This is a genomic window from Vibrio sp. B1ASS3, assembly GCF_905175355.1.
Classification (GTDB): domain Bacteria; phylum Pseudomonadota; class Gammaproteobacteria; order Enterobacterales; family Vibrionaceae; genus Vibrio; species Vibrio owensii.
The window spans coordinates 2,595,218-2,652,888 of sequence record NZ_HG992742.1; the positions used below are offsets into that span (position 1 = coordinate 2,595,218).

Sequence of the window (57,671 nt, forward strand, 5' to 3'; positions counted from 1 at the left end):
TAAGTGAACACGATGTTGCCTTCCACTTGGCCTGGATCTTCAATACGTAAGTGGTTTGGATCGGTGTACATGGATTTCACCGCTGCTTTGATTTCTTTCTCTGTCGCGCCAAGATTGATTGCGTTACCCATGCTTTTCGACATTTTGTTTTTGCCATCCGTGCTTGGCAGACGCGGCGCGTCACTGAGCAGTGGACGACACTCTTTCAAAATGGTTTCCCCGCCCAGATGGTTTATCTTTCTCACGATTTCATTGGTTTGCTCTAGCATTGGCAATTGGTCATCACCAACGGGAACAAGTGTCGCGTGAAAGCCGGTAATGTCGGCCGCTTGGGATATTGGGTAAGTCAAAAATCCAGCCGGAATGGAACGCTCAAACCCTTTGCTTTGGATTTCGTTTTTCACCGTCGGGTTACGCTCCAAGCGTGCGATAGAAACCAAGTTGCTGTAGTACATGGTTAGCTCAGCAAGCGCCGGAACCTGGGACTGCAAGCAGATGGTGGTTTGATTCGGATCGATGCCAACAGCAAGGTAATCGGCGATGACGTTCAAGATATTGGAAGAGACCTTGGAAGGATTGTGCGCGTTATCGGTTAAGCCCTGCATGTCGGCAACGAGAATGGTTTGATCGTGCTGAGTTTGTAGCGTGACACGCTGTTTTAGTGAGCCAACATAATGACCTAAATGCAGAGGGCCAGTAGCTCGGTCGCCAGTGAGAATGACTTCGCGTTGTTGAGTGTTTTGTGTGGTGTTCATAACTTATCTCCGAATAAAAATAGATCGCTACTGGAGATAAAAAGACATGACACTCTTAGCTACCGTCCAGCAGCGTAAGAATGTAAAGATTCCGCGCCGCTCTAATTAGAGCGCCACCAGAAGAAGTTTGATGAAGGTGTGAATGTCGTTTTCATGCTTTTAAAACTAACAAGGAGCAGAGCTGAAAACAACCCTACTCCTTGTACAATTTGATTTTTCAGTTTTGGCACGCTTTGCCAGCACGGCATCAAATCTGGATATACATGGCGATGACCAGTGCAGCACCAAATAGGCTACCCGATACAAACGCACACAATACCGCTTTATTCTGTTTGCTTCTCATCCTTTACTTCTCGACTTTAGAGCACGTAGAGCAACGCTGATTGCTCCGCTCTGATACTAAGTTGAACAGTGATAAATCCTTTCCGGTGAATCGATACGCCAAACAATCTTCGGTTCACTCTGTTGCACACAGCGTTACGATTTTTGGCGAAAACTTAAACCACTTAGTCCAAGAAGTGTGATGACGTTAGAACAAGTTCAATGAAAGCCGACAAGGTTTACAGAGACGTGTTTATTAAAAACGGCCAGATTTATTGTGCAAAACGGCAAAGACTCGAAGCAATCAACAACCAGATGTCATCGTCTCAAAACTCGGTTCTGAGCCTTCTCCCGATGCTTGGGTGTAAAGGAAATAGCATTGACCGTTCTCTAATGCATCGGCGCTTTGAGCAAAACCAATATAGAGTTTGTTCTTGCCCGGCGCCTCTGGATCAGACACCACCAAATCCCCATCGAGGTTCACCATTTCTTCAACTGAGACGTTGTCTAAATGCCCCCAAACCATCAAAGGTTCGCCATCGTCCTGCGCGCCATTTTTGTTCAAATCTAAAAAGGTATTGTCTGTTGCCGTGGAGCCAATCGATACGCCATAACCAAGCTGATACTTGGCATTGGCAATTTGGTTGGCGTTCACCACAGCGCCTCTCACGCCCTCGATTACTGCCGCTCTCGCACCGCCCTGAATATTCAAAAAACGTGGTGCGGCGGTCACGGCTAATATCCCAAGAATCACGATAACCACGACTAATTCAATTAAGGTGAAACCCTTTGCTGTTCTCATTTAAAAGCCCTGTATTTGTTGCTTAGGGCACATGTTAGAGCGGTGAAATGAGATTACTATTGGCCAACATTGGATTGGGAAATCTTACGTCGGGTTCGAGAACAATCTGACAAAGTGGCGAGGGTGAAGCGACGCTTTGAGATTCATTTTCTCGCACTAGACTAAGCTTGCGGAAACCATCCCCTTAATCCTTTATCTTCGAAAAGAATTACTGAGATCCAACGTCCATATTGAGCATTAAATACGGTTAAGTTATTGAAGAATGACGCTGATCATCTTTTGAACAAAATCCCGAAATATAACGTAAAACCGCAAGGGCGAAATACGCAACCTGTAGCTAAACTTTGGGAACACTAACCCCAGTTAGGGAGCAAGAGATGAGCGACAAAAACAATCACTCCAAATGTCCTGTCATGCATGGAGCGAATACCAACCAACAGGCAGCTGAATTCAATTGGTGGCCGAAAACCCTCAACCTCGACATTCTTCATCAACACGACCAAAAAACCGACCCAATGGGCGCGGATTTTAACTATGCCGATGCTTTTAACTCTCTCGATTTAGAGGAAGTAAAAAAAGACCTAAAAGATCTGATGACTGACAGCCAAGATTGGTGGCCAGCGGACTGGGGTCATTACGGTGGCTTAATGATTCGTATGGCGTGGCACTCTGCGGGTACTTATAGAATTGCGGATGGTCGTGGTGGCGCAAGCCGAGGTAATCAGCGTTTTGCTCCACTCAACAGTTGGCCAGATAACGGCAACCTAGATAAAGCACGTCGCCTACTTTGGCCAATCAAAAGAAAATACGGCAACAAATTGTCTTGGGCCGATTTGATGATTCTTGCTGGTAACATGGCTTATGAATCCATGGGCTTTAAGACGTTTGGTTTTGCTGGCGGTCGTGAAGACATTTGGCATCCTGAAAAAGACATCTACTGGGGCGCAGAAAAAGAGTGGTTGCAACCAAGTGGCGGCGAGAACAATCGTTACTCCGGTGAACGCGATCTAGAAAACCCGCTTGCAGCCGTAATGATGGGTTTGATTTACGTAAACCCTGAAGGGGTCGATGGCAAACCTGACCCAATCAAAACTGCACATGATATGCGTGTCACCTTTGCGCGCATGGCAATGAACGATGAAGAAACCGTAGCGCTCACCGCGGGTGGTCACACTGTGGGTAAAGCACACGGTAATGGTGATGCTTCCCTACTCGGCCCTGAGCCGGAAGGCGCAGAAATCGAAGACCAAGGCTTTGGTTGGCTGAACAAAACCTCTCGCGGCATAGGACGTGATACCGTCACCAGTGGTGTGGAAGGTGCGTGGACCACTAACCCAACCAAATGGGATAACGGTTACTTCCACTTGTTATTCACTTACGACTGGTGGGTTACTAAGAGCCCTGCGGGTGCTGCTCAATGGGAGCCAGTAAACATCAAAGAAGAAGATATGCCGGTGGATGTGGAAGACCCAAGCATTCGTCGCAATCCAATGATGACCGATGCGGATATGGCGCTTAAGTTTGATCCGGAATACCGCAAGATTGCAGAGCGTTTCCGTGATGATCCTAAGTACTTCGAAGATTGTTTCGCTCGCGCTTGGTTTAAGCTTACTCACCGCGATCTAGGCCCTAAATCTCGTTACCTCGGCCCTGATGTGCCAGCAGAAGATTTGATTTGGCAAGATCCCGTGCCACCTGTCTCTTACCATCTATCTGAAGAGAACATCGATGCGCTCAAGATGGCGATTCTCAATAGTGAATTGAGCATTGCTGAGCTGGTTTCTACCGCATGGGACAGCGCTCGTACTTACCGTGGTTCTGACCGTCGCGGTGGTGCTAATGGCGCACGTATTCGTCTTGCCCCGCAAAAAGATTGGGTGGGGAACGAGCCAGAAAGATTGCAGAAAGTATTGAGCGTGCTCGACGATATTCGCACCACACACAACTCGCCAATTAGCATGGCGGATTTAATTGTGCTAGCTGGTGGCGTAGGTATCGAGAAAGCGGCATCCAACGCAGGTATGAATGTCTCTGTACCATTTAGCCAAGGACGCGGAGATGCAACGGACGCCATGACCGATGCCGATTCGTTTGACGTGCTTGAACCAATTCACGATGGCTTCCGCAACTGGCTAAAATCCGATTACGTCGTAACGGCAGAAGAACTGTTATTGGAAAGAAGCCAATTGATGCAACTGACCGCTGTCGAGATGACGGTGCTCATTGGTGGTATGCGTGTCCTTGGCACCAATTATGGTGGTACGAGCCAAGGCGTATTCACCGATAACGTCGGCGCACTGACCAACGATTTCTTCGTTAACCTCACTGATATGAGCTACACATGGCATCCAACCGGTGATAACGAGTACGAAATCCGCGAACGCGCTTCTGGCCAAACCAAATGGACAGCGTCACGTGTCGACTTAGTATTCGGCTCTAACTCGGTACTGCGCTCTTACGCTGAGGTTTACGCTCAGGACGATAACAAAGAGAAGTTTGTCCAAGACTTTGTGGCAGCTTGGGTGAAAGTGATGAACAACGATCGCTTCGATCTATAACGTTCTCCCAGACGCAGACAAACATAGATACCGATAAACATAGACACCAAAAAACTTAGCAACCCACTAAAAATCCCTACCACGTGGTAGGGATTTTTTAGCAAGGCGCCTAATTTAGGGCTTATTTGCCGTTTAACTCCAGGACAGAGAAGGTCGCACTGCTGTAATCGCCGTTCTTCTTATCCGTCTCGAAATCTCCCGTTCCTTCACAGCCTGTCGCCCAGAAGTTATCGCCAGTTTTTACGCTGCATTGTCCGTAAGCGCCCGCTTTAAAGTAGAACCACTCGTTCGCATAACCTTTCGCGAAATCTTTCTTATCCACTTTTCCATAAGCGTCGACGTTATTGCTCAAGTCGAGTTCATACTTCACGGTTGGGTGGCCTTCAGCTTCGAATGCGAGCTGCATAATGTTACCTTCGACTTTTACGCTGTAGCTGAACTCCTCACCAAGTGCGATGCCTTTGTCTCCCGGCTCGGCGTTGCTTTCCCATGTATTACCCCATACCGGATAAGCGATGTCTGTGCGATCAGGATCCGCTTTCGCTAGGTTGCGTTCGTATGTCCAGAACACCGATCCCATCTTATGGTTAGGCCATTTCTTGTAGAAGATTTTTAGTGGTTCGTTGCCGTGTCCAAAGCCTGTGTTCGCCTCTAATTGAGCCGGATCTTTGCCTGCATGAATTTGCCCTACCACGACGGAATACGCTGGGTATTTTTCTGGGTTCTTAGAGCGCGTAGCAACGTGGTTTACTTTTAATGTCGCTTCTAATGTTCCTCCTACTGCGCTGAATGATTCCGCTTGAGGGTGCGCGGCAATCGCCCAGTTGTTTTCTGGTGCTTTCACACTGATATCGACATCAGTGCCTCGACCCATTTGGCGCAGCTCAGAACGCGCGTTTGTAGAGCCCTTTGTTGTCACGGCCATGTTCGGCACTTCAAAGACCATATTGTCGTTTTCATCTAAGAAGAAAAATTGGTGATGTGAGTAGCTGAGCATCGCCACGCCTTCGATTTCATCCGCTCGACCGTTGTTGTCTTTGTCCATTGGCAAGGTGATTTTCCAGTTCATCATATCGAACTTATCCGCAGGCACTGGATGAGGTGTCTGATTATGGGCCAAAACGGTCATTGGTAACGTAGTAAGTAAGGCGGCAGCGAGGAGATTCTTGTTCAGTCTTTTGTTATTACACATGGATTTGGATTTCCTTATCTATGTATTATTGTCGTACATATTAATTATTAATCCAGAGATTAAACCGAACGGAAAATCGGGTGTGTAAAATCGCTCACAGTTTGATCATCGCAAGTTCTACTTGGATCAAACTTTAAGAAAAAGTATTAGATAAAAGCAGGTTATTTAAACCAAACACTCAACAGTAAACTATAGAGACAAAAAGCCCTCATCATTGAGGGCCTTTACTAAACCAAAAATCAAAATAAAAACGACAAATTAATCATACATAAGCTTCTCAGCTTTCTTGAGATCAAACTCGTTGAGAGATTTACGCGCCAAGTGCCTAAATGGCAGTGCTTTCACTATTTCTTCAAATGGCATAACGGCGAACGCCCAAAAGAAAGAGAGATCCCAGTGCAGAATAATTAATGCACACAGTGGGATGGACACAATCCACTGGCCAGTGAAGTTGATCTTGAAGACTTCTGTGGTCTTGCCCAACGCACGCAATACGTGACCGTGTACCGTGTTATAGCCACGAACAATCGGCAGAAAGACGTATAACGGCGCTATAGAAGCGAGGGCAACGTAGGTGCTTGGATCTAGGTCTGGGTATAAATCCGGTAGAACAAAACTCAAGGCTAAAAAGAACGCCGCAGAGACAAACGAGATCATCACAGCCATGTCGATGCTGATATCAACATTCTTACGCAGCTCATCCATTTGACGTGAACCAATCGCTTGGCTGATCGTGATCGCCGACGAGTGTGCCCAAGCCGTGATGAACTGAGTCCCTGCTTTGATCCAAGGCATCACGATGGTCATCGCTACGTACGCGTTCAATGTCAGCTGTGAGTACAGCAACATGTAGATAGTTGCGCCGGTTTGCAACATTGTCACGTTGGCTGCAACGGGGAAAATCTCTTTAAAGTGATTCAGCGTGTTGGCCTTCAGTGAGGCGTCTAAGTTCTTAATCGACAAGACGATGGAATCATCCCATCGAATACAAAGCGTTAAGTACAGCAATCGAATGGTGATGGCGATTAAGCTGCCTGCTGCCGCGCCTTGCACACCTATGCCCTCAAAACCAGCAAAGCCATGAATCAACACGTACGACATTGCCATGTTGACGGGCAGCTCAATCAAGTAACCTTTGAACGGCACTTTGGTTCGGCCAAGCGCATTAAATAAAGCAATCATGACTTGCGTAATCGCGTTGAAGATGATGATGAACTTGGCCACAGCGAGGTAACGTTCGGTCTCTGCATAAAGAGCAACGTTGTCGGTCAACTTACTGATCAACGCTTTGTCGAAGGCGGTAATCAGTGTCCAAAACACAACCGCGACCAAAACGTTGATAATTAAGCCCGCCCAGAAGCCTTTGTTCAGCGATAGGTGTTGCCCAGATCCAACCGCTCGACTGAGTACCAACTGTGAGCCGTTCGCCAACGCCATTTGGATACCTAAAACAAAGGAGACGATGGTGGTAGCAATACCCATGGCAGCAAGGGGAACTTCACCGAGTGGTGAGACAAGGAAGGTGTCGATCATTAACATCGACTGCATTAATAATGCGTTCAAGGCCAACGGCCAAGCAAGGGAGAGATTTTTTCTTATATAGGGTTGGGAAGACATGGTAGACCTTTCGGAGTTGTCACAAGCGCAACTAGCAAGCAAGCCGTTGCCGCTAAACGTTGGCCTTGCCCTATCCTTTCAACGTTAGAGCAAAGCCAAATACACGTTGATTCATCAACCGTTGACGACCTGAGCCAGTTTTTGGTTTTCGTCGTTAAGCAATGTATGCGACGCGATACGAGCTTGGTCTCCATTCCCCGCCATAATGGCGTCGTAAATCGCGCGATGCTCTTCAAGACAGAATCGACCGCCTTCAGCTGAATGATCGATAAACTGCTTGAAGATGGTCGACAAAATATTGCTAAACGGAATGTAGAATTGATTGCCTGTTGCAAGGAATATTGTCTGGTGGAACAGGTGGTCGTTGACCGTCCAATCGTCATAATCGAAACGATTGGCTGCCATGGTCATACGCTGAAAAATGACCGACAACTCTTTGCGTTGCTCTGCCGTTGCGTTATTCGCCGCTAAGGCACAAGCCTCTGGTTCAATCGCTTTACGCAACCCCAAAAACTGAGCCAGAAACGGCTCGGTATCTTCTAAATCTTGAATCCATTCCAAGAGTTGAGGATCGAGAAAATGCCAGTGGTTGCGCGCGCGAATGGTCGTCCCCACCTTCGGCTTTGACTCGATTAGCCCTTTTGCTGAGAGCAGTTTGGTTGACTCGCGTAATGCTGTGCGACTCACGCCAAACGCGTCACAGAGATCCATCTCATTGGGTAGCTTTTCATTTTGGTTTAGCTCACCTGACAGTATTTTGCGGGCGATTTGTCTGGCAACTTGCACATGGATCTTGCGGTGTGAATCCTCCACAAGAGAAAACTTTGCCATTTGACGCTCCTTATAATTATGCTTCCAGTGCCGTAGCACTTGATAAATGATCAAAAAAAGCCAGACGAAGCTGGCTTTTTGAGGTCAGTGTATTCGTCTGAAACGAAATAGGTCAGCGCTTATGGCGCCATTTGTCCGCCGTTTACATCCAGCACTTGGCCAGTGATGTAACCAGAACATGCATGTGAAGCGAAGAAAGCAAACGTTGGTGCTACTTCTTCGATTCGACCGAAGCGACCCATAGGGATACCGCTTGCGATTGCTGCTTTCAACTCGTCAGATTTACCATCGTGGAATGCGGTGTCGATAGTGCCTGGAGAAACGATGTTGAAACGGATGTTGTCTTTAGTGAACTCTTTCACCCAGTTACGGTGAATGTCGTGTAACCACGCTTTTGATGCCGCGTAGATACCAGCACCAACACCGCCGCCTTCACGAGCTGCGATAGAGCCAGTGCTGATCACACATGCTGTCTCACCAGACTCCGCTGCCGACGCACGTAGGTGCGGAATTGAGTATTTGGTTGTCATCAACGCAGAACGAGCGTTCAGATCCATCACGCGGTTGTAGAACTCATCATCGATGTTTTCTAGGTTTTCACGACCGCCAAGACCACCAGCGTTGTTGATTAGCACGTCCATGCCACCGAAATGATCGGTAAATTCCTTAACCAGTTTTTCGCAATCTGCGGTCACCATAAGGTTCGCTTGGAAAAACTTAACATCGCCACCAAGTGCGGTTAGCTCAGTCACTGCTGCATCTGCGTCAGGACCAGTTTGATGACTGTTAATGCCGATTTTCGCGCCGTATTTTGCGAACACGCGTGCCGCCGCTAGGCCCATACCTGATGTAGAACCTGTGATAAGTACGCGCTTACCTTTCAAATCGTTAAACATGACGGTTTACCTATGTTAGTTATTCGTGCTTTCGAAATAAATCATACAATAAGATCTTTCGGTCGCAAGCGTATTTGCGCCCAATTGAGCGAGATCCGGCAAAATTCGTCAGTTTTGCGTTGCATTTGTGGTTTGGGTCACAACAAGTAGGATTTTACAGCTATTATTTGTATGAATAATTTAACAACTTGATAGCGATAAAAACAATATTGAAGAAGCGGTCAAGTCAACGCAATCATTGATTGTGTCTAGTGGAAACACGCGTTATGTGAACCTTCTTATATTACGTTCACATCTGCTTGGTGGGTGGGGGCAAGAGTGCTATAGTACGGCTTAAATAATACATATTTAGTAATTAAGTGAAGATTATGTCTGGCGAATTTCATTCTATCTCAGGCTCTAAGCGAAGCCTTCATGTGCAAGTAGCGCGTGAAATCGCACGTGGTATTTTGTCTGGTAAGCTTCCTCAGGGCTCTATCCTACCTGGCGAAATGGTTCTTTGTGAGCAATTTGGCATCAGCCGTACTGCACTACGTGAAGCAGTGAAATTGCTAACGTCGAAAGGTCTACTTGAGTCGCGTCCTAAAGTTGGTACTCGCGTCATCAACCGCGCTTACTGGAACTTCTTAGATCCTCAACTGATTGAATGGATGGACGGTCTTGCTGATACTGACCAGTTCTGTGGTCAATTCCTCGGTTTACGCCGTGCGATCGAGCCAGAGGCATGTGCACTTGCTGCTATCCACGCGACTGCGGAACAACGTATTGAATTATCTGAAACTTTCCAACAGATGGTCGACGTTGCAGAAGCGGAAGAGTTTGATCACGAAAAATGGATGGAAGTGGACACTCGCTTCCACAGCCTGATCTTCAATGCAACAGGTAACGACTTCTACCTACCGTTTGGCAATATCCTAACGACGATGTTCGTTAACTTTATTGCGCACTCTTCGGAAGAAGGCAGCACTTGTATCAAAGAACACCGTCAGATTTACGATGCAATCATGGCAGGCAACGCTGACAAAGCGCGTCAAGCATCAGCGAATCACTTATTAGACTCTAAGCACCGCTTAGCGCCAGTAAAATAAGTTCAGCGACAAACCATAGAAAGCACGCGTCCTTCGCGTGCTTTTTTGTATCTACTCCCCTCTTGTTCTAGCCAGAATCCTCTCTATCCTCACAAAAAACTTCTTATTCAGTGATACTTTGATTAAATTTAGATATATAATAATACAAATTAAATTTATTAAAGTGCTGTGTTATGACTGAATCTTTGCTGCCAAACATCCTGCAATTTATTGGGCAAATCGACCCATTCGACAAGATCCCAAAACCCGCCTTGCGTGAACTCGCATCGCACGTGCAGATTACCTACCTTGGCAAAGGTGAAGTCATCGACCAATGCGTGACAGGCCAAGAAAAGTCACTCTACATCATACGTACTGGCTCTATGGAGCAAAGAAAGTCCGATGGTGTGCTACGTGCGAAACTGGGGCCAGAAGACATCTTCGGTTTTACCTTTCTTGGCAGCCAAATCGACAGCACGAAAGGCTACCGTGCCATCGCAATTGAGAACTCACTGGTTTACGTGATTCCCAACTCGGCGCTTAAAAAGCTGTTCGAAACCCACCCTGAATGTGCAGAACACTTTGCTTCTCAAGCGCAAGTTCGTTTGAAATCCGCGCTGGATGTGGTGTGGTCAAACAAAGAGAAAGGCTTGTTCATTCGCCGCGTTGGTGAGGTTGCCAGCGGTCGTGTTGCTGTGGTGACTGCCGACCAGTCGATTCAAACCGTTGCAAACGAGATGCTAACCAAATGCTCGCCATGCGCCGTGGTTTACGAGAACGACAAAATTGTAGGCTTGATTACCGACCGCGATATGACCAAGCGCGTTATCGCACAAGGGGTAAGTACTGACCGCCCTATTTCTGAAGTGATGACCCACGATCCGCAAACCATCAAACCGGATGATCTCGTCTTGCATGCCGCATCGATGATGATGCAGCACAATATTCGCAACCTGCCATTAGTGGAAAACAACAAGGTCGTCGGCGTGCTGACTACGACACACCTTGTGCAAAACCACCGTGTGCAAGCCATCTTCTTGATCGAGAAAATCAAATACGCAGGTAGCGTGAAATCCCTGTCGAGCTTTACCCCAGAGCGCCAGGCTATCTTTGAAGCTTTGGTAGATGGACACGTTTCACCGGAAGTCATCGGTAAAGTGATGACGATGATCATGGACGCTTACACGCGTCGCTTGATTCAAATCGCGATTGATAAACTTGGTCCACCGCCATGTAAGTTCTCATGGATTGTGGCAGGCTCCCACGCTCGTAACGAAGTCCACATGTTGTCAGATCAAGACAGCGCGATTGTCCTTGCTGATCACGCGACGGAGAACGACCGAATTTACTTCAAGCACCTTGCTATGATCGTCAGTAACGGCCTTGCGAGCTGTGATTACCCTTTATGTCCTGGCAAGTTTATGGCCGCAACGCCAAAGTGGTGCCAACCTCTTAGCGTTTGGAAGAAGTACTACAAGAAATGGGTTGCCAACCCAGAACACGAGCGCTTACTAAACATCAGCGTGTTCTTGGAAATTCGTACCCTTTACGGCAATAAAGATTACGAGAGCATCTTGCGAGATGAACTGCACACCAACATTCGCAGCAATCGTGAGTTCCTCTCCATGCTTGTGAACGATGCGGTGAACACCAACCCACCGTTGGGCATCTTCAACAGTTTGGTTTTGGAGAAGTCAGGGGAGAACAAGAAGACGCTCGATGTGAAGAAATACGCCATCAATCTGATCATCGATTTGGCACGCATTTACGGTTTGGCGGTAGAGTGCGACTTAACGGCAACCGACGAGCGTTTCAAAGCCGCGAATGAAGCGGGCGTATTAAGTGAAGATGCGTACAAGAACATTTTGAATGCCTACCAGTTCATCTTGTCGTTCCGTTTTGCTCATCAGTTAGAAGCGCTGAAACGCGGTGAAGAGCCAAATAACCACATCGACCCAAATACGTTCGGTAGCTTTGAACGCCAACACCTGAAAGACGCCTTCCGAATTATTGCTGACTTGCAAGAAGCGGCGAAAGTGCGCTTTGGGAGCCGTTAATGAAGCGAATCTTAGAACACTTTCATCCTTGCTCGCGTCTGAATCGAAAGCGCGAGCAATACGTTAAACAGACAACCATGCCAGATCACATTAAAGCGCTGGTTCAAACGCCACGTCTGGAAGCGGCGCAATTTGCACAAGACGCCAATTACATAGTGCTGGATTTGGAGACAACCGGCTTAGACAGCGAAGAAGATTTGATTTTGTCGATCGGTTGGGTAGACATTGCGAATGGCAAAGTGGATCTGGCCACCAGCCAGCACATGTACATCAATAGCGATTCGCAAATCAAACCAGAAACCGCGGTGATCAACCATATTACGCCGCAAATGCTGTCCGAAGGCGTTTCTATCCATGATGCCATGCGTGCGTTTTTTCATGCAGCCAAAGGCAAGATCTTGGTAGCTCACGCGTGTGTGGTCGAAACCCAGTTCATCAATCAATATCTACATCGTGTGTTTAAACTCAGCGAACCGCCTTTGGTTTGGCTCGACACCATGTGCATTGAAAAGCATCTACAGAAAGCGATTAATCCTCGTGACGAAATTGATGTCACTCTCTCTGGCACCCGCGCTCGCTATGGCTTACCTGAATACAATGGGCACAATGCGTTAGCGGATGCGGTTGCGACTGCAGAGCTGTTGTTGGCACAAAAAACTCGCATTACTCCTCAAGGAAAAACCACCATCGGTACCCTTTATCGATTGAGTCTCTAACTCTCTATACATTCCAATATGAAAAAATCTGATGTCTCTAGCGCCATCTTCCTTTTGGTGGCGGCGAACTTGGTTGCGTCTCTTTCTGACGTTTCCCTCAAAATGCTTAATGGCGAAGTGCCCACTTTTCAATACGTCTTTATTCGCCAATTAATCAGTCTGGTGTTGCTGTTACCTCTTTGGCTTCGTTTGGATAAACGAGAACGTCAAATGGGATGCGATTGGATCACCTTCTGGCGTGCGCAGTTGATTCTGATAGGCAGTGCCAGCGCTATGGTAGCGATCACGCATCTGCCATTGGCGACAGCGAATGCGATTTTTTATGTCGGTCCACTATTGGTGCTGCCGCTGTCGGTTATCTTCCTTAAAGAAAAGCCCTCCAAAGGTAAGATTTTCGGTACTTTAATTGGCTTTGGTGGCGTCTTAATTGTGCTTCGTCCCGAACATTTCCATTGGGCTGCAATCATTGCGCTCGGCAGTGCGCTTGCCATCGGTGTGGGCAACATCCTTATTCGTCGTATGCCACAAGAGCAGCCTTTGGTGTGCACCTTGTTTTGGACAACGTTAATGACATTACCAGTCGCTCTATTGCTCGCCTACCCTCAATGGCAAGCCATTACCTGGCAACACCTGATGTGGATTGTCGCGATTAACTTGTTTGTGCTTGCTTATCATGCCTTGGTGGTCAAAGCGTTTAAGCGTGCTCCTGCGAGCCAGATTGCACTGGCTGAGTATTCCGGACTGGCGTTTGTAACACTGTTTGGCGTGATGTGGTTTGATGAAATACCCGACCTATTTACCGCGCTCGGTATCGTCCTGATTGTACTGCCGATGATGCCGCTCAATTGGCAGCGTTTATTGGGGAACAAACGTCGAGTAGAGACTGCGCAAGAAGTGTCTTAATCGTCTCAAGCAATGCAATAAATACTCAAGAGGAGCACAGCGCTCCTCTTTTTTATTGTGCTTAAGCTATCTTGCGAATACCTGTGCCACTAACACTTTTCTCGTTAGTAATAGAGCTTAATAGTCTCGAGTTTGTATGGTGGATGAAGGTAAGGTTCGAGTTCACTACGACGATTGTTGAGTCTCTCTAGCAGCTTGTAGGCAATAAAGTAATGGTTAATGTTACTGACGTAGCGTATCGGCTCAAGTCCGATGTATTGCCGCGTCACCACTTCCACATTGCCGAACCAGACATTGGGATCATACCCTTTTTCTTTGGCGATTCTTCTCATCTTCCTCATGTTACCCGGCCCTGCATTGTAGGCAGCAAGACAGAAGTAAATGATGTCGTTTTCGCTGATGTTGTCATCGTTAAAGAAGTATTTCCTTAGGTAGTTCATGTATTTCACGCCAGCATGAATGTTTGGTTCTTCTTCATAAATGTTCGAGATATTTACCGCTCTATCCCGTGCGGTTGTGGGCAAGATTTGCATAATCCCAACCGCCCCCATATGAGAGATCACATTCTGGTTCAAACCGGACTCTTGAAAACCTTGGGCCAACATCAATAGATGGTTAAACTGATACTCTTGTGAATAGAGATAGAAGATATCCAACAACTCTCTAGAACGAACTGCGTTGTCTCTATTAAGAAACTTTCTCAACCATTTGTCGTTTTCGAGATACCTTTCATTAACCACATTGCCGAACAAAGTTCCTATCCGAACTTCCTTGATGAACTTGTTCACCGCCTCTTCTAATTGAGGCGAATCTTGTCGTATTCCCCATCCAATCTGTGCATTTTCTCTGATGGTGATTTGATTATGAAACGCCACGCCGGGAAAGATATTTCCCCACATCCCCGTCTTGTGCCGGTCGAATACGGTGATATCGATAATGCCCGCACTGACCATTTCTAAGACCTCATAATCTTGCATGATCTCATCAAGAAATAAGATATTAATCAGCGGTTTGTTTTGTATCGTGAAGTAGTTATTTACCTTGGTTAAGCTCTTATGATAACTCGAGCTTTCTCTCACCCAAACATCCAGTCCACTCAAATCATCCACGGTTTTAATGTCCGAGTATCGGGTGTTGGTAACAATGATTTCTGAGACGTTTTCTCGTACCGGATCGCTAAACGCAATCTGCTCTTTGCGCTCATTGGTAATGGTTAGATTCGCGACTATGACGTCACCATAACCAGCTATCAATTTGGGGATGAGTTCGTTTCTTGCGACCGGAATAACCTGAATGTTGATCGCCTTTTGGTTCTTCCTTAAATAGCGTTCAAATTCATAAATAAGCTCAGAGATAATGCCTTTCGGCTTACCATTTTGGATGTAGTAAAAACCCAGATCAGCAGACACCAAAATACGAACGGCTTTCTTTTCCTTTAGCGTCTCTAAGTCCCCCACATAGGGGTCAGACTTTAAAGGAGAGAGTTCCAATGCGGCACTGGTATGAGAGAAAGACCAAAGACACAGGACGATGCAAAGTATTTTACCCACCATGAACTTATCCGTTCGCCAAATCATTAATGATAATTTTAGCAATAAAAGCGCAAGGGGATGTCTTAGGTCTGAGCCTGACCTTGTTCGAAAACAAAAATAGCCCGCTTCGGGGGCAGGCTATTGGAAAGAGTCTTAATTTATTTTTGGCTTAGATTAGAAGCTGTACGTTACACCAACACGGCTACGTAGCTGACGTGATGTTTTATCATCACAAGAGCTGTTACATTGAACGTTACCGAATTCTACGTATGGACGCCAATCCCAACCTTTCTCTTTGTAGCCCAGTTTAAAGTTGTAGTCCCATTCGTACTTGCCGTCGCGGTTACCTAGCTTCCACTCATCGCTGAAGAAGTCTTCTTTGTAGTTTGCTTCAAAACCAAACTGCCAAGCGTTCCAGTTGTAATCGATGTTACCCGTGATTTTACTCGCGTTCAGTGAATCGTGTTGTTTGCCGTCTAGACCTGTTGATGTTTTACCAGATGCGTAGTTGCGGAACTCGTGACGGTAGCGAAGCTTGGTTGTGATACCTGAATCGAATTTGTATTGAACACGAACCTGAGGTTTGTACGTTACGGCTTCGTCACCAAAGGTAATTGGCATCGATGTGGTTACACGCCAGTTGTTATCAAATTTGAAGTGGTAGCCGTATTCGAATTCGCTATCACCACGCTGAAGCTCGCTCAAGTTACCAGTGTGCTTCATCTCAACGCCGTAGTAATGGTTACCTGTGCTGCCACCAATTTTGATACGACCTGCCCACTGCTCTGAATCGTGTTTGTATTCTTCACGGAAGTCTAGAGACGCGGCTGAAATGCTACCTGCAAAAAGGGTTGTCGCGATCGCTAAAGCAATTTGTTTTTTAGAAGTCATAGTAATGTTCCACTGTAAATAAATTGTATTTCAAAGTGGCGACGCGCATACACGCCGCCCTTTTTAGGGTTTTATTGTTTTGGGTAAAGCAATTCGATATCGCGCTGAGCCCAAACTTCTGCCAAGTTCTTCTTCACTGTGAAGCGGCTAAAGTCAGTTTCGGTTGCCAGTTTCACCCACTCAGGTTTCTCCATCGCCACACCTGCTTTTAGGTAAATCGGTGTCATTCGCTCTACGCGGCGTGGATTGTCTTTCGCGGTGTATGGCCAGTCAGACGCAGGATCTTGATAAGTCGCCATTAGCTGAATACCTTGCGCTAATGAGCCACCTTTCTTGTTTTGGTAGTGCCATAGGTCGATGCCCACTTTGTCGCCGATTTGAGCGATGCCGACCAATGGATCTAAGCTGAAGTAGTGGTAGTGGTATGCACGAGTACGTTCGATTTCATGAGGCTGAGAGCCGTCTTTTTCGAACTGAGTGTCTACACGCATCTTGCCTTTTTGAACCATCTGCTTTGCTAGAGGCTCATTACCTAAGAAGTAAGCAATACTGGCGACTTGGAAGTCATACCAAGTACCGTGGTTGTTTGCCGCAGCAGCTTCGCCTTTCGGGCCACCTGATAGGTCATCAATAATCAACCAATCTAGGTATTCGCCGTACCACTGTGTAATTTGCTGTTCGTCTTTATCCGTCCAAGCAGGAGAAAGTGAAAGGATGGCGATCGAATCCAGCATGCGATCGGCCAGAGTACGTGTATCAATAATGCCGCCACGACGACCTTCTGCACGACCAGGTACGCCCTGACCGTAATTCACGTTCGGGTTCATCTTAGTTTCATCATTCATGAACCAAGTACGAACGTATTCGATACCTTGTTTTGCGTATTTCTCGTCTTGGCTAAAGTAATAAGCCAATGCCAATGCGCGAACAGAACGAGTGAAGTGACCAATACGTTTAGAATCTGTTTCAGCTGTTTTCGATGCTGGGTTGGTTTTGCCATCGTGACGAACCCAAGGAAGGCCATCTTCTTTCGATTCATCAGGCCACCAGTATGGGCTGATGCTCATGTAATCGTTTTTGCTACCGCTTGGTGGCGTCATACCTTTCGCCGTTACCGTAAACGGGCCATCTTTCATCGCCAGCTCTGCTTCTTCAATCAGACGGTCGTACGCATCTTTCATTGAATCGCTCGCTTTATCGGACTTTAAAACAGCGCGGTTTTGTTCAAGCGTTGCTTCATCAAGGAACACAAAGTCTGCAGCAAGAGTGTTAGCACTGAAAAGAATGGCGCTGAGGCAGGTTGCTAGATGTAGAGGTCGTAGGGGTTTCATTATTATCGGCCTTATATCTTGAGTTAAAATACTACAAATATAGTACCTAGCCGATGTTGAGCGTTCTGTAAATTAGATCTAATTGTATGATTTATCCACGCTATCAAACTTTGTTACAACCACTAAAGTTTACATTAACTTATTGATATTAAATATATTACCGATATTTATGGCTCATTAATTGTCTTAATATTTAGGCTAAAAATGTGCTCTACCGCATATTTTTGCACCAAATGAGTTCATTTTTATTTGTCATACAATATAATCATTTCAAGTTTTTGAGACACAGAACATCAAATTGCTATTGACGCGCACTTTTTCGCTCTGTCCTTTTCTATATAGAGTCCAATAACAGGTTAAGCATCGCTCGGTTATAGAGACGAAATGAGAAAGGCCGAGGCTATATAAGCAGAGGTCACTTATGTCAGGCTGAGACATAAGTGGGTAGAAGAATTAAGTAAGTAGAAGAAATAGTGAATAGAAGCAAAGTACAGCGAACAAGATGGATGCGACCAGTGAAACTTTCAACATTGAAGAATACTGTTTTGTCATCCCTACTCGCTGTTGCTCAAGTCTTGATGGTTCTAAGCAGCTTGTTGTTGCTTCCAACGGTTGTGGTTCTCATTGGACTTAAGTGGCTGTAGCAGTTTGTCTTTTGTAACAGACACTTATAGAGACAAATCAACAGCCTGGTTTCGCTATCAATAGGTAGCAAGCCAAGGAAAACGCTTAATTGGTTATGACTAATTGAGTCTTTAGGAGTAGTTACTTAAGTGGGAAATGTTTAATACCAATCGGCATAAGTAAAGCACCGAGATCGATCAGACGAGGATGATGACTTGTGTCGATTGGTATAGTTGCTCCCATATCATAACAACACTTTACAGAGCCTAGCTTTGTTGAACTTTGCAATGATTGTCGAAGATCTTACAGCGTAACGTGCTTAGCAGCGATGAGAGATATACCCCTCGAGTATCTTTCAGCTACATCCAGAACCTCGTTTCACTGTTCTATTGCAATCCAACAGAGCCCTTGGCTCAGACGGTATCAATACCGTTTTTCGCCCACGCATTACAGGCATGTCGTGGGCGTTTTTTCATCTGTAATAGTCATACAAATCTGACAATACCTCACACCTTCTTACACCGTTATAACCCTTATTAACTAAGGCTATAAACGCTATTGAACCAATCGAGTGCATGCCAAAGTCATTGATAACTTGTCGTGATATTGGCTTGGTGCCCCCTTCCCCTTTTGAGTGCAATGTCAATATCCGATCATGATCACTTGTATGATTATTGAAACGACCCATTCCGGATCATTCGTCACGCTTTTGAGTTATTGTACTACAAATAAGCAGACTGATAGTTAGTATTGCCTCAAGACATTAAATAACGATCAAAAGGTCTAAAGATGGAACTCAATACCCTTATTGTAGGCATCTACTTTCTATTCTTAATTGCAATAGGTTGGATGTTCAGAACGTTTACCAATACGACTAGTGACTATTTCCGAGGCGGCGGCAACATGCTTTGGTGGATGGTTGGTGCAACGGCCTTCATGACGCAGTTCTCTGCATGGACGTTTACTGGTGCTGCTGGTAAAGCTTATAACGATGGTTTCGCGGTTGCGGTTATCTTCCTAGCAAACGCATTCGGTTACTTCATGAACTTTGCGTATTTCGCACCAAAGTTCCGTCAGCTACGTGTAGTAACGGTAATTGAAGCGATTCGTATGCGTTTCGGCACCACGAACGAACAAGTCTTTACTTGGTCTTCTATGCCAAACAGTGTGGTATCTGCTGGTGTTTGGTTGAATGCACTGGCGATCATCGCTTCTGGTATTTTCGGCTTTGATATGACAGCAACCATCTGGATTACCGGTTTGGTGGTACTGATGATGTCTGTGACGGGTGGCTCTTGGGCAGTTATCGCGTCTGACTTCATGCAGATGGTGATCATCATGGCGGTAACGGTAACTTGTGCAGTTGTTGCGATCGTTCAAGGCGGCGGCATTACTGAAGTTATCAGTAACTTCCCTGTCGCAGAGGGCGGTTCTTTCGTCTCTGGTAACAACCTGAACTACCTAAGCATCTTTAGCATTTGGGCGTTCTTCATCTTTGTTAAGCAGTTCTCTATTACCAACAACATGTTGAACTCTTACCGCTACCTTGCAGCAAAAGACTCGAAAAACGCGAAGAAAGCGGCATTGCTAGCATGTGTTCTAATGCTAGGCGGTGTATTCATTTGGTTCATGCCTTCTTGGTACATTGCTGGTCAAGGCGTAGACCTATCAGCGGCTTACCCAGATGCAGGCAGCAAAGCAGGCGACTTCGCTTACCTTTACTTCGTACAAGAGTACATGCCAGCGGGTATGGTTGGCCTTCTCGTAGCAGCAATGTTTGCCGCGACCATGTCTTCAATGGACTCAGGTCTAAACCGCAACTCTGGTATCTTCGTTAAGAACTTCTACGAACCAGTGATTCGCCGTGGCCAAGCATCAGAGAAAGAGCTGGTAACGGTATCGAAAATTACCTCAACGGTATTTGGTATTGCCATCATCCTGGTTGCGCAGTTTATCAACTCACTAAAAGGCCTGAGCCTGTTCGACACCATGATGTACGTTGGTGCCTTGATCGGCTTCCCAATGACCATCCCTGCATTCCTAGGCTTCTTTATTAAGAAAACGCCAGACTGGGCTGGTTGGGGTACGCTGATTGTCGGTGGTCTTGTCTCTTACGTTGTTGGTTTCGTTATCACTGCTGACATGGTTTCTTCAGCATTCGGTCTTGAACAGCTTACTGGCCGTGAATGGTCAGACGTTAAAGTCGCGATTGGTCTAGTTGGCCACATTACGCTAACGGGTGGCTTCTTCGTGCTATCAACGCTGTTCTACAAGCCTCTAAGTGAGAAACGTCAAGCAGACGTAGATAAGTTCTTCGACAACCTATCAACACCACTTGTTGCTGAATCTGCAGAACAGAAAGTTCTTGATAACAAGCAACGTCAAATGCTTGGCAAACTCATCGCAGTCGCTGGTGTAGGCGTAATGCTGATGGCGCTACTGCCAAACCCAATGTGGGGACGCTTAGTCTTCATCTTGTGTGGTGCCATTGTTGGTGGCGTTGGTCTACTACTTGTTAAAGCGGTTGACGACAACGGTACTCAAACCCAACAAGCGGTAACCGAAAGCTAAATCTACCTTATGAAGCGGTTGTACACAGCCGCTTCATTCTTCCCTTATCACTCAGGTCTATTTGTTTACTTTTTTGTTAAGTCCGTTGCGGTTGAGACATTAAATAACCAGCGAATTTAACAAAGAAATAATCATACAAAATAAGCAAAATGTATAACCAAAGTTTCTTGTTGAAACGATAAGCGAATGTAATTAACGGGGTTCCATACTGACAAAAATCATCATAAGTTATTGAATAATCGATTTTAAGTTCACAATCATCAGTTCGTGTAGATAGAAGCAGAAGAATGTACTGGGTCAAGAAGATTTCCAGTATTAATCACCTCATCACACAATTGAATTATTGTAGTACAAATAAATAATCGAACGGATAATATATCTGGCAGAAATCAATGACTATGAGAAGGTCTAAAAATGGAACTCAATACCCTGATTGTTGGCATCTATTTCCTATTCCTCATTGCAATAGGCTGGATGTTTAGAACATTTACAAGCACCACCAGTGATTACTTCCGCGGGGGCGGCAACATGCTGTGGTGGATGGTAGGCGCAACGGCGTTTATGACCCAGTTCAGTGCTTGGACATTTACTGGTGCGGCCGGTAAAGCGTACACCGATGGTTTCGCTGTAGCGACTATCTTCTTAGCGAATGCGTTCGGTTACTTGATGAACTACCTGTACTTCGCACCGAAATTCCGCCAACTGCGCGTTATCACGCCGATTGATGCGATTCGCATGCGCTTTGGTCGCTTTAACGAGCAAGTATTCACTTGGTCTGGCATGCCAAGCAGCGTGATTTCTGCGGGTATCTGGTTGAATGGTTTGGCGATCATTGCATCGGGCATTTTCGGCTTCGATATGACAACCACCATTTGGATCACGGGCTTAGTGGTACTGATGATGTCCGTAACGGGCGGCTCTTGGGCGGTTATCGCATCTGACTTTATGCAGATGGTCATCATCATGGCAGTAACTGTGACGTGTGCTGTAGTTGCGGTAGTAAAAGGTGGCGGTATCACAGAAATCATTGCGAACTTCCCTGTTCAAGAAAACGGGTCCTTCGTAACCGGTAACAACCTGAACTACCTCAGTATTTTTGGTATCTGGGCAGTGTTCATTTTCTTAAAGCAGTTCTCTATCAACAACAACATGTTGAACTGTCACCGTTACCTAGCGGCGAAAGACTCTAAGAACGCGAAGAAAGCTGCACTACTTGCGTGTGTACTAATGACAGTGGGCGTATTGATTTGGTTTACCCCTTCTTGGTTCATTGCAAGCCAAGGTGTTGACCTATCAGCGCATTACCCAGAAGCAGGCTCAAAAGCGGGTGATTTTGCTTACTTGTACTTTGTTGAGCAATACATGCCAGCGGGCATGGTTGGTCTGCTGATTTCAGCGATGTTTGCAGCGACGATGTCATCAATGGACTCAGGTTTGAACCGTAACTCAGGCATCTTCGTGATGAACTTCTACTTGCCGATTCTGCGCCCGAACGCGACAGAAAAAGAGCTGATGATCGTATCGAAAATCACCTCTACCTTCTTCGGCATCGCGATCATCTTGATTGCTCTGTTCATCAACTCGCTAAAAGGTCTGAGCCTGTTCGACACCATGATGTACGTTGGCGCGTTGATTGGTTTCCCAATGACGATTCCTGCGTTCTGTGGCTTCTTCATCAAGAGAACACCGGACTGGGCTGGCTGGGGCACATTGGTGGTAGGTGGCATCGTGTCTTACACGGTTGGTTTTGTCATCACACCGGAAATGATTCAAAACTGGTTTGATCTTCAGCCTCTAACAGGCCGTGAATGGTCAGATCTAAAAGTTGCGGTTGGTTTGATTGGTCACTTGGTGTTTACCGCAGGCTTCTTTGCTCTGTCGACACTGTTCTACAAACCGCTTGAAGAAAAACGCCAACAAGACGTTGACCGCTTCTTCAATAACTTAGCAACACCGTTGGTTTCTGACTCAACGGAACAGAAAAAACTGGATAACAAACAACGCCAAATGTTGGGTTCGTTGATTGCGGTGTCTGGTGTGGGTGTGATGGCGATGTTCTTACTGCCTAACCCATTCTGGGGACGCATGATTTTCGTGTTCTGTGGTGTGATTGTTCTTGGCGTCGGCGTGGCGCTGATGAGAGCAGTCGATGGCAACGCAGAGCGTGCTTCTGAGGGGGCTCCGATAACGGAGAACTCATAACGAGAAACAAGCGGTTGAGTATTCAACCGCTTTTTGTGCTTCTACAAAGAGATACATTATGAAAAAAACAATGCTTGCTGGCGTGGTTGCCGCGTCCATTTCTGCCCTAACCCTAGTAGGTTGTAACACTTCACCTTCTCAAACGACGGAAGCTGCGGCTCCCGCTGTTGTTGAAACTGCAGTGAATGACATCACTCGCGATTACTTGCTTGCTACGGATCGCTTAAACACAGTGGATGGCAGCGCACTTGAAGCGCAATCAGCAGACGCTGTGCAAGCATTGAAACAACAGATGGAGAATGCCGAAGACGGTACAACAATTACGATTCCTGCGGGTAAATACGCGGATCTTGATATCGTCACGGTAAAAGCCAACGACATTACCATCAAGGCGGAGCAACCTGGCAGCGTTTGGCTAACGGGTTTGGCTCAGCTTCGCCTTGAAGGTAACAACATCACTGTCGACGGTTTGGTGTTTACCGAAGGCGGCCCTGCTGAACGTTTCGGCGGCGTGCGTATGATGGGTAACAACAACACTTTGCAAAACTCTACGTTCTACTACTTCAACCACGCTTACGAATACCAACCGGACGAACGTCGCTCTGAATACCCGAAATACTTGTGGGTTTCACTTTGGGGTAAAGATGGCAAGGTGATCAATAACCGTTTTGAAGGTAAGCAAAAGCGCGGCACGTTAATCGGCGTACAAAAAGACGACACACCAGATAACCACCTTATTGCTAACAACATTTTCTTGGACCAAAAACCAAACCAGTTCAATGAATTCGATATCAAAGAAGCGATTCGCTACAACGGCAACAGCTGGGAAGCGATTCGAATTGGTGACTCTAAATCGTCTCAATGGGCATCAAACTCTAAGTTCACCAACAACCTGATGATTGATATGGATGGTGAGCGTGAGCTGATTTCGATTAAGTCAGGCGGCAATGAAATCTCTGGCAACACCATCTTTGAAAGTGCCTCTCTGATTTCTCTTCGTCACGGTAAAGCGAACGTGGTGAAAGACAACGTGATTCTAGGTAATGAAAAACTGCAGACTGGCGGTATGCGTATTTACGATGAAGACCACGTGATTGAGAACAACTACATCACTGGCACGCGCGGCCGTGATGGCAAAATTGAAGGCAATGCAGATCTACGTGGCGGCATCGTGATCAATACCGGCATCATTGATGTAGCAAACAGCGAGAAGCTAGACCAAGCAGTGAAAGGCAAAGAGCTCAACAAACAGTGGACACCAAAGAACATCACCATTCGTAACAACACCCTTGTGGATACGGAATGGGGCATTGTCTACGGCAACCAAACGCACCGTGTGAGCCTGTTCAACAACAGTGAAGTGAAGAACATTTTCGCTGGCGTGGACGTCCACTTCGACAGCAACGTGGTTGATAACCACCAGCAAGAGCAATTCGTTAGTGTACGCGCGACAGAAGAGCTACCGCTGGTGAATCCTACCTACAACAACGAAGTCTACGTCGGCACGGTGACTAACGCAGAGCAAATCGCTTCTTACTCGGTAGAGCTACCAAAAAGCGAACAAGTGAAAGGCTTTACTCAATACCAAGGCGTTGGTGCAGATACGAGCAAGCTATCTGTGGTAACGGCGGAAACAGCAGGGCCTGATTACCTCCTTTCAAACGCTCAAAAGTAATTCTGCTTTAGAGTTTGCTTCCAGTCTGGTGATACAAGCCAGACTGGTTTTCCTCTCCTTTCACCAGTAACCCCACAATAACTGAAGAAAATTTCACCACCCTACTGTCTCCCAAGATTGAGTTGTGGTTTAATTGTATGACAATTATAAAACTCTTTTCTTTTGCTGCGGATACACTCATGGATGCTGTTTTACATAAGTTGCAATTCTCGTTGTCGATCACTGGCCCCATCTGCTTAATGTTGGTATTGGGCGTTATCTTCAAACGCATAGGACTAATCAACGACAACTTTATCGAAGTCGGTTCTAAACTGGTGTTTCAGGTCACGCTACCTGCGATGTTGTTCTTGAGTATCGTCGTCTCCGAGCACGATTTCTCTGCGGCTAGCAGCTTCGTCAATTACGGCATTGTTGCCAGCATCGCGTTTTTCACCTTCACCTACGCTTCCGTCAAACTGTTCTTCAAATCTTCACCCGACCAAGGAGTATTGATCCAAGGTGGCTTTCGCGCCAATACGGGCATCATCGGCATTGCGTATGTGGCGAATGCTTACGGTTCACAAGGTGTCGCTCTGGCTGCGCTTTATGTTGCGGTAACCACCTTTATCTATAACGTGCAAGCCGTGATTTGTTTGTCTCCAAAAGGCGCAACGTCTGGCTCTCAAGCCGCCAAAATGATGGTGAGAACCTTAACGCGCAACCCACTGATCATCGCGATCGTCTCTGGCATGGTGTTCTACCTTCTGTCGATTCCGGTTCCGGATGTGGCGATTGATGCCGGTAACTATCTATCAAAGATGACGCTTCCCCTTGCCCTCTTGTGTACCGGTGGCTCACTCGATTTAAGTTTGATGAAGAAAGAGAAAGGACCGTCCTGGTTTGCCAGCAGCTACAAACTGATCGTCGCCCCTATTGTGATTACCACAGGCGCGTATTTAGTTGGCTTTAGAGGGATTGAGCTTGGCATTCTGTTCTTTATGAACGCCTCTCCCGTTGCGGCAGCAAGTTATGTTATGGCCCGCTCGATGGGAGGAAACTCCGTCTTAGCAGCGAACATCATTGCTTTAACGACTGTGCTTTCAACAGTGACTTGTACCGTAGGGATTGTGATTTTAAAAGCGTATGGTTTGATTTAGAACGGCGATTCTCAATTGGAAAATCGCCAATGAGAGAAGGTATATCAACAACCGTTGCAGGCAAAGCTATGCAATGGCACTAAGCAGCTTGTTACGCATGATATTTTCTTGGATTTCTGAATCGTGCAAGTTACAGGTTGAGCACTTCTCTTTACCTTCAATTTTGTATTTCAGACAGCACGTTTCTCGTCTCACGTAGACCTTTTGAAAGCCATTAAAGGTCACCTTTTTCACTGCGTTTAACTCACCGCCTTTTGGTGTTACGGCGTTAAATAGGTTTTGCTGCCACTTTGATGTCGCTTTCACGTCTAGCTCTACCGTGTCATCGGCTAATGGCTGATGCGCAAGTTTAGAAAACGCCAAATCACACGCGTACAAGGCATTTCCCCAAAACACTTTCGGGCTAACTTTCTGCTTTTTGTACAACGGCACCAATGGCTCAGAGAGCGTCGTAATAACTTGCGCAAGTTTCTCATCTAAAGCCAGTTCTGACTCCACTTGCATCGCGTTTTCATTACCAGCCTCAAGAGCAAAGAAAGGCGTTGCACTCGACACCTCAATGCTTGCAACACGATGGTCTTCACCAATGGTCAGATACAGATCATCGAGTGTTAATTGCAACACGCGATCAAACACCACACGGTGACCGACCAGCGACGTCAGCAAAATCGCGTTGAACACTTTCTGCCAAATCGGCACAGCAAATGGCAATTTCGCCTCAATAGAATCAGCGTAATCTTGCACAACTGCAGGAAACTCACGCTCAAACCATTCACTGGCTTTGATACCTTTCGGCTGTTCAACAAAACGTAAGCGGAAGAAAGGTTCGTGTCGATTCAAGATGGCTTGCTGCTCGCTGACACTCAGCGCTTTAACATTCTCAGGCAAAGCCACCAAAGTACGAAACTGATTAAACAGGCTTTCCATTAACGCACTTCCTCACGAACATAAGCTTTTGGTAAACAGTAAACGTAGCCATCAATGACTTCCATTTTTCCTTCCACTTTAAACACCGATTCAAGGGTCGATTCAGTGAGCACATCCAAAGGCGCTCCCTGTTTTAAGATCTGACCTTTTTTCATTAGTACCAATTCATCACAGAACTGTGCAGCTTGGCTTAGTTCATGGAGAACATAAACGATGGTTAAGTTGCGTTCCTTGTTCAACTTATCGAGTACTTCGAGTAGCTCGAGTTGGTGACCTAAATCGAGATAACTGGTTGGTTCATCCAGCAATAACCACTGCGCTTCTTGCGCCAAACACATCGCTAGCCATACGCGCTGACGCTCACCGCCAGACAACGTACTCACTACACGCTTTTCGTAACCAGCCAACCCGACAGAAGCAAGCGATTCAGTAATCACTTCTTGGTCACGCTCACTGTTGCCCTGATACCACTTGCGATGAGCAACACGGCCAAGCGCAACAAGCTGCTCGACCAAGACACCTTCTGGCGCCGTAGGATGTTGAGGCAGAATCGCAATGTGCTTAGCGAGATCTTTAAGCTTCCATTGGTTAAGCGCTTTACCTTTAAAAGTCACGTCGCCTTTTTTCGCTTTTATCGCACCGGTTAAGGTCTTCATCAGCGTACTTTTACCGCACCCATTTGGGCCAATGAACGCCGTCACCTTACCTTCTTGAAGACGGATGTTCACATCGTTCAAGATCATCGTATCGTTGTAGCCTGAAGTGAGCGATTGCCCTTCAAGCCCTTTTGAAGATAGGGTCATTATGAGTGTTTCCTTAACAAAAAGAGGAAAAATGGCACACCAAGCAGTGCGGTAATCACGCCCGCTGGAATTTCGGTTGGGAACAGTAAGTGTTTGGCTAAAACATCTGAAAGAGCGAGGAAGCCAGCGCCGAAAATCAAAGTCGTGGACATGGTTCGCAAAGGATCATTCGCACTGAGCAAACGTGCAATGTGCGGAATCACCAATCCCACAAAACCAATCGGCCCAACCGCTGAAACGGCAGGTGCAGTAATAAATACCGTACCTAATAAAATCCCCAAACGCAGCAAAGCACCGTTGATACCAATACCACGCAAAATCGCGTCATCGTAGCGTACCCATTTTAGTGGCAAATACACCAAAGCAATGAACGCTAAACAGGCCAAGAACCAAGGCAGAAGATAACTTACTTGCTCCCAACCTCGGCCATACATACCACCCGCCATCCATTGCAATGCGATATCGGTTTTACCCTGACCAATAGTGAAGATCAGCGCCGAACTCAACGCACCAAGAATCGCCGTGATCGCCACACCTGTGAGTAGAGTGAGACTGGTATTTCCGATTCGGCTCACGATCAAAACAGGAATCGCACTGAGCAAACCACCCGCCATTGAAAACAGCAGCAACGCGCTTTCTGTGGTGATATTCCAATTAAACCAAGCAGGTAGCAAAATCGCACAAACGGCACCAAGAGAAGCACCAGCGTTCACACCTAAAATACCGCTGTCTGCCAACGGGTTTTTAAGGGTGGTTTGCAGCAATAAGCCTGATACTGCCAGCATCATACCCGCCATTATCGCCAGCAAAAACCTTGGTAGGGTTAGCGACCAAAATGGGTGGTAAGTACCATGAGTAATAAACAGCTCGCCTGCTTGTCTAAGCTCTGGGTTAGAAGCGATAAACAGTGCAGGAGCGAACACCAGCAATGCCAAGCAAGGGGATAAGAAACGCGTTTTCATTAATTCCCTCTCAGCTTACGAACAATCAACATAAGAAACCAAGGCGCACCTAAAGTCGCGGTAATGACGCCAATAGGAATTTCCAACGGCATAAGCAGGGTTCGAGAAAGGAGGTCCGCTGCGGTGACAAGTGCCGCACCAATCAAAGCTGCACCGCCAAGTCCCAACCCCATCATACGAGCGAGATGAGGAGCGACAAGGCCAACAAAACCAACAGGGCCAAATGCACCAACCGCAACCGCAGTAAGCACGACAGAGACAAAGCCAAACGCCAATCTATAACGGTTAATCGCGATACCTAGACCACGAGCAACCGTGTCATCCAGCAGTAAGTAACTACGCTGTCGATGTGTCACTGCAAGCAAGATAAACGCAGGAATGACGGTATAAACAAGCGGCGTAAACACCGACCAATTCGCGCCTGCGTTACTGCCCGTTAACCAGAAAAACAGTGACTCACTGTCTACGCGATCCGACAGAAGAATGTAGGTTACCGCTGCTTGGCAAAACGCACTCACGGAAATACCAGCTAACGCCAAACGCGCTGGTGTGACGCCCTGTTTCCAACTGATGGATAAGGTAATGGCACCGCCAAGCAACCCACCTACAATCCCCCAAAACAAAGTTGGCAGTGGCAGCAAGAACATGGTCGCTGTTAACACGCTAAGCGCTGCGCCAGACATCACACCGGTCAGGTTTGGAGACGCTAACGGGTTGCGAACGATGTCTTGCATGAGCGAGCCGGATACCGCCAACGCCGCCCCACCAAAGAGTGCGATCAAGGTACGAGGTAAACGCAATTCCCAAAACACCAACGCTGCTTGGCTGCTTGAATCAGAAATCAAAAACGCCAGGATTTGCTGTGCATCAAAATGGTAAATGCCACTCGACAAAGACGCATAAACCACTGCTAGCAGCAAAACCGTCGCCAAACTGCGAACCATCACCGCACTTGGTTTGGTTATCCTAAGAGCATGAGCCATTGATCACCTCATAAACTCGTTCAACAGAAGGCGCAGGGAAAAGATCGGGATACACTTTGTGGGCGATATCCATCGCAACCCAAATTCGTGAAAGCGGCCCTTCTGGCTCTCGCCATGTCATATCAACCAAGTAAACTCGATTGTTCTTCACCGCTTTTAGGCTTTGCCAAATTTTCGATTCGGTAAATTGTGGCTCGGCGTTCTGGTACATGAAAATGACATCGGGATCGAGTTTCACCAACCACTCAAGACCCACTTGCCCAGAAAAAGGCGTTTTCGTCGCGTACGGCGAGTCACCATTCGCACTTCGGATATTCAATTTTTCCATAAGAGCGACGGACATAAAGTGTGAGTAGTATGCTCGCGGAGTGACGCCTGCACTTGTCAAAAACAAACCAGAAAACTGTCTATTACCGAGCTTTGATTGCATTTCATCAAGAAAAGCCTGAAAACACATGTTTAGTGATTTCCCTTGCTCTTCTCGCCCCATTGCCATGCTTGCACGCTCTACTGCAGAAAAACTGTCTTCTAAAGTAATCAAATCAAAGCCGAGAGGCGGTGCGATTTCGACGAAGCGCTGATAGTAAGGCTCTAACATTCGCCCTAAACCAACGACCAAATCTGGCTTAACATCGTACAAAGCTTCAAAGCTGGTTCTTGAACGATTACCAAGACTTGACACGTCATTTAAAGCAGAGAGATAAGGAGGAAAACCACCAGGATAATCGGATACACCAACAGGCTTCTCACCCATTGCCATTACTAGCTCTGCACCAAAAGTAGACACGCTTGCAACACGCGGAAAATGGGTCACATTCGACATCGATATCGTATGGTCTAGATCATCGACAACTGATGCGTTTAATCCACTTGCATAAGCAAGCTGAATAGACAGCATTTGGCTAATTATTGAAATGATAACGACTGCAGTAAAATTGCTCATTAGATGACAAATGATAATTATTGATATTTACATTACTTCTTTGCGTGCTAGACTACCACGCAATTACAAAGTGCTCAATAATCGCTAGCTAAATCGATTTATTAACAAGTTTATAAAAGACAACTTTTAGTTGCAGGAAGTTATGAAACTCAAACTATCTAAGCTAAATATTGCAGTGGCAAGTGCAATTACTCTTTCATCTTTCGGCGTTTCAGCAGAAAGTAACGACGAAGTCCAAGCAATGGAAACAATGGTTGTTACCGCAAGCCGTTCTCAACAGCTGCTTAACGACGTTCCTCGCTCTGTGACCGTTATCGATCAAGAACAACTTCAATCTCAGTTAAACCAAAGCCGCAGCATCAACGATGTGCTTTCAACGTTGGTTCCGGGTATGGGTACTTCTGTTCACGGTAACCTTAGCAGCAAAGGTCAAAACCAAATCCGTGGTCGTCGCGTTCTACTATTGATTGACGGCGTTGCACAAAACAACAGCTTCCTAGACTTCGGCCAAGAGTTGTCGGCTATTGATCCGCAGAACGTAGAGCGTATCGAAGTTATCCGTGGTGGTTCTGCGGTATACGGCCTTGGCGCACAGGGCGGTATCATCAACGTGATTACCAAAATGCCAGAAGAAGGCGCGGTAGAATACCGCACTAAAGTTGGCACAAGCTTCCAAGAGTTTGGTAGCGATGCGTTCACTTGGAACGTGTACCAAGAGGCAACAGGCGGTGATGAAAAAGATCAATGGCGTTTAGGTCTGGGTTACGAGCAACGTGGCGGCAGCTACGATGCTAATGGTGACCGCCTACCTTCGGTAAACAACGAAGATGACATGGACAACCTAAACGTAAACGGCGTTTGGAACCGTAACATCGACGAAGATCGTTCACTAACTTTGACTGTTGGCGTTCGTAACATCACTGACAACGACGGCTGGTGTGCAGCGAATGGCGACGCGGCCAACGGCAAACCTGCAGAAGCGGTTCACTGTGGCCCAGGTTACAACAACGGCGTTGCAGGCAAAGATGGCGCAAAACCAAATGACGTGACACGTACGTTCGCTAACTACCAAGCGCGTTACCAAGATCTGGGCTTTAGCCTAGGTATGCTAGATGTAACGGGTTACTGGATGGCTCAAGATACTGAAACGTTCACGCTTGCGATGAATGACAAGAACCCAAATTCTCCAACCTTTGGTGAAACACTATACGGCCACAACGAGACAGATTTTGATCGTTTCGGCGTGAAAGCCAACATCTCTAGCCAAATTGATTGGGCATTCGTGACTTGGGGTATGGACGTTGAACAACAGTCGTTCAAACAGCCAAACAGCGTCGGTTTCTACAACAACACACCGGATGTAGAGCAGTTTGCTATCGCACCATTCGCACAGTTCATCACTGACGTAAGCGATAACACGGTTCTTTCTTACGGTATCCGTTACGAGTACGTACGTCTAAGCGTGGATGATTTCACGGTAGGTAACACGCACAACAATGCAGGTGATCAAGTTCAAGGCGGTGATCCGTACTTTGACGAGTTCCTATTCAACATTGGTGTGACACACGATCTGACCGACAACCACCAGCTGTTTGCATCTTTCGCGCAAGGTATGTCAACGAACGAAGCACTACGTGACATTCGTTCTGGTAACAGCTCAACAGTTGAAGGTGCTATCAAGCCAATTACTACTGACAACTACGAAGTGGGTGTGCGCGGCTTCCTTGGTGAAGCGGACTACTCTCTTGCAGCGTTCTACAGCGAATCTGACCTAGGTTCGACGCTGAACGTAAACGAAGCCGGCGATGCGCTAGAAAGTACTCGTGCACCAGAAAAAGTTTGGGGTGCGGAAGCAACGCTTGGTTACAGCATTCTTGCTAACCTTCGTACAGACAGCACAATCTCTTGGCAAGAAGGTGAGCGTAAACTTAACGAAGACAGCGGCTGGGAACCACTAGACGGCACGCGTATCGCACCATTGAAAGTAACGTCTGTTATTAGTTACGACGCTTACGAATTCGGTCGCTACAACATGACGCTGGTTTACTCAGGCAACCGTGATAAAGAAGATGAAATCACTTCTGGCGCGAAATACGCAGTAGACAGCTACTTCGTTGCAAACGCTGGTGTGGACTACGATCTTCCGTTCGGTACGTTAAGCTTCGCTGTTGAAAACCTATTCAACGAAGACTACATGACGGCGTACGCGCAATCAGAGCGTAACAACTCACGTTACTACAACGCACCGGGTCGCCGCTTCCACTTGAACTACGAAGTGAAGTACTATCCCTCGCCTCGTTAAGATATGAAAAAGCCGAACAGTGATACGCTGTTCGGCTTTTCTGTTTTTGTCTCTTAACAAATCTCAGAAAAACTATCGATTTATTGATTCGGTAATCCGTTGAGAAACTCTTGGAAGCTCGGCGCTTGTACGCGGCTCAGTACGTTTCTCATATCTTCAATCAAGCTATCGTCAGACCAATCAACGCGAATATCAATCGGCGCTTGCGTGTAGCTTTCAATACGAAGCGAAGCGGAATACGTACCGCGCTTATCGCCACCTGCTTCCAACGCGGCTTCTAGTGCAGTTATGAGCACTTCCGCTAAACTTGCCTCGTAATCATCACGATATTGGGGTTTGTCCCCTGCTCTCACTTGATCGGCATTCAGCATTGTCTGAGCCATAAATGAATCCGCAAATGCTTCAATAACCTCGTCACTTTCTAGCATGTTGCCTGCAACCGCGAGATCTTGAAAAGCAAGAGAACCCACGTGCGCGATGTTCTCTTCACCATTGATAAACGCCGCATGACCATGTTTATCCATTACCATGCATTGGCGCTTAGCAAATTCAGCATCGCCCTCTTTCAAACGCTCAACCACATCATGGCAACAAAGCCCTTGGGATAACCATCGCTTAGCGTTATCGGCATACCAAGGATTAGTAAACAAGCCTTGGGTGGCACACGCGCCAATCCCACGCCAACTGTGGTTTACGTAGCCACCGACGGCAACACCGCCAGTGGCTGTAATGGAAGCCGATAACCCTGTTTCTGGGTTAACGTGTATAAGTGAAATCGTCATAGATTCTCAATATAAAAGGCGTTAGTAACCAACCATTTGTCCAACAAACAAGGCTACCCAACATAGAACATAAACGAACGCCATGAATGGCATGATGGCTTTGAGCCACTGCTCGTAAGACACGCGACCAAGTGCCAACATCGCTAGCGTACCACCAGAAGTCGGTACGATAAGGTTGGTCAAGCCGTCACCCACTTGGAATGCGGTGATCATCAGTTGGCGGCTCATGCCAGTAAGATCTGCCACTGGAATTAGGATTGGCATGGTCACCATTGCCTGACCAGAGCCCGATGGTACGAATAGGTTGATCACACCTTGCACCACACTCGCAACAATCGCAGAGATAGCAATCGGCATATCTTGAATCAGTGAGCTTAGCGCGTTAACGATGGTATCGATGATTTGCGCTTGGTCGAGGATGATTTGAATCGATGCCGCAACACCAATCACCAATGCACCTGCGGTTACGCCCGATGCACCTTCCATCATTTGCTTCACAATGCCATTAGCGCTTAAACCGTTGACTGCGCCGATCACAATCGCCATCAATAAGAACAAGCCTGCGATCTCGTTGATGTACCAACCATTGGCAAATACACCGTAAAGCATCACACCAAGACCAGCTAGGAATACGCCCAGCGTCAGTTTGTCTTTCTTCTCTAGATGGTATTCCGATAGATCTTTGCTTAAGCCTTCTGCTGAATCTGGTTCTTTAAACTCCATCTTCGCTACGCGAGTACAGATGTAGTAAGACAACAATGCAAGAGAGGAAATCACCATCGCCGCACGCAGCCAAGCGCCCGAGAAAGTTGGCAGTTCAGCAATACCTTGAGCTACACCGACGGTATAAGGGTTGATTGGTGACAGTGCAAAGCCCACTCCGATGCCGCCCACTGCCATTACCGTACCTACAAGGCTGGAGTAACCAACCGCTGCAGAAATCAGAACTGCAACCGGAACAAGTGCGATGTTGTTCTCAAAGCCTACCGCCACGCCAAAGAAGCCGTAGATAAAGGTGCCGATGGTGATGATCAAATTACGGTTCTTCACACCTGCTTTGTTTACCGCCACACCGATTGCGTTCTCTAGCGCACCAGTACGTTGCAAGATGTGGAACAAACCACCAGCAATAAATACGATGAACAAGTAAGGCGCCGCACTGATCAAACCTTTCGGAATCGCGACAAAAATATCAAAGAAATGCACCGCAGGAACGTCATTCAGATAGGCAAATGAGTTCGGTACTACCGTAGTTCGGCCATCGACAACAACGCGTGAGAATTCCCCCGCAGGCACAACAAAGGTCAGTAGGTAAGTCGCCACTAAAATCATAAAGATCAGGACCATCGGGTCCGGCATGCTTTTGTACCAAGCCTTTTTCTCTGTCGTCTCCATCTTCTTTGTCATATCCATAACAAAATCTCTCCTTAGTATAGGAATGAAAGCTCACTCGTTTGAGCAATCACGTTTGCAAGCAAAAACCAAAGCTTGGTTTTAAAAGTAAAAAAGAGGATGAATCCCCACCCTCTCTTGTTTTATTCGTGTGTTATTGATGCTTCATCAGCATGCAGAAATGGTTCAACACTTCGACTGCGGCCATCAGATCTTTTTGTAGAATCGCTTCATCTGGATGGTGGCTAACCCCATCCGTGCAACGCATAAACAACATCGCAATGTCCGTTAATTCACACACCGCAAGACCATCATGCCCTGCACCACTAAATAAGTGCTTAGCTTCAATATTGGATAGCGAGATCGCCTGAGTCAGTGCCGAGGAAAGCGAATCAGAACAAGTGACAGCCGCTTGCTCGTAAGTCTGTTCGTGGCGATACGCAAGGTTGTACTGCGTCATTAAGGTTTCGATGTTTGCCAGCATTTCTTGTCGTGCTGCAATGCGAGAAGCATCATTTGGTGAGCGCAGTTCGATAGTGATGTCCGTTTGCTGAGGAATCACATTCACACCGTTCGGGAAGTTGGCAATTTTGCCCACCACACCCACAAGGTTGTCTTCACGCTTACACAGTTGGTCAAACATATGGATGACCTGCGCAGCCCCAACTAGCGCATCTTGGCGCATGTCCATTGGCACTGTACCCGCGTGACCAGCTTTACCTAAAACCGATAAAGTATGGCGCTCGATACCGGTGATGGCCGTAACCACACCCACAGGCAAATTCGCTTGCTCAAGTTGCGGGCCTTGTTCAATGTGGAGCTCCACAAAGCCCAACACCTTGTCTTTGTCGTAAGCATCTTGCGCAATAAGTTCTGGATGACAACCGAATGAAGTCAGAGCTTCACGCATCGTAATACCGTGAGCATCGCGTGCATCCAAAACGCTCGGGTCAAACGTTCCGGCAATGGCTTTTGAACCAAGTAATGTCGATTGGAATCGCGTGCCTTCTTCATCACTGAAGGCAATCACATCGATATGGAAAGGAAATTCAAATTTATGCTGATGGAAATAATGAACTAAAGCGATAGGTAGGATGACACCTAAAATACCATCGTACTTGCCACCATTTGGCACGGTATCTTGATGAGAACCAAAGATCAGCGTCTGCGCATTTGGGTTCGGACTGTGGTAACGACCAATAAGGTTAGCCGCGTTATCCATGCGCACTTCCATGCCAGACAACAACATCCACTCGCGTAGCTTTTCATTTGCTCTCGCGTGCTCTTCACTGGCACACAAACGCGTCACGCCTTCGCTATCTGGGTCATTGGTTTGGCTGCATTGAGCAATATCTTCCAACCATTCCCACGCTAGACTGGCCGTTTCTACAAATTTTTCCATCTTGAATCGCTCTATTTCTAACCATGTTCATTTTTAATTTATCATGATAAATATCAAATGAAAGACATTTATCATGATAAATAGACTTTTTTGTGAGTGCGATTCGATCGATAATCGGATGGTTTCATAACTAAAACCGTGTTCGTTTTTTAGAAAATGAAAGGCAGAAAACAGGTGACATCCTTTGAATTTCCTTCAAAATTTAATAGATACCGCGAGATAACCCAGCGAGGAAAATGTGGCAAGCAGCGCGAAAGGACGTAGAACTCAACAACTGGCCGAATCGATCAAAACTTGGATTGTCGATCAAGCTTTGCAGCCCGGCGATCGTCTGCCGAGTGAAATCGAAGTCATGGAAACCTTTGATGCTTCCAAAAGCACGGTGCGAGAAAGCATGCGAATCCTTGAGGCACAAGGCATTCTATCGACCAAGACAGGGCCAAAAGGCGGAGTCTTTGTTAGCGAGATGAGTGAGAACAAGGCTCAGGCACTGCTAAGCAACTACCTGTTCTTCAAAGATGTTTCGATTTCTGATCTGTACCAAATCCGCTTGTCACTTGAACCAGAAATCGCTGCCTCTTTGGCAGGCACATTAACGGAGACACAGCTTGTTACGCTCGATCAGCAAATCGATAAGTACCAAACGCCACCAGAAGACGTGTATCAAGAGCGCGAACACCACATTGCATCGATAGAGTTTCACAGCCTCTTAGCCAGTTACTCTGGCAATGAGCTGCTGAAGTTTGTGGTTCGCTTTACTGCACAGATGCTTACCGAGCTAACGATTTACCGTAAATTGTATGAACCTGGGAACCACAAACTGTGGCAAACGGGCGTGCAAAGCCAACGTGCGCTGGTGGAAGCATTGCGGAAAGGTGACGCTTCAAAAGCCAAGCAAGTAATGGAACAACACATGCTGACCGCGCATCAATTGATGAAGAAGCAAGAAGCTGAAGTGGCGAACCGTTTTCTCACAGAAAGCTGATTGGTTCGCCATCGTTTGAAATGCAGAATTAAGCGTGATTGGCTAAGGTCATTTTACGCACCAAACGGAAGAATTCGTCAGATTCCTCTTCCGTCAAACAAGAGAAGAAATCTTGCTTGAGGTTGGTCATGATGCGGTGCACTTTGCGTACCGCTTCTACACCCTCTTTGGTGAGTGTCAGAATCTTTAATCTCTGATTGGTTTCGCTCTTGGAAACTTTAACAAAACCTCGTTTCTCTAAGTTATCCACCATGCGTTTTGCTACGCTTCGCTCCGTTAGAACCGCATCTGCCAACTCTTGCTGGCTCATAGGTTGAAACTCTTCCAACGCCGCCAACGCACTCGCCATTTCCAACGTCATTAAGTCCTGACGCGATAGCTCTGCTTGGGCACGATTGCGGAAGGTTCGGTTCATCACGCTGCACACAAACATCGGGCTTTGATCCAACACGGATATCGGAGAAATCTTCTGATCTTTCATACTTGCCTATTCTACTTTCGGCTTTGTTTTCATTTGGATAGAACTGCGTTTACAAGAGATTCCCGACTGCGCTCCTTCGTCGCTTTCGGGAATGACGCGTTGTTAAGCTAAATGCTCAATTCAATATTTCGAGCATTCTGATGAGCCTCAGAGACCCTACATCCGTCATCCTCAAGAGCGAGGGACGAGCGAGTTGGGGATCTCTTTCAACACTCAAATCTCGGTCATTCCGACGAGCCTAAGCAAGATCTGGAATCTAACTGCCACACGCTCTCAATCAATATTTCACATCAAGTCACAGCACTCAGTGAGCAGATTCTGAATCATGCTCGTCCCTCGCTGTTCAGAATGACGTAAAAATTAAACCTCAAACCCAAACTATCCAATTGAATCCAAAAATAAAGGACGCCGAAGCGCCCTTTTCTTGTACTTATTAGCAATAGTATAACTTAGCCTTTAGCGCTAAGTCCTACTCTTGGCTTGCCGTTGGCTGTGAAGTAGATTCCACTTGCTCTTTTTGTGCTTCTTTTCTTGCGCGGCGGTCGAACAAACGCTCAACCACAACGAAGAACACTGGCACGAAGAAGATACCAAGCAAGGTCGCACTTACCATACCGCCAAGTACGCCTGTACCTACCGCGTTCTGACCCGCAGAGCCTACACCCGCACTGATCGCTAGCGGCACTACACCCAGACCAAACGCAAGCGAGGTCATGATGATAGGACGAAGACGAACACGTACTGCGTGCAGCGTTGCTTCAATCAAGCCCGCGCCTTTCTCGTAGTATTCCTTGGCAAATTCGACGATAAGGATCGCGTTCTTCGTTGCCAGACCAACAGTGGTCAACAAGCTAACTTGGAAGAATACGTCGTTATCCATACCGCGAGTCATAACCGCAAGTACCGCACCTAACACACCTAGAGGCACAACAAGTACAACCGCGAATGGTACTGACCAGCTCTCATAAAGTGCTGCTAGTACAAGGAAGACAACCAGAATCGACAGCGCGTAAAGCATTGGTGCTTGGTTACCAGACAGACGTTCCTCGTAAGAGATGCCGTTCCAGTTCACCGTAAAGCCAGGAGGCAGTTTCTCTACCATGGCTTCGATTTCTGCCATCGCTTCACCAGTACTTACGCCCGGAGCCGCGCCACCTTGGATGTTCATCGCTGGTAGACCGTTAAAGCGTTGCAATAGCGGAGAACCGTAGGTCCACTCACCCGTTGCGAATGCCGAGAATGGCACCATTTCGCCCTGTGAGTTGCGCACATACCAAGAGTCGAAGTCTTTCGGCTGCATGCGGTGCTCAGCATCACTCTGTACCATGACCTTCTTCACGCGTCCGCGGTCGATGTAATCGTTGATGTACGCACCACCCCATGCCGAAGCTAGGATTTGGTTTACATCATTAATGCTCACATCCAGCGCACGCAATTTTACGTGGTCGATATGAACTTGGTACATCGGCGCATCTGCTTGACCGTTTGGACGCACACCCACCAGTTTCGGGTTTTGTGCTGCCATACCTAGGATTTGGTATTGAGCCGCTACAAGCGCTTCATGACCGTTACCAGTTGAGTCCTGTAGGTAGAAGTCGAAACCAGTCGCGTTACCCAACTCTTGAATCGCCGGTGGTGCAAACGCAAACACCATTGCTTCTTTAATGGTTGAGAAGTAACCCATTGCACGACCTGTTAGCGAAGCCGCATCCGAGCCCGGAGCTTCACGTTCTGACCAATCTTTCAGGCCGATAAACGCCATACCCATGTTCTGACCTTGACCCGCGAAGCTGAAACCCGCTACCGAGAACACTGACGCGACGTTGTCTTTCTCTTCTTCTAGGAAGTAGTTACGGACTTTCTCTAGTGTCTTTTCAGTCTGCTCTTGAGTCGAGTTCGGTGGCAAAATTGCCATTGAGAACACGGTACCTTGGTCTTCATCCGGTAGGAACGACGTCGGTAGGTTCATGAACAACCAACCTGCGCCCGCACTCATTGCCGCGAACACCAACAGCATACGACCAGTGCGTTTCAGCATTTTCGCTACGCCCGCTTCGTAACACGCCGTTGCTGCATCAAACTTACGGTTGAACCAACCAAAGAAGCCTTTCTTATCCGAAAATTCTGCATCGCCTTTCTTCAGCAAGCTCGCACAAAGTGCCGGAGTAAGAATGATCGCCACCAATACCGATAGCGTCATCGCCGCTACGATAGTGATAGAGAACTGACGATAGATAACACCGGTTGAACCAGACATGAATGCCATCGGTACAAATACCGCAGACAGCGTCAAACCAACACCTACTAGCGCGCCAGTGATCTGCCCCATTGACTTCTTCGTCGCTTCTTTTGGATCGAGACCGTCTTCGTGCATTACACGTTCCACGTTCTCAACCACAACGATCGCATCGTCCACCAGCAAGCCGATGGCCAGAACCATCGCAAACATGGTTAAGGTGTTAACACTAAAGCCGGTCGCGTAAAGGATCGCGAACGTACCCAGCAATACCACCGGAACCGCAATCGTTGGGATGATCGTCGCACGGAAGTTCTGCAAGAACAGGTACATGATCAAGAATACCAACACGATCGCTTCAAGCAGTGTCTTGATTACTTCTTTGATCGACGCATCAACGAATGGCGTTGTCTCAAACGGATAAGCGATCTTCAAACCATCTGGGAAAGTCGCACTTAGCTGACCAAGGCGTTCTTTTACAGCTTCTGCCGTTTCTAGCGCGTTCGCACCAGTACCGAGCGAGATACCAAGACCTGCCGCTGGGAAGCCGTTGTACTGACCTTTGATGTCGTAGCTTTCTGCGCCGCGCTCAACACGCGCCACGTCTTTCAGGTAAACGTTCGAACCGTTCGCTTCTGATTTCAGAATGATGTTTCTGAATTCAGCTACGCTGGTTAAACGACTTGCCGAAGAAATCGTCGCGTTAAGCAACTGACCAGACTGAGCAGGTGCTGCGCCTAACTGACCAGAAGAAACCTGTGCGTTTTGTTCACGAATAGCGTTCGCAACGTCGATTGCCGTTAGGTTGAACTGAGTCAGTTTGAATGGGTCTAGCCAAACGCGCATTGCGTATTGAGAACCAAACGCTTGCACTTGACCTACACCCGTTACACGGCTGATCGGGTCTTGAATATTGGTAACAACAAAGTCGCCAATGTCGTTTTCTGTGAATTCAGGGTCTTCAGAGTAAACCGCCACAACCATCAAGAATGAGGTGTTGGATTTGTTTACGATGATACCTTGGCTTTGTACTTCCATCGGAAGCGACGTCATCGCCAATTGCAGTTTGTTCTGCACCTGAACTTGCGCGATATCAGGATCCGCTTCGCTATCAAACGTCAGCGTAATGGTTGCGTTACCAAACGCATCACTGCTTGAGTTTAGGTAGCGTAGGTAGTCCAGACCCGTCATGTTTTGCTCGATAACCTGAGTCACTGAGTCTTCTACGGTTTTCGCAGAAGCACCAGGGTAACGGGCATTGATTGAGATCGTGGTCGGTGAAATCGTCGGGTATTGAGAAACCGGCAAGTTGAACAGGGACATTACGCCCGCCAACATGGTCAGAATCGCAAGTACCCAAGCAAATACCGGACGATCGATAAAGAATCGTGCCATGATTATGCCTGCTCACCTGATTGAATGGTCACTGGGTTACCCGGTTGCACCATCTGCAGACCAGTTGTGATGACTTTATCACCCACTTTCAAGCCTTCTGTGATGCGCCACTGGTTACCAATAGACTCCGCCGTCGTCACTGGAGTGATAGATACTTTGTTGTCCGCACCCACAGTCATGACTGAGGCTTTGCCTGTTGCATCACGCGTAACTGTGTTTTGCGGGATAAGAATCGCCACAGGGTCCACACCTACTGTTACCGTTGCGCGCACGAACATGCCCGGTAGCAGTAAGCCATCTGGGTTCGCGAATTCTGCACGTAGCGTTACGCTGCCCGTGCTTTCGTCTACGTTCACTTCAGTAAACTTCATGGTGCCTTTGTGCGCGTAAGTCGAACCGTCTTCAAGCGTTAGTGTCACTTGAGCGGATTCGTCTTTTTGCAGATGACCTTGTGACATCGCTGCTTTCAAACGGAGTAATTGAGCAGAAGATTGCACGATATCAACATTGATTGGGTCTAGCTGTTGGATAGTCGTTAGCGTCGCCGCTTGGTTTGCCGTTACCAGCGCCCCCGCCGTTACGTTAGACTTGCTGATCACACCGCTGATTGGCGCTTTCACTTGTGCGTAAGACAGATTGATCTTCGCCGTGTTGATTCTCGCTTTCGCTACCAACACTTGCGCTTTCGCTTCTTTGTAAGCCGCTTCTGCTTCATCGAGATCTTGTTGGCTGATCGACTTCTTGGTGATCAACGCACGGTAACGGCGAACCGTTGAGTACGTTGACTCTTCCGATGCTTGAGCACGGATCAGTTCAGCTTCTGCACTTAATAGGTCTGCTTGGAACGTAGAATCGTCGATCTGGTAAAGCGATTGACCTTTCTCAACCACACCACCCTCTTCAAAATTACGCTCAGAAATAATACCCGTTACCTGTGGGCGAACTTCTGCTTCTTTAAACGCTCGGCTGCGGCCTGGCAGTTCTACTGTTAGCGCTTGGCGAACAGGTTCTACCGTCAATACCGTCACTTCTGGTGTCGGCGCTGGACCACCTTGCGCTTGTCCTTCTTGGCTCTGTTCACACCCGACCAATAATAGGCTCGACGCAATCAAGAGCGATAGCGTGGTTCTACGTGTCATGAAAATTCTCTCTTCCTAACTAAAACAACGTGACTCAATAAAAAGTCAGCAAATATTAGTCGGGATGATAATTATTCAATGTTGTACATACAACAAAATTTAACGTTCTTTACGATAGACAAAAATGTTTATTCTAAAGCTGTCGTTGATCTCTCAATTTGAACGCTTTTTGATTGGAAAAATAAATTTTCTGTGAGCAATCGAAATCAGATTTTTCTTAATAAAAACAGTAAAAAAGAGTAGACAAAACCAGAGAACTCGTGACAAAGCAAACCAATTAGTAGGAGATCTTGCTAACGCAGAGAAAAAGAAAGTTTATTAAAAAACGTGAGAATAAGTGAAAAAACAGGACTTTACACTTGTTTAACATTGCATCATTAATTGAACATTTAAAGCACGCTTTGATTAAATAAATTGCAAATATAGGCGTTGATTTCCGTATTTATTACCCTATAATTCGCTCCCCTAAAACAGCCTGATATACGAAATAAGTTGGTTATGAAAAACAACAATAGAATAGTATTAGGGAAATTCACATGGGACAGGACGACTCACTATTTACAACCCTCCCTTTTGAGTGGCAAAACAGAAGAGCAAGACACAGTTAAGCTCACCAATAAACAAAAAGCGTTATTGAACTGCCTCGTTGATGCGCACCCAAACACGATCAGTAATAAAGAGATCATTCAGCAGGTTTGGGGTTATGAGCATATCTCACAAGAGAGCTTGCCGCAGCTGATAAATCGCACCCGACGCACATTAGAAGATAACGATAAATCGATTCTCATCAACGTCCCTGGTGTTGGCTATTCATTAAACTTCGCTGCTGCTGAGCAAGAAAAGTTGGTTTCTGAAGCACTAATTGAGCCGAAGCAAGAAACGCTTCCAATGAGTGTTATCAAAACGGGTCAAAGCCAAGGTTTATGGTGCCTTCTACTCGCAGCATTGCTGGTGCTAACAGTCTTCAACTTTTATGAAACGGCGAAAGCACTGTATTACAAGCACGACTTTGAACAAGTACTAAGAGCCAAAGCTTACCCAGAAATAAAACGTTCCGATGACGGAAAAACGATAGTGACAATTAACAACCATGAATGCATTTATCACAAAGATCAGCTTTTACTTCAATGCCCATAAATTCAAAATATTGATAGCATTGGTTGTATTCAACGGCATTCTCTTGTTCACAGCACACCAGTCAAAAGTTCAACTGTTTGGCAAAGTAGAAGCAATGCAATATAGGTGGACGACCTATACTGAACTCTACAAAGATCACATTGAGACTCGGAATCATTACTCACCGATCGGTGGTGCTGTGACAGACTTCCAAGCGCTTGACTATCAATATGAATATTCAAAGTCTAAGGGAAACGAATACATTGTATTGAGCTACGAAAAGCCAGTGACCATGCGCCACAATCGTATCTACTATCTAGATGAACAATGCAGTTTGCTCTTTTTTGGCAGAGCGGAGCGAACCCTAAAAAACATGGGATTTAGATGCTTTTATTAAGACGATTGTAGTCGCAGTTAGAGCATAAAAGCCGAGCTGAATAATTTCAGCTCGGTTTTCTTTTATTTCGAAATAACGGGAGAGTGTTTGTTAAGAAACGCCATCGCGTGCGGAACATACTTCTGGGAATCAAATATCGGCGCACTATGCCCCACTCCTTCTTCAATCCACAACTGGTTCTCAATGTTATTCTCATCCAATTTAGCTTTGAGTAGTTCGCTTTGTGACAAAGGAACGCGCTTATCTATTGTTCCATGTAACTGGATAAACGGCGGCGTTTTGTCGTTAACATAGGTCGTTGATGATGCCTGCTTGGCGATTTCAGAAATGGCACTTGGCGTGTCACCTAAAAAGCGAGACACCGATGATTTCTTACTCGCACTCTTTCCCCCCTTACTACCTAGCGCTAACAAATCAGTGGGACCAAAAAAACTCACAACCGCTTTCACCTGATATTTGGGCTTTACATAAAATGAGATGTCGTCGTGCACATTCGTCGTTCCAATCAAGCCCGCTAAGTGTCCACCCGCAGAGCGCCCCATCATCACCACGTTATCTGCCGCAATATGATATTGCTTCGCATGATCATGAAGGAAGTTGATAGCATCATTGATGTCTTGTACTTGCGCCGGAAATATAGCCTCGCTGCTCAAACGGTAATCAACTGAAGCAAGCGCATAACCTTTCTCGATGACTGATTGCAATAACAGTGGGTTCTTAGTAGGTATCGCATCCTTACTCCCGCGCTTCCAAGCACCACCATGAACCCAAACCAAAAGTGGATAAGGTTGCTCACTGTGCACTTTCGGTTTGTAGAGATCGAGTTTAATCTCGCGACCTTCCACCGTTTTAAATACAATATCCTTGTCAACGACAGCACTTTCCAAGGTGTTCGCCTGTACATTTACCGTCAACATGCTCAGTGAAATTGCACTAAGCAAAGTCATGATTTTCTTCATTGATTTTAAGTCCACCATTAGAACGATGCTTCTGCAGCAACCCAGTATCGACGACCATCTTCAACATAGCCATATTCATCGTATGTTGTTTCCGCATCGAACAGGTTGTAGATACCTGCCATCAGCTTAAATTGGCGATTGATTTGCCAATTCCCACCAAAGTCTACATAAGTAATTGACGGTGCAGGGGTATTGCGTGAATCCACAGTAATTGGGTCGGATTCTTCGCTGCGATAAGACACACGAACCCACGAGTTAATATTGTCACGAATCGCCCAATCTGCGTTCAGCGCAACCAAATGCTCTGGAGCTTGTGTTAACGGCTGACCTTTATCTTCACCTGACTTTTTCTCACTATAGGTATAAGTGTAAGTAGCACCGACATTGATCGTGTCAGTGATGCTTTTGTTAATCGAGCCTTCCGCACCATACGTGATAGCATCTTCAATATTTACATACGTTGCATCGCATGCGCGCCCAGTACAGCTTGGATCTAGGTTAATCGTGTCGATCTTGTCTTTAAAATCGTTGTAAAACACCGTCAAACTGGAGTTCAAATCATTCACTCCGGAGTAATACATGCCTAACTCAGTGTTGACGGAAGATTCAGGTTTCAAGTCTGCATTGCCATAAACTTCACATTTACCGTTACAGCTTTCTTGCACCCAATCTTCCTCCATTTCCGTCAAACTTGGTGCGCGATACCCCGTTGAAACACCACCTTTAATCGTCCATTCCGGATTAAGAGTCCAAACACCGTACACGCGCGGACTAAAGTGTGAGTTAAACTGCTCGTTGTCGTCGTATCGTAGACCCAACGTGAGCGCAAAGTTGTCCGTCAGGTACCATTCATCTTCGGCAAATACCGACCATTGCGAGTTCTTGAAAACAAAATCACCGTTATCCAGTTCTTCACTTTCAAATGCAGCACCGATTGAAATGTAATGCATACCAAATGCCTTGGACCATTGAGTATTGGCATTGATGTTTTGCACTTCTAAACCACGCCCTACATTTTCAACCGTTTCAGTGCTGATGTATGAAGAACCAGTTACAAATTCATAGTTAGCATCATGTGCAATACCAACCGATTGACGGTTATTGTTGGTCGCAGAGCTCCTAGTCCTCGACTTCCCTTCCGTGTTCACTCGCTCTTGATCGTGATGAGTGTAATCAAGGGTGAATGTATCTTCTTCCGTTGGAGTGAAATACACAGATGCACGATAGTTCTCAAGCGTTTTACCGCCGTTTGCATAAAGTATTTCGTCTTCAATACGCTCTTGATACATCCCTGAAATCGCAGTGCTCACCAAGCCATCAATCAAAGGACCTGCGAGGTACATTTCGCCTTGATAGAAATCGCCTGACTTACTGTTTTCTTGTAGCGTTGCTTCCGCGCGGAGACTACCTGTCCACTCTGGAAAATCTTTGCGTGTAATGATGTTGATCACACCACCGATGGCATCTGAACCATACAAAGTCGACATTGGACCACGCACTACCTCAATACGCTCAATCGAATTTAGCGGTGGTAACCAATCCTGCTCAAAGCCTCCCCCGCTACTAACCTGTGTTTCTCGACCAGATTGCTTACGTCCGTCAACGAGAATTGCGGTGTAATCTGAAGGCATGCCACGCACGGAGATCTCTTGACGAGAACCGCCACCAGTGATAACAACACCCGGTATGTCTTTCAGAGCATCGGTTAGATCTTTATAAGAACGGTTTTCGATTTGCGCGCGGTCAATCACACTAATCGACGCAGGAGCTTCCAACGTAGATTGCTCATACCCAGAAGCCGTCACCACCATGGTCTCCATGATGGTGTGGTCTTCAGTTATTTGAGAATCAGCAAAAGAAACAAGAGGGAGTGCCGCTGAAATACCTGCGGTAACGTTTACCGCAGTGCGACAATTAAAAGGGATATTCTTGAGCATGTTTGATAACTAATTTTATTTACAACTGATAATTGTTATCAATTAAACTCTCATTACCCTATGCTTTCAATCAATACAGTATGCACGACATCGAATCTTACTATGCAGGATCTGCAACGTTGATTCAGAATACTCAATCAAGCATTTACGCATGCATTTCGTTATCTTCGAACAACTCGTTGAATAGCTCACGAATCCAAATACACATTGGATCATCATGAAAGCGCTTATGCCAATACAAATACACTTGTGAGAAATCCAAACGCAGTGGTTCTGGCACTTCGCGTGTAATCAAGCGTTCATCCTGACAAGCCGCTTCGGCGAATGGCGTCGGTAAATGAAAGATGATGTCCGTCTCCGCAGCAATACTCGGTGCGGATGTGAAGTTAGTAAGTTGTACTGGCGCCGACAAACGCTGCTTTTTATCTGCTAAGCCTAATTCAATGAACTTGTGCTCAAATGACAACGTTTTCTCTCCTTGTAGAGAGATTTGACCAAAATGGTAATCACGCAACTTCTCTGCCGTTAAGGTTTCATTAGCAAGTGGGTGGTTTCTGCTCATTAATAAACGGAAGTCTCGTTTAGCCACGACCTTACGATAAATATTTTGTTCCGATGTCGGCGGCTCGTGAGAAGAAAGCGAGAAATGCACATCACCAGACACCAGTTCCTCAAAATGGCGTTTCGGCGTTGTGTCGATACTGACCACAAGATTTGGTGCTCGTTCACGAATGGCAGCAACAAGCTTGGGCATTATAGTGTTGACCTGCGGCTGTAAACCATAGAATCGAACGGTGCCTTCCACCTTCTCTGGTTCGAATGAATTCTTATGCGATAACTTTTCAAGACTAATAATCAACGCAGATATGTCTAACTTGATCGCTTCTGCCTTTGGGGTAAGTTCATAGCCAAAGCTCGTACGTACCAATAACTCATCATCAAAAAACACTCGCATCTTTTGCAGTGCTCGACTTACTGAAGACTGGCTCGTATTGAGCAGCAAAGCAGTATTCGATACGTGCTTTTCTTCGAGAAGGTATTTAAGAATGTAGAGAGACGTTACGTCAATTTGAGGAATTTGCATAAGCGAAATCTGGCAGCGAAAAGTGAAATTGTAGAGCCAGATTATATGATCGATGCTGCCATGAGTAACAACTTTTCACCAGTTTCAATGATGAATAGAGAGTTCCCGCCCCCCGCATAATGGTGTGGGTTCAAACACCTAAAGACAAAAGAGCCCCAAATTAAAGGGGCTCTGAGTTACCTAATCTTCCACTTGATTAAACGCGGAACTGACTGACTTGCTTGTCCAACTGTTGTGTCTGCTCAGACAACATAGACAATGACTGTTGCGCTTGGCTTACCACATCCACAATAGACGTGCTGCTGTCTGCAATACCTTGAACGTTGCTGTTCACTTCATCACTCACTGAGCTTTGTTGGCCTGCTGCTGTCGCAATGTGTGTGTTCATCTCGTTCATTCGTGCGATCGCGTTTAGGATTTCAGCCAAGGATTCTGTCGCTAAACCTGCCGATTGAATGGTGTCTTCGCTGCTGGTTTTACTGCCCTGCATCACTTCCACTGCCTGAGCGGCACCTGCTTGCAGCTTCTCAATCATGGCTTGGATCTCGCCCGTGCTCTTTTGAGTACGGCTCGCTAGGGAACGAACTTCATCTGCCACAACAGCAAATCCACGACCTTGCTCACCAGCACGCGCTGCTTCAATCGCCGCGTTCAATGCCAACAAGTTGGTCTGCTCTGCAATGCCACGGATAACATCCAATACCGAAGCAATGTTGCTTACGTCATTGTCTAGTGTGTTGATAACTTGACTTGCACTTTCAATCTCACCCGCAAGGTCACGAATTGCTGCGACGGTCTGCTCCAAAATCACATTGGTATTCGACAACTCTTCGTTCGCGGTTTGGCTTGCCAATGCAGCTTCTGTTGCGCTATCACTCACGTTACGACTCGTCACCTGCATTTCATGAACAGCTGCGAACGGCTTCACTGTCTCGCTGTTGACCTACCGTTGAATCTGCGATGGTCGAAGTCAAGGCGTTTAGGTTATTCATTTCCTGACGCAATGTGTTTGAGCTTTCTACCACTTGTGACACCGTTGCTTGGATCTTAGTGACGAACTGGTTAAAGCCGCCAGCCAGTAGACCAATTTCATCTTGAGAATTGATGCTGATGCGCTGACTTAAATCCCCTTCTCCAGACGCAATTTGTACCATCGCCTCTTTGATGTCATTGATTGGCTTCACTACTGTTTTAAGCAACAACACCACCATGCCAAGTGCCGCTAGAATTACGATCGCAATGCCTGCTTCTAAAATGACTTCTGCACGAAACGCGGCTGCCGCGATGTCTGTTTTAAGCGTATTTTGCTTTGCTTCAATCGCGTCTTTCACTACGTTCAATTGATCGCGAACCGCACCAAATTGGCGTTCAAATTCAGCTTTGTTTGATTCGTAGTAGTTTACCCACTGTGATTGTGGCTTGCTGATCATTGCCTCATAACTTTGCAGCCATTGTTCACCCGTTGAGACCAACTGTTGAACTTCACTACCGTGACTACGGGGCAGAACACCTTGATCAGAAAGTGACATGACTTTCTTCATACGTGGCATAGCTTTGTATGCGTTGTCTTTGTATTCAAATAGATGGTGGTCAATTTCCGCTTGAGACTGCGCCAGAGCTAAACCTTGAATCGCTGAAGTTGCTTGATAGAGGTCGCGATACGCATCTTCAATGGTAAAAAGGCTTGGGGTAACCTGCTCGTTAAGCGTGTCGCTAAGCTCGGTTTGTTTCCACATCGTGAGAACATTCAATACTGAGCTTAAAGTCAGTAATACAATCATCAAAGATAGAGGGAGAACTATCTTTTGCTTGATAGAGAGGTTGCTGAACATGAATAGATACCTTTTGTTATATTGTTCAAATCGCGCCCAATTATAACAAAGAGAAAGCACAAGTAATTTCATATACAGTGCAACGTATTATAATAATTTTTATCTTTACGACTAATATTTTAGATTCAACAAGTAATTGAATCTATTGGCTTATCTATAAGGGACCAAGGTTACAAAGACACATCAAGAACTTCTGTCAATACAAGTTGTTTCCCCTTGTTTTGGTTGGAAGATCTCCATCATGGGTTCAATTTGACCATTACCCCACACGACAAAGCCAAAGCACAATAAGGGGAGCAAGAGATGAATAAGGGATTTGAACGTACCGAGCTTGCCGCGTTGAATCGCTGTGGGTCTGAATACTTTGACGCCTTTTGGTGGGAACTGACCTTCGATCAAACCACGTACGCCAAGTGGCAACATCAATACCGCAGAAAGTAAAAACACGGACAGTGGCATCCAAAAGAACAGTATGTGAACCAGAAGTTCTAAGCCCTGCATACCGAACACTTCATAGCATTCGGGCGCTTCGGCAACTGCTTGCAACAAAGGCTCCCCCTCAAGCTTAAACAGCACACCAGCTAGAAGACCAAATACGCCAGCGATCGCGACTCTGATGATCTTTTCTTTTTTGCTGTACTGCGGCGCGTATTCCTTCATGCCCTTTCCTATCAAGATAAAAACCGAGAAAGTCAGCTTAAGAATGGCACGCCAGAGCGCAAATGTGTGGGTGGCTTTTGGGACGCACAATGTCGAATAATGAAACAGAAAGAAAACAGCCTCAATATCGGTATTGAGGCTGTTAGAAAGTTCACGAGTCCGGTTTAATCGTCGAACAACAAGTTGATTGCAATTGCCATCAAAACTAAGCCTGAGATTGGCAGCAAGACACCTAATGGTGAGCGCTCGATGTAAGGCAAGTTTTCCGCAATCAATAAGCCCCATTCAGGTTCTGGCGGTTTAACGCCAAGTCCGATAAAGCTCAGAGAGGTCAGGCTGAGCGTAATGTACGGCAAACGCAGAAACGCATGACGAATCAATGGCGGCAGCACATAAGGTAACAAGTAGTAACGGAGTACTCGCCACTGACTGGTTCCCCAAATGGGCGCAAGATGCGTGTAAGGCTGCGCTTTGGCTTCCATCAACAAGCTCGCACTGTGCGCTGCTAATGGTGCCCATGACACCATAACAATCGCAATCAAGGCACTATTTGGATTCATCCCCGTTAGACCAGCAATCAGCAGACCCGCCACAATGTATGGCACACCTTTGGTGATCTCAATTAAGCCTTGGCTATAACGAGTCACAAAGCCGAGCAACAAACCAATCACTAAACTTAGGAACGTTGCGATAATGCCCATTTTGATTGTCGACATCATACCGCCACCAACGCGAGCAAGCAGATCTCGACCAACGGCGTCGGCACCAAACGGTGCTGCTAAGCTTGGCGATTCAAGGCGGGTAAATTGGATGGTGTAAGGATCGCGCATTAACGCCCATCCTGCACAACCAATCAGCAAGGCAAAGATCGTGGCACTGACGATACGTTTGGTGGTGTTTTGGGTAAAACGGAACGTGCTGTGACTGCTGATCAGCTTGCCACTTGTGACACTGTGCCCGAGTAACCAGCGTTGCAATAAGATGCTCGCACTGCTGATCAACATCGAGAACACCAGCAACACCAACAAGCCACCTTGCAGCATCGGCAGATCTTGTAACTTCGCAGCGCCTAAGATTAGTCGTCCGATACCCGGAATGGAAAACACCTGTTCCACAGCAACCGCGCCGCCGGTCAAACCAATCACCGTCATTGCGATTTGAGGAATCAAATTACTAACGGCGCGCCACAAGGCAAAGCGTAAGATTTGAAACTTACTGACGTTTACCGATAGCCAAGTGATCACCCAAGGCTCATCTAATACACGCTTGAGGCTGTCATTAAGCAAGCGCCCGAACAAGCCAGCAGCAGGCAATGCCATTGCCAGACTTGGTAGCCAGAGGTTTTGCACGCCTTGCCAGCCATAAGGCGGGAACCAGCCCAACCAAATGGAAAACACCATGATCAGCAGTGAAGCAATCACATACTCAGGCAATGAAACCAACACCGAACTGAGCGTGTCATGATGTTTGTCTAAACGATTCTGTTGCCAACGACGCACAGTGTAAAGCACGCTCGCCATGCACATTACAAATGACATACCTAACGCTGTAAGCATCAGTAATAGTGACGTTTTTGCGGTTTGTTGAACGCTTTCCATCACGGATGCGCCACTCACCCAAGAGACACCTAAGTCACCTTGCATGGCAAGCGTCAACCAATCCCACAGTCGCTCAGCAGCGCTGCGGTCAAGTTGAAGATCTTCTCGAATTGCTTGCAGAGCTTCTGCCGTCAGCAATTGTTGAGCACCCGCACGAGCACGGAGGATTGATTGGCTTGGGTCGATACCTGCAATATCCGGCATCAAACCCACCAGCACAACCACTACCCCGAGTGACAGGAAGCGCGACAAAAAACGCGTAAACCATTCAGGCATGCAAGCGCTCCAACGAGAGCGCATGTTGGCAACAGACGACATCGAGTTAGTTCACCTCAGTAAACTGGTCGATCAGGCGACGCTCACGTGGGTCACGTTGTGCATTCTTCACGCGATCACTCTCACCTTGGATTACTCGCTCGTGCAGCAGTGGAATCACAGCGTATTGCTCAAGGATTTTGCTTTCTGCTTCGATGATCGCTTGTTGGCGTTTCTCACCCAAAGGCTGACGATCAGCGTGTTTCAATGCTGCGTCCACCTCTTCAGAGCAGAACTGACCTAGGTTGTAAGAACCTTTACAGCTAAAGTCACTTTGCATGTACGCGACTGGATCACCAGAATCCAGCACTGTTGCACGTGACAACAAGAACGCATCGAACTTACCTGCTAGTGCATCGTTTTCGATTTGTGCGTATTCACGAACGTCTAGTTCAACCACAAAACCAGCCGCTTCAAGTTGTTGCTTTAGTAGCACCGCCACTTCTGGCAACTCAGCACGGTCGGTAAATGTACCAATGGTGATCTTCTCACCATTCGCGTGGCGCATTTCCATGGTTTCCATACGAGGGTTCGCGTCACGAATTGGTTGAGCCCATGCCAATGCAGGACCTAACAAACCTTTCGCTGAGTCGGCGTGGTTCTCGTAAACCGTTTTGATGATTTGCTCACGGTTAACCGCTTGAGCTGCTGCTTTACGCAAACCGAACTGGCTAAACACATCTGATTTATTGTTTAGGTAAAGCGTGTTGGTACGTGGCATTGCGACTTCATGCAACTGTGAAGATTCCATCATCGCGATTTGCGATACAGGAACCGCTTCAACGACATCCGCCTCACCGGTACGCAGTGCAGCAGCACGAGCAAAACCGTTTGGTACGTATTCAGCAAAGATACTGCCTACTTTTGCTTTTTCGCCCCAGTAACCGTCAAAACGCTTCAGTTTCGCGCTGGTTGTACCGTTGATTTCTGTCAGAACAAATGGACCGGTACCCGCATTGATTGGCACAACGCGACCGTTTTCTTGATATGCAGCACCAGAAAGGATCGCTAGCTGTGGGCTAGATAGACGGCTTGGCAACAATGGATCGTTAAAGGTCGTTTTGATTTCAACAGTGAAGTCGTCCAATGCGCGAACTTGCCATTCGATACCATCCAAAATGCGTGGCTTTGGTGCAGCATCTAATGCTTTTTGTAGAGAGTTCACAACCGCGTTGGCATCAAGCTCAGAACCATCGTGGAATTTCACGCCCTTACGTACCGTAAATTGCCACGTCATCGGGTCAACTTGTTCCCACTCTGTTGCCAGCATAGGCTCTGCTACCGACTGATCGTTTAGGTTCACTAGCGTTTCTGCTGTGCTCCAACGTGACAGTTTGAACGCGTCATCTGAAAGTGGTGACAAACCTGTGCGTGGTGGTTGCATCATGGCAACGCGAATTTCCGTTGCTTGCGGTGCAGTTGCTTTTTCTGCTTCTGGCTTGCTTTCGCCAGAGTCAAAACAACCCGTCAGCAGTGCGCTTAAAGCCAGCGACAAAGCTAACTTGGGAGTACTAAGGTGCATAAGAAACCTCTCCAATGGTTTTTGTGAATTCATTACTTTTGTGTTGAGCGCTCATCAAGGCTCTCGTGATCAAGTGCGATGGGTTATTTGTCACGTTTTGTGCCGTGCCGTGCTCGACAACACGCCCTTTGTCTAACACTAGGATTTCATCGCATAGGGTTTGTGCCGCATCGAGGTCATGCGTCACCAAAATCAGGCGCATCTGACGACTCTTTTGAATGCCTGCCAACAAGTCGAGAATCTGTTTACGACTGACGGGATCTAGGCTGCTGGTTGGCTCATCGGCAACCAACACGCAAGGTTCGACAATCAAAGCTCTGGCGATAGCCACACGTTGGGCTTGCCCAACTGATAACTGCTGAGGGTTACGATCTAACAATGTGAGATCCAAACCGACATCCGCCAAGACCTTTTCCACCTTCTCGTTGAGCTCTTGCGTTAAACCAATATTGCTTAGCGGCTCCAGTAAGATCTGGCGAACGGTGTAGTACGGATTCAAGCTAGACTGCGGCTCTTGCGGAATCAGTTGAATGTGCTGACACAACTCTTGTCGCTGCTTAGCCGAGCTACGCGATAGCGGATAGCCACACACATACACTTCACCAGATGTGGGCTTACGAAGACCGAACAAAAGCTCAATCAAGGTCGATTTACCCGCACCAGAAGGACCAACAATCGCAATGTTCTTTGTGTCGATGGCAAGATCCAATTGTTCGAGCGCTTTGAACGGTTTGCCCCCTAACCAACTTGGTTTGGAGTAATAGTGAACACTGGCTTGCTCAAAGCGAACTTCCGCCGATTTAGGCTGCGTGTGCCCGCTCAAGTTGTGCTTAGTCAAAATAGGCTCCAGAGATGAGGTTAAGGCAGCAGTTGCGCAAGTTGTTGGCAGAAAGGATGCGAACTTTGCTGAATGGCTTGCCACGGTGCGCCATAAGCCACCATGGTGTTGTCCGCAATCACCAAGACTTTGTCACACGCCAAAGCCGCAGAGAGATCGTGCGTGATCAACAAACCACTGATGTTGCGTTGCTGAACACTACTGCGAAACAACTCAAGGATCTCCGCTTCGGTGATTGGATCGAGCGCACTGGTGGGCTCATCAGCGATGATCAAGTTGGCACTACCAAGCAACGCAATCGCAATACAAATACGCTGACGTTGACCACCAGATAGCTGGCTTGGATGCTGCGCCAATGCTGCTTTTGGATCTGCAAATCCGAGTTGAGACAACAAGGTCGTCACCGTTTCTCGGTTTGCTGAAGACAAGCGCGTTTTGTTGCCCGTCAATGCCAAACACAGTTGTTGTTCGACAGACGCCAATGGATTCAGTGCTTTAAGTGCATCTTGGAAAATGACCGCAGGACGCTGAGATTGACTACGTTGCAGCATGGCAGTTTGTGCGACTTCACTGCTGTTAAGCTGGATACTTCCGTCTACCCAAATATCAGACGGCAAAAAACCTGCGACGGCTTTCGACAACATGGATTTACCAATGCCGGAAGGTCCCATAATGGCAAGAACTTCACCTTGAAACAGCTCAAAAGAAATGTCTTTGAAGAGTGTGCGTTCTGAGTCTGTAAGGCTGAGATTATTAACGGAGAGTATTGGTTGAGAAATCACGACATCAAACTAAGTGTAACAATATAACATAACGATAGTATCACGCAGGTCTGAGCAAGAAAACAACTCAGAGGGGTTATTTCATCACCTTTTTCACGCTTTTATCAGCAAGGGCAGATGGCTCCGCCCTTGCGATAAAAAATCGAAATAATCTATACCCAAGTGACCTCAAGATGCTGGATTCAGAGTGAGTCACTGATTCAAATTCAAGGAAAACGACGCAGCGGAATAGCGAGCTCTTTCCAAGTGGTTTGACGCAGAAGTTGCTTCAGTGACTCACTCCCAAAGGGCGAATTGCCTTGACCCGCATACTTTGTTGACGATTATTGATTTAGAGCCACTAGATCTTCAAATCGTCGCCGCGTCTGCAAGCCAAGGCATTTTCGCTGAACTAAGCATCTCGAGGTTACTTGGGTATAACAGCGTGAATTACTGACACTTTTGTTTGACTTGATCGAGGTACGGGAACAAGAAGACAAAGCGCCCAACGTAGAACAAAGTGAATGCCAGCCATAAACCGTGGTTACCCCAATATTGCACCGCAATAAATTGAGTCACTAAGAACAACACCATGGTTAGGAAGGTAGAGTTACAAACTGGTCGCGTCGTCCCTGTGCCAGTAAAGATGCCGTAAAACGTAAGACCAAAACCAGCAACCAACGGGAATGCCAATAACCAAGGGCTCATGTCTAGGTACAGCGCAACAAGGTTTGGCAAAGTGGTAAATAACGACACCATTTGATGTTTGAACAGCACCAGCAGCAAGGTCAATACAACGACAAACGCCGCGGTCCATTGCGTGTTTAGCTTAATCACGTTATCAAGCAATGTTGGATTCTTCTGCCCTACGGCTTTACCTGCAAAGACGCTCGACGCATTCGCCACACCATCAAACATGTAGCTGACGATGAAGGTCACTTGCATCAAGATTGCGTTCGCCGCAAGCACATCAGAACCAAGCTGAGAGCCTACACGCGCCATCATGTTGAAGAACACCAATAGACACACAGTACGAAGCAGCAGATCCATATTGGAAGACGCGATAACTTTGAGATCTTTACGCGTCATTTTCGCTGTTTGAATGTAATCAAACAGTGGGAAGCGACAGGTTTTCAACACCAGCACCGCACCAATAACAAACGTCGAGATTTGCGCAATAAGTGTCGCCACCGCAACACCAGCAATGCCCATATCGAAGTACAACACAAATACGATATCCAGCACGATGTTCAGCACGTTACCAAACACTTGCGTGAACAAGGTTTCTTTGGCTTTCGCCTGCCCCATCAACCAACCAATCACGGTGTAGTTCAGCAGCACAAACGGCGCACCAAAGATCATGATATCGAAGTAAATCTTAGCGTTTTCGGCCACGACTACATCAGGGGAGATAATCAGCTCTGCTCCCATCCAAATCACGGACTGCAACGCAATGAAAATCAAGCCAAGGCAGAGCGAAAGCACGAAAGGACGGAATAAGCTGCTCGCTTGATCTTCTGGGCTATTTTTACCCAATGCGATTGCACTTTGCCCGGTAGTACTGACGCGGAAAAAGCCAAACAGCCAATACAAGGTATTCATGATGACGGTGCCGATCGCCACACCACCAATCATCTCAGCCACACCGAGTTTACCTATCACCGCGGTGTCCACCGCCCCCAATAATGGTTGGGTAACAGTAGAAACGATGAAAGGAAATGCGATTTTAAAATAGTCTTTATGAGTCAGGTTCATGATTTGAAAAAGTTGGTTAGAAAAGCGTAGAACGCGTGAAGAGGCGGTTTAAGTCATCTCACCACCGAACTGCATTCTATTTGTTTAATGGACTCAAGTTAACCATAAAATGGGAAAAAGAATGAGAACGAAAATCAATAAATTAGTTAACCCATCGGCTTTCGCCCTTGTACTGATGCGGTGTTAGTTCTGCTTCTCTCTAACATGTTAGGCAGCTTAATGTTGGGCATGGTCGCGACATTCGTGATGGCTTTAGGGACGGAAATGACTAACTCGATATTGGTGTTCAACGCTTTAACGATTCCACGCCAAATGAAAAACCACAGCGTCAAACCTAATGCCAACTTGAGCGATATGCTTTACCTCGTTTTGGCAGTCACCATGGTGGCATCGGGTTTTATTCTCTATAACTTTGCCAGCGTTGCAGGATTGCAGAACTTCGTCAGATAAGTACCAACAGCAATAAACGCAAAAGCCCCAACACTTGG

42 protein-coding genes and 1 pseudogene (1 of these 43 cut by a window edge) are annotated in these 57,671 nt (G+C 46.7%); 13 read left to right on the plus strand and 30 right to left on the minus strand.

What is annotated here, in order from left to right; translation table 11 throughout:
- Positions 1-755, minus strand: the 5' portion of a protein-coding gene (gene trpS, locus KJB05_RS11860) for a tryptophan--tRNA ligase (RefSeq protein WP_208444170.1). 268 nt of this gene lie to the left of the window's left edge; the window shows 755 of its 1,023 coding nt (coding positions 1-755); it begins with the start codon at positions 753-755; the stop codon falls past the left edge of the window.
- A gap of 625 nt (positions 756-1,380) precedes the next feature.
- Positions 1,381-1,878: a type II secretion system protein gene (locus KJB05_RS11865; RefSeq protein ID WP_208444171.1), complete on the minus strand. Its 498-nt coding sequence runs from the start codon at positions 1,876-1,878 to the stop codon at positions 1,381-1,383.
- Between the two features lie 377 nt (positions 1,879-2,255).
- On the opposite strand from KJB05_RS11865, the gene katG reads away from it, so the two are divergent.
- Positions 2,256-4,436 (plus strand): catalase/peroxidase HPI, encoded by a 2,181-nt coding sequence (gene katG / locus KJB05_RS11870; protein WP_039841649.1) that lies wholly within the window; start codon positions 2,256-2,258, stop codon positions 4,434-4,436.
- 121 nt (positions 4,437-4,557) lie between these two features.
- Here katG and KJB05_RS11875 read toward each other — a convergent pair whose 3' ends face one another.
- The 4 genes from KJB05_RS11875 to KJB05_RS11890 form a co-directional block, all read right to left on the minus strand.
- Positions 4,558-5,628, minus strand: a complete 1,071-nt coding sequence (locus KJB05_RS11875) for a polysaccharide lyase family 7 protein (RefSeq protein WP_208444172.1) — start codon at positions 5,626-5,628, stop codon at positions 4,558-4,560.
- A gap of 258 nt (positions 5,629-5,886) precedes the next feature.
- Entirely contained in the window at positions 5,887-7,245 is a 1,359-nt protein-coding gene (locus KJB05_RS11880; protein WP_208444173.1) for an MATE family efflux transporter, read from the minus strand.
- 114 nt (positions 7,246-7,359) lie between these two features.
- Positions 7,360-8,076, minus strand: coding sequence for a FadR/GntR family transcriptional regulator (locus KJB05_RS11885; RefSeq protein ID WP_208444174.1), 717 nt, complete (start codon positions 8,074-8,076; stop codon positions 7,360-7,362).
- Positions 8,077-8,195: 119 nt separating this feature from the next.
- Positions 8,196-8,972: an SDR family NAD(P)-dependent oxidoreductase gene (locus KJB05_RS11890; RefSeq protein ID WP_005437107.1), complete on the minus strand. Its 777-nt coding sequence runs from the start codon at positions 8,970-8,972 to the stop codon at positions 8,196-8,198.
- A gap of 368 nt (positions 8,973-9,340) precedes the next feature.
- Between KJB05_RS11890 and KJB05_RS11895 the strand changes: the two genes are divergently transcribed.
- The 4 genes from KJB05_RS11895 (at position 9,341) to KJB05_RS11910 (ending at position 13,715) form a co-directional block, all read left to right on the plus strand.
- Entirely contained in the window at positions 9,341-10,060 is a 720-nt protein-coding gene (locus KJB05_RS11895) for a FadR/GntR family transcriptional regulator (RefSeq protein WP_020197014.1), read from the plus strand.
- 173 nt (positions 10,061-10,233) lie between these two features.
- Entirely contained in the window at positions 10,234-12,096 is a 1,863-nt protein-coding gene (locus KJB05_RS11900) for a putative nucleotidyltransferase substrate binding domain-containing protein (RefSeq protein ID WP_208444175.1), read from the plus strand.
- The gene (locus KJB05_RS11905; protein ID WP_208444176.1) at positions 12,096-12,812 is read left to right on the plus strand and encodes a 3'-5' exonuclease; all 717 of its coding nucleotides are present in this window, start codon (positions 12,096-12,098) and stop codon (positions 12,810-12,812) included. Before KJB05_RS11900 ends, KJB05_RS11905 begins: the two co-directional genes overlap by 1 nt.
- Positions 12,813-12,830: 18 nt before the next feature.
- Complete coding sequence (locus KJB05_RS11910) at positions 12,831-13,715, plus strand: DMT family transporter (RefSeq protein ID WP_054822777.1); 885 nt, start codon at positions 12,831-12,833, stop codon at positions 13,713-13,715.
- A 104-nt stretch (positions 13,716-13,819) separates the two neighbouring features.
- Here the strand turns inward: KJB05_RS11910 and KJB05_RS11915 are convergent, their stop codons facing one another.
- The 3 genes from KJB05_RS11915 to KJB05_RS11925 form a co-directional block, all read right to left on the minus strand.
- Complete coding sequence (locus tag KJB05_RS11915; protein ID WP_208444177.1) at positions 13,820-15,268, minus strand: lytic transglycosylase F; 1,449 nt, start codon at positions 15,266-15,268, stop codon at positions 13,820-13,822.
- A 153-nt stretch (positions 15,269-15,421) separates the two neighbouring features.
- Complete coding sequence (locus tag KJB05_RS11920) at positions 15,422-16,138, minus strand: oligogalacturonate-specific porin KdgM family protein (protein ID WP_005437091.1); 717 nt, start codon at positions 16,136-16,138, stop codon at positions 15,422-15,424.
- A 71-nt stretch (positions 16,139-16,209) separates the two neighbouring features.
- Complete coding sequence (locus KJB05_RS11925) at positions 16,210-17,469, minus strand: alginate lyase family protein (RefSeq protein WP_208444178.1); 1,260 nt, start codon at positions 17,467-17,469, stop codon at positions 16,210-16,212.
- Between the two features lie 1,413 nt (positions 17,470-18,882).
- On the opposite strand from KJB05_RS11925, the gene KJB05_RS11930 reads away from it, so the two are divergent.
- From KJB05_RS11930 to KJB05_RS11945, 4 genes are all read left to right on the plus strand, one after another.
- Entirely contained in the window at positions 18,883-20,664 is a 1,782-nt protein-coding gene (locus KJB05_RS11930) for a transporter (RefSeq protein WP_005437088.1), read from the plus strand.
- Between the two features lie 414 nt (positions 20,665-21,078).
- Positions 21,079-22,866, plus strand: a complete 1,788-nt coding sequence (locus tag KJB05_RS11935; RefSeq protein WP_038896378.1) for a transporter — start codon at positions 21,079-21,081, stop codon at positions 22,864-22,866.
- Positions 22,867-22,924: 58 nt separating this feature from the next.
- Positions 22,925-24,541: a polysaccharide lyase 6 family protein gene (locus KJB05_RS11940; RefSeq protein WP_208444179.1), complete on the plus strand. Its 1,617-nt coding sequence runs from the start codon at positions 22,925-22,927 to the stop codon at positions 24,539-24,541.
- Positions 24,542-24,720: 179 nt separating this feature from the next.
- Entirely contained in the window at positions 24,721-25,677 is a 957-nt protein-coding gene (locus KJB05_RS11945) for an AEC family transporter (RefSeq protein ID WP_208444180.1), read from the plus strand.
- A gap of 66 nt (positions 25,678-25,743) precedes the next feature.
- Here the strand turns inward: KJB05_RS11945 and KJB05_RS11950 are convergent, their stop codons facing one another.
- Genes KJB05_RS11950 through KJB05_RS11970 form a run of 5 tightly spaced genes read right to left on the minus strand, consistent with a single transcriptional unit; the run spans position 25,744 to position 30,295 of the window.
- On the minus strand, positions 25,744-26,604 hold the full coding sequence (locus tag KJB05_RS11950) for a (2Fe-2S)-binding protein (protein WP_208444181.1): 861 nt from the start codon (positions 26,602-26,604) through the stop codon (positions 25,744-25,746).
- Complete coding sequence (locus KJB05_RS11955; protein WP_009705685.1) at positions 26,604-27,407, minus strand: ABC transporter ATP-binding protein; 804 nt, start codon at positions 27,405-27,407, stop codon at positions 26,604-26,606. Before KJB05_RS11955 ends, KJB05_RS11950 begins: the two co-directional genes overlap by 1 nt.
- Positions 27,407-28,369, minus strand: coding sequence for an iron ABC transporter permease (locus KJB05_RS11960; protein ID WP_208444182.1), 963 nt, complete (start codon positions 28,367-28,369; stop codon positions 27,407-27,409). Before KJB05_RS11960 ends, KJB05_RS11955 begins: the two co-directional genes overlap by 1 nt.
- On the minus strand, positions 28,369-29,352 hold the full coding sequence (locus KJB05_RS11965; protein WP_208444183.1) for an iron ABC transporter permease: 984 nt from the start codon (positions 29,350-29,352) through the stop codon (positions 28,369-28,371). Before KJB05_RS11965 ends, KJB05_RS11960 begins: the two co-directional genes overlap by 1 nt.
- The gene (locus KJB05_RS11970) at positions 29,336-30,295 is read right to left on the minus strand and encodes an ABC transporter substrate-binding protein (protein WP_208444184.1); all 960 of its coding nucleotides are present in this window, start codon (positions 30,293-30,295) and stop codon (positions 29,336-29,338) included. Before KJB05_RS11970 ends, KJB05_RS11965 begins: the two co-directional genes overlap by 17 nt.
- A 142-nt stretch (positions 30,296-30,437) precedes the next feature.
- Between KJB05_RS11970 and KJB05_RS11975 the strand changes: the two genes are divergently transcribed.
- Positions 30,438-32,597 (plus strand): TonB-dependent receptor, encoded by a 2,160-nt coding sequence (locus KJB05_RS11975; RefSeq protein WP_213053079.1) that lies wholly within the window; start codon positions 30,438-30,440, stop codon positions 32,595-32,597.
- Between the two features lie 80 nt (positions 32,598-32,677).
- On the opposite strand, the gene KJB05_RS11980 is transcribed toward KJB05_RS11975, so the two are convergent.
- The 3 genes from KJB05_RS11980 to KJB05_RS11990 form a co-directional block, all read right to left on the minus strand.
- Positions 32,678-33,379, minus strand: a complete 702-nt coding sequence (locus KJB05_RS11980; protein WP_208444186.1) for a DUF1028 domain-containing protein — start codon at positions 33,377-33,379, stop codon at positions 32,678-32,680.
- A 21-nt stretch (positions 33,380-33,400) separates the two neighbouring features.
- The gene (locus KJB05_RS11985; protein WP_005437061.1) at positions 33,401-34,792 is read right to left on the minus strand and encodes a TIGR00366 family protein; all 1,392 of its coding nucleotides are present in this window, start codon (positions 34,790-34,792) and stop codon (positions 33,401-33,403) included.
- A 133-nt stretch (positions 34,793-34,925) separates the two neighbouring features.
- A complete protein-coding gene (locus tag KJB05_RS11990) occupies positions 34,926-36,173 on the minus strand; it encodes a M20 family metallo-hydrolase (protein ID WP_208444187.1) in 1,248 nt (415 codons plus the stop codon).
- Positions 36,174-36,411: 238 nt separating this feature from the next.
- Between KJB05_RS11990 and KJB05_RS11995 the strand changes: the two genes are divergently transcribed.
- Positions 36,412-37,158: an FCD domain-containing protein gene (locus KJB05_RS11995; protein ID WP_038896368.1), complete on the plus strand. Its 747-nt coding sequence runs from the start codon at positions 36,412-36,414 to the stop codon at positions 37,156-37,158.
- Positions 37,159-37,186: 28 nt separating this feature from the next.
- Here KJB05_RS11995 and KJB05_RS12000 read toward each other — a convergent pair whose 3' ends face one another.
- From KJB05_RS12000 to KJB05_RS12010, 3 genes are all read right to left on the minus strand, one after another.
- A complete protein-coding gene (locus KJB05_RS12000; protein ID WP_005437051.1) occupies positions 37,187-37,639 on the minus strand; it encodes a MarR family transcriptional regulator in 453 nt (150 codons plus the stop codon).
- A gap of 469 nt (positions 37,640-38,108) precedes the next feature.
- A complete protein-coding gene (locus KJB05_RS12005) occupies positions 38,109-41,270 on the minus strand; it encodes an efflux RND transporter permease subunit (protein ID WP_208444188.1) in 3,162 nt (1,053 codons plus the stop codon).
- Between the two features lie 2 nt (positions 41,271-41,272).
- Positions 41,273-42,409 carry an efflux RND transporter periplasmic adaptor subunit gene (locus KJB05_RS12010; RefSeq protein ID WP_020195666.1) on the minus strand — a complete coding sequence of 379 codons (1,137 nt, stop codon included), beginning with the start codon at positions 42,407-42,409 and terminating at the stop codon, positions 41,273-41,275.
- Between the two features lie 498 nt (positions 42,410-42,907).
- Here KJB05_RS12010 and KJB05_RS12015 point away from each other — a divergent pair, with 498 nt between their 5' ends.
- Positions 42,908-43,546 (plus strand): winged helix-turn-helix domain-containing protein, encoded by a 639-nt coding sequence (locus KJB05_RS12015; protein WP_199483475.1) that lies wholly within the window; start codon positions 42,908-42,910, stop codon positions 43,544-43,546.
- 438 nt (positions 43,547-43,984) lie between these two features.
- Here KJB05_RS12015 and KJB05_RS12020 read toward each other — a convergent pair whose 3' ends face one another.
- The 10 genes and pseudogenes from KJB05_RS12020 to KJB05_RS12065 all read right to left on the minus strand — a co-directional run bounded on the left by KJB05_RS12020 (position 43,985) and on the right by KJB05_RS12065 (position 57,183).
- Complete coding sequence (locus KJB05_RS12020; protein WP_208444189.1) at positions 43,985-44,881, minus strand: alpha/beta hydrolase; 897 nt, start codon at positions 44,879-44,881, stop codon at positions 43,985-43,987.
- 17 nt (positions 44,882-44,898) lie between these two features.
- Complete coding sequence (locus KJB05_RS12025; RefSeq protein WP_208444190.1) at positions 44,899-46,818, minus strand: TonB-dependent receptor; 1,920 nt, start codon at positions 46,816-46,818, stop codon at positions 44,899-44,901.
- A gap of 145 nt (positions 46,819-46,963) precedes the next feature.
- Positions 46,964-47,902 (minus strand): LysR family transcriptional regulator, encoded by a 939-nt coding sequence (locus KJB05_RS12030; RefSeq protein ID WP_208444191.1) that lies wholly within the window; start codon positions 47,900-47,902, stop codon positions 46,964-46,966.
- Positions 47,903-48,098: 196 nt separating this feature from the next.
- Positions 48,099-49,734: pseudogene (locus KJB05_RS12035) on the minus strand (methyl-accepting chemotaxis protein).
- Positions 49,735-49,917: 183 nt separating this feature from the next.
- A complete protein-coding gene (locus tag KJB05_RS12040; RefSeq protein WP_208444192.1) occupies positions 49,918-50,394 on the minus strand; it encodes a hypothetical protein in 477 nt (158 codons plus the stop codon).
- 164 nt (positions 50,395-50,558) lie between these two features.
- A complete protein-coding gene (locus KJB05_RS12045; RefSeq protein WP_208444193.1) occupies positions 50,559-52,268 on the minus strand; it encodes an ABC transporter permease subunit in 1,710 nt (569 codons plus the stop codon).
- A 46-nt stretch (positions 52,269-52,314) separates the two neighbouring features.
- A complete protein-coding gene (locus tag KJB05_RS12050) occupies positions 52,315-53,829 on the minus strand; it encodes an ABC transporter substrate-binding protein (RefSeq protein ID WP_208444194.1) in 1,515 nt (504 codons plus the stop codon).
- Positions 53,819-54,667 (minus strand): dipeptide/oligopeptide/nickel ABC transporter ATP-binding protein, encoded by an 849-nt coding sequence (locus KJB05_RS12055; RefSeq protein WP_009698234.1) that lies wholly within the window; start codon positions 54,665-54,667, stop codon positions 53,819-53,821. Before KJB05_RS12055 ends, KJB05_RS12050 begins: the two co-directional genes overlap by 11 nt.
- 20 nt (positions 54,668-54,687) lie before the next feature.
- Positions 54,688-55,449 carry an ATP-binding cassette domain-containing protein gene (locus KJB05_RS12060; RefSeq protein WP_079401269.1) on the minus strand — a complete coding sequence of 254 codons (762 nt, stop codon included), beginning with the start codon at positions 55,447-55,449 and terminating at the stop codon, positions 54,688-54,690.
- A gap of 429 nt (positions 55,450-55,878) precedes the next feature.
- On the minus strand, positions 55,879-57,183 hold the full coding sequence (locus KJB05_RS12065) for an MATE family efflux transporter (RefSeq protein ID WP_208444195.1): 1,305 nt from the start codon (positions 57,181-57,183) through the stop codon (positions 55,879-55,881).
- A gap of 219 nt (positions 57,184-57,402) precedes the next feature.
- Between KJB05_RS12065 and KJB05_RS12070 the strand changes: the two genes are divergently transcribed.
- Positions 57,403-57,633, plus strand: a complete 231-nt coding sequence (locus tag KJB05_RS12070) for a hypothetical protein (protein ID WP_244142885.1) — start codon at positions 57,403-57,405, stop codon at positions 57,631-57,633.
- Positions 57,634-57,671: the final 38 nt, after the last annotated feature.

Coding starts and splice junctions, on each gene's coding strand:
- KJB05_RS11865 (WP_208444171.1), bottom strand. CDS start 1,878: ATGAGAACAGCAAAGGGTTTCACCTTAATTGAATTAGTCGTGGTTATC.
- katG (WP_039841649.1), top strand. CDS start 2,256: ATGAGCGACAAAAACAATCACTCCAAATGTCCTGTCATGCATGGAGCG.
- KJB05_RS11875 (WP_208444172.1), bottom strand. CDS start 5,628: ATGTGTAATAACAAAAGACTGAACAAGAATCTCCTCGCTGCCGCCTTA.
- KJB05_RS11880 (WP_208444173.1), bottom strand. CDS start 7,245: ATGTCTTCCCAACCCTATATAAGAAAAAATCTCTCCCTTGCTTGGCCG.
- KJB05_RS11885 (WP_208444174.1), bottom strand. CDS start 8,076: ATGGCAAAGTTTTCTCTTGTGGAGGATTCACACCGCAAGATCCATGTG.
- KJB05_RS11890 (WP_005437107.1), bottom strand. CDS start 8,972: ATGTTTAACGATTTGAAAGGTAAGCGCGTACTTATCACAGGTTCTACA.
- KJB05_RS11895 (WP_020197014.1), top strand. CDS start 9,341: ATGTCTGGCGAATTTCATTCTATCTCAGGCTCTAAGCGAAGCCTTCAT.
- KJB05_RS11900 (WP_208444175.1), top strand. CDS start 10,234: ATGACTGAATCTTTGCTGCCAAACATCCTGCAATTTATTGGGCAAATC.
- KJB05_RS11905 (WP_208444176.1), top strand. CDS start 12,096: ATGAAGCGAATCTTAGAACACTTTCATCCTTGCTCGCGTCTGAATCGA.
- KJB05_RS11910 (WP_054822777.1), top strand. CDS start 12,831: ATGAAAAAATCTGATGTCTCTAGCGCCATCTTCCTTTTGGTGGCGGCG.
- KJB05_RS11915 (WP_208444177.1), bottom strand. CDS start 15,268: ATGGTGGGTAAAATACTTTGCATCGTCCTGTGTCTTTGGTCTTTCTCT.
- KJB05_RS11920 (WP_005437091.1), bottom strand. CDS start 16,138: ATGACTTCTAAAAAACAAATTGCTTTAGCGATCGCGACAACCCTTTTT.
- KJB05_RS11925 (WP_208444178.1), bottom strand. CDS start 17,469: ATGAAACCCCTACGACCTCTACATCTAGCAACCTGCCTCAGCGCCATT.
- KJB05_RS11930 (WP_005437088.1), top strand. CDS start 18,883: ATGGAACTCAATACCCTTATTGTAGGCATCTACTTTCTATTCTTAATT.
- KJB05_RS11935 (WP_038896378.1), top strand. CDS start 21,079: ATGGAACTCAATACCCTGATTGTTGGCATCTATTTCCTATTCCTCATT.
- KJB05_RS11940 (WP_208444179.1), top strand. CDS start 22,925: ATGAAAAAAACAATGCTTGCTGGCGTGGTTGCCGCGTCCATTTCTGCC.
- KJB05_RS11945 (WP_208444180.1), top strand. CDS start 24,721: ATGGATGCTGTTTTACATAAGTTGCAATTCTCGTTGTCGATCACTGGC.
- KJB05_RS11950 (WP_208444181.1), bottom strand. CDS start 26,604: ATGGAAAGCCTGTTTAATCAGTTTCGTACTTTGGTGGCTTTGCCTGAG.
- KJB05_RS11955 (WP_009705685.1), bottom strand. CDS start 27,407: ATGACCCTATCTTCAAAAGGGCTTGAAGGGCAATCGCTCACTTCAGGC.
- KJB05_RS11960 (WP_208444182.1), bottom strand. CDS start 28,369: ATGAAAACGCGTTTCTTATCCCCTTGCTTGGCATTGCTGGTGTTCGCT.
- KJB05_RS11965 (WP_208444183.1), bottom strand. CDS start 29,352: ATGGCTCATGCTCTTAGGATAACCAAACCAAGTGCGGTGATGGTTCGC.
- KJB05_RS11970 (WP_208444184.1), bottom strand. CDS start 30,295: ATGAGCAATTTTACTGCAGTCGTTATCATTTCAATAATTAGCCAAATG.
- KJB05_RS11975 (WP_213053079.1), top strand. CDS start 30,438: ATGAAACTCAAACTATCTAAGCTAAATATTGCAGTGGCAAGTGCAATT.
- KJB05_RS11980 (WP_208444186.1), bottom strand. CDS start 33,379: ATGACGATTTCACTTATACACGTTAACCCAGAAACAGGGTTATCGGCT.
- KJB05_RS11985 (WP_005437061.1), bottom strand. CDS start 34,792: ATGGATATGACAAAGAAGATGGAGACGACAGAGAAAAAGGCTTGGTAC.
- KJB05_RS11990 (WP_208444187.1), bottom strand. CDS start 36,173: ATGGAAAAATTTGTAGAAACGGCCAGTCTAGCGTGGGAATGGTTGGAA.
- KJB05_RS12000 (WP_005437051.1), bottom strand. CDS start 37,639: ATGAAAGATCAGAAGATTTCTCCGATATCCGTGTTGGATCAAAGCCCG.
- KJB05_RS12005 (WP_208444188.1), bottom strand. CDS start 41,270: ATGGCACGATTCTTTATCGATCGTCCGGTATTTGCTTGGGTACTTGCG.
- KJB05_RS12010 (WP_020195666.1), bottom strand. CDS start 42,409: ATGACACGTAGAACCACGCTATCGCTCTTGATTGCGTCGAGCCTATTA.
- KJB05_RS12015 (WP_199483475.1), top strand. CDS start 42,908: ATGAAAAACAACAATAGAATAGTATTAGGGAAATTCACATGGGACAGG.
- KJB05_RS12020 (WP_208444189.1), bottom strand. CDS start 44,881: ATGAAGAAAATCATGACTTTGCTTAGTGCAATTTCACTGAGCATGTTG.
- KJB05_RS12025 (WP_208444190.1), bottom strand. CDS start 46,818: ATGCTCAAGAATATCCCTTTTAATTGTCGCACTGCGGTAAACGTTACC.
- KJB05_RS12030 (WP_208444191.1), bottom strand. CDS start 47,902: ATGCAAATTCCTCAAATTGACGTAACGTCTCTCTACATTCTTAAATAC.
- KJB05_RS12040 (WP_208444192.1), bottom strand. CDS start 50,394: ATGAAGGAATACGCGCCGCAGTACAGCAAAAAAGAAAAGATCATCAGA.
- KJB05_RS12045 (WP_208444193.1), bottom strand. CDS start 52,268: ATGCCTGAATGGTTTACGCGTTTTTTGTCGCGCTTCCTGTCACTCGGG.
- KJB05_RS12050 (WP_208444194.1), bottom strand. CDS start 53,829: ATGCACCTTAGTACTCCCAAGTTAGCTTTGTCGCTGGCTTTAAGCGCA.
- KJB05_RS12065 (WP_208444195.1), bottom strand. CDS start 57,183: ATGAACCTGACTCATAAAGACTATTTTAAAATCGCATTTCCTTTCATC.
- KJB05_RS12070 (WP_244142885.1), top strand. CDS start 57,403: ATGTTGGGCATGGTCGCGACATTCGTGATGGCTTTAGGGACGGAAATG.